The sequence below is a fragment of the Bacteroides sp. 3_1_23 genome (assembly GCF_000162555.1).
In the GTDB taxonomy this organism is placed as follows: Bacteria; Bacteroidota; Bacteroidia; order Bacteroidales; family Bacteroidaceae; genus Bacteroides; species Bacteroides ovatus.
Window position 1 is genome coordinate 829,597 of sequence record NZ_GG774949.1, and the last position, 57,671, is coordinate 887,267.

Here is a 57,671-nt window from a genome sequence, read left to right on the forward strand (position 1 = left end):
TGCCGCACAAGTCCGCTTGCGTCCTATCCTGATGACGGTATTGACGATGATTTTCGGTATGCTTCCACTGATGTTCTCTTCCGGTGCAGGTGCCAACGGTAACAGTTCGCTGGGTACGGGTGTAGTAGGCGGTATGGTTGTCGGGACACTGGCATTGCTCTTTGTCGTTCCGGTTTTCTACATCATCTTTGAATTTTTGCAGGAAAAAATCCGCAAACCGATGGAGGAGGAAGCAGACGTACAGGTGCTTTTAGAGAAAGAAAAGAGTGAAGTTGAACGCGAACGTAACTAAATGAAAGAAAGAATGAAGAAGAATATCATCACATTAGTTGCCATCAGTCTGTCGTTGAGCGGTTGTGGCATCTATACCAAATACAAACCCGCCACTATCGTCCCCGACCATCTTTATGGGGAGGAAGTGGTGGCCGAGGACACTGCCAGTCTGGGTAATATGGACTGGCGGGAACTTTTCACCGATCCTTATCTGCAATCCCTCATCGAAGTGGGATTACAGACTAATACCGACTATCAGTCCGCCCAGCTTCGTGTGGAACAGGCACAGGCGGCACTGATGTCTGCCAAACTTGCTTTTCTGCCTGCTTTTGCCCTTTCCCCGCAGGGAACGGTGAGCAGTTTTGATACACACAAGGCTACGCAGGCTTATTCATTGCCCGTTACTGCCAGTTGGGAACTGGACGTATTCGGTCGTATGCGCAATGCCAAAAAACAGGCGAAAGCACTTTATGCTCAAAGCGAGGATTATCGTCAGGCTGTCCGTACCCAGTTGATGACAGGCATAGCCAATACTTACTATACCCTGCTGATGCTGGATGAGCAACTCGACCTTTCCCGTCAGACGGAGACGGCATGGAAAGAAACCGTGGCCTCCACCCGCGCTCTGATGAATGCCGGACTGGCGAACGAATCCGCTGTGTCGCAGATGGAGGCGGCCTATTATCAGGTGCAGGGTTCGGTTCTCGATTTGCAGCAGCAGATCAATCAGGTGGAGAACAGTCTTGCCTTATTATTGGCGGAGACGCCACGCAACTATGAGCGTGGTGTATTGGCAAAGCAACAGTTTCCTGCCGACTTCTCGATAGGGATTCCTGTACGGATGCTTTCTTCCCGTCCGGATGTCCGCTCGGCAGAACGGACGCTGGAAGCGGCGTTCTATGGCACCAATGCGGCACGTTCGGCTTTCTATCCTTCCATCACTTTGAGCGGGAGTGCCGGATGGACAAACTCTGCCGGGGCGATGATTATCAATCCGGGCAAGTTTCTCGCGTCAGCGGTAGGTTCGCTTACGCAGCCGCTCTTTAACAGAGGGCAGGTGGTGGCACAATACCGCATTGCCCGTGCGCAACAGGAAGAAGCAGCGCTCGGCTTTCAGCAAACGTTGCTCAATGCCGGTAGTGAGGTGAATGATGCGTTGATTGCCTATCAAACCAGTCAGGGAAAAAGAATCTTGCTGGATAAACAGATCACTTCCCTGCAAACGGCTCTGCGAAGCACTACTCTGTTGATGGAGCATGGTAATACAACCTATCTGGAAGTCCTTACCTCCCGGCAGTCATTGCTTAGTGCGCAACTATCGCAGACGGCCAATCATTTTACTGAAATACAAAGTTTAATTAACCTATACCGTGCTTTAGGGGGAGGTCAGGAATAAACTGTATCATACTCTCTGTTTTCTAATTTAATGAAAGAAGGGCTGCCGGAGAAGTGATTCTGTGGCAGCCCGTTTTGTAATCGGTCAATATACGGTGCATTGGCTTGCAGCCGGAAACTTCAGCCAGCATAAAGAAAGAATAATGATGGTATTATTATTGATCAGTCAGACCTTTCTTTTTCCTTTCTTTATATTGACTGGGCGTCTCTCCCGTATATTGCTTGAATGTCGTACTGAAATAACTCGGAGTGGTAAATCCGGTTTTCTCTGCAATTTCAGAGAAGGGCATATCCGTGCCGGATATCAATGTAATAGCTTTTTCTATACGGAGCTTACTGATATATTCGTTCGCTCCCATGCCTGTAAGTGCTTTCAGCTTGTTATAAAGCGAAGAACGCCCCAATCCTACTTCCTGGCAGATAAACTGGATGCCCAGGTTGGTATTATCTATATTTTCCTGGATGATACTATTCAGTTTAATCAGGAATGTTTCGTCTGTCAGGCTGATTGTACTTTCTTCCGGTGTGGGGATTAATCCTGCATTCAGATACCTTTTCTTGGTATATTCCCGGTTTTTCAACCGGTTGCGGATAAGTTCCATTAGCATTTCCACTTCGAAAGGTTTGCTTAAATATCCGTCCGCTCCATTCTTATAGCCGCTTATCAGGCTTTGCTTGTCATCCTTGGCAGTCAGCAGGATAACAGGGATATGGCTGATGGCAATATCCTCTTTAATCGTTTTGCAAAGCTCGTAGCCGTTCATCCGGGGCATCATCACGTCACTGACTATAATATCAGGGACATGGCTTCTGACCAGTTGAAGGGCTTCCACCCCGTCTCCGGCGATAATTATCCGTTTGAAGTATCCTTCGAACGTTCTTTTCAGAAAGTCTGTCATATCCGGATTGTCATCCACTACGAGAATAGTGTATGGAGTGGTATCGAATACTTCTTTTACGGATGGCAGCCCGCTGTTTTCATCCATCATCAACTCGTTCAGATAAGCTTTTGGCTCGCAGATGATTTCTTCCAGTTCCTGCCTCAACGGCAACTCAAAGAAAAAGCTGGCTCCGGTTTCTTCATTATCCTGTGCCCCGATAGAGCCGCCGTGTAGTTCCACCAGAATCTTGGAGTAGGACAAGCCGACTCCTGTTCCGCTCTGTTCTCCTGTTCCCTGGTAGAATCGGGTAAAGAGCTTGTGCGTATCCACTTGCTTCAGTCCGCATCCTTGGTCGATGACGGAGATACGCACCCGGTTTTCTTCAGGCAGCAGTTCCGAAGCAATCGTTATTTCCGTGTCCTGCGGACTGTGTTTCAAGGCATTGATAAGCAGGTTACTTAAGATAATCTCGCATTTGTCCTTATCGAAACTGACTTTCTCTATCCGTGGGTCGAGCTGATAGCGGATATGCACATTCTTTGCTTCCCCCTCACTGATAAAATCCTGCGAAACGTGTTCAATCCATTGATTGAGTGGATGAGGCTGAATTTGCAGTTTACTCTCCCCTACTTCCATTTTCCGTACGTCGAGTACCATATTAATCAAGTTCTTCATCCGTTGTGCCTGCCGGTAGATGGCTTTTAACGGCAGATATTGGCTGTCTCCGGAAGAGAGCGACTTCAAAATCTGATTGAGTGGCGCATGAATAAGCGTCAGCGGAGTCCGTAGTTCGTGGCTGATATTGATAAGAAAACGTACCTTTTCCTCGTACATCTGTTTCTCATGCTCTTTCATCGCCCATTTCAGTTTTTCCTGATTACGCTTCAATGTTCTGCGGAAAGTTTCGATGATTATGGTGGCAATGAGAATGGCACAACCAAGAATGAACCACCACGTGCGATACCACGGTGGGAGTACGGTTAGTTCCAGTATTTTCTGGTTGGGAATCCAACTGCCGTCTTTCGCTGTGCATGAAGCCATAATTTTGTAATTGCCCGGCGGCAATGACCGGATTACCAATTCCGGCTGGTACGATTCGATATACTGGTCGTTCAGCCCTTCTATCCGGTAGCGGTAGACTTTCTTGCGGAAGATATCCTCTTCTTTCGACATGATTCGGATAGTGATATTGCTGTCCCATGGGACAGAGATTGCTGCCGGATGACTATATAGCTTGTTCTGTGCAGGCTCACCGTTGATGATAATATCCAACAGTTGCAGTTCCGGCATTTCCGATGTATTCAGCAGCAACTGGCCGTCAATGCGCAGCATACCCTTTACACCGCCGATATAGACATCCCCCTCATTGTTTACCAACCGGGCGTTGGGCAGATATTCGTTTTGGATAGCTCCGTTCGACTCTCCGAAGAGAACAAACTTCTGTTCCTGTATGAGCCAGGCGAAAAGCAGATTATCCGCACCTATCCATACTTTGCCCCTCTGGTCGCATTGCACCATGTTGACTTCGGTAAACAGGTTGGTAGGGATGTGCGTCTGCTTTTGGGAAACGGGGTTGTAGTGGATAAGGCCGAAATTGCTTCCTATCCAGAAATCGCCGTGCTCGTCGTGTGACGCCGAACTGATTACGGTATCCTGATAACATTCGAAGGTTGTTTTCAGCAAGGAATCCCCGTCATGCAGTTCGTAGATATGTTTGAAGTCGTTGATATAAGTCCGATTGTTCTCGTGCTTGAAGGGGACGAGCGTGCCGACAATACTTTTCCCTTCTTCTCCGGTGACCTTGTCGAATTTCTTTTCTTTCAGGTGATACTGGTAGACATGGTCGCCCAGTAATAACACGGTGTTAGGGGTGTTCTGATATAAGTTGACCGATTTTCCCCGGTTGCAAAGTTGCGTCGTTGTTTCTTTGTCGACAATGGTAAAAGGTTGTTTCTCCCCGGTTGCGGGATTGAATACAAATACTCCTTTGGAGAAAAGGGAAATCAGTAGTTTTCCGGGAGTGAATCCGCTGATAAACGCTATTTTATCGTTCCAGGTAGAAAGATAATGGGTGAATTTCTCGGTACGCGGGTTAAAGAGGTTGATACCGCCGCCGTCCGTACCAATCCAGATACTGTCGGGCGATTGGCGGTAAAGGCTTCGCACGGTGCTGTTGCTTAGTCCGCGGTCGTTTCCGGGGACTACGTCGGTGTAGGTTTTCATGAACACTTCCCGGATGCTGATCAATCCGTTGCAGGTGCTTCCTGCCCATATATTGTTGTTGTGGTCGTTGTGCAGGCAGAGAATAGAGTTGGCGGGGAGAGAGTAGTTTTCACGTCCCGGGATATATTCCAGTTGGAAGATTTCCCCGGTTTCGGGGGTGAGGATATTGATTCCGCCGCCGTCCGTTCCTATCCACAGTTGCCCTTCCCTTTCGGCGAGGCTTAGGACGATGTCGTTACTGAGGGCGGAGTTGCGGGTGGAGTACGAAGCCAGTAGTTTGCCGTCGTATGAGTAGCAACGAAGTCCGCCGCTGTAAGGAGCAATCCATATTCTTTTCCGGCTGTCGGTCATCATGGTGGTAATTTCCGGCCCGCAGTCGAAAGGGGGGCGTCTGTGCTCTCCGGTATGCAGATCTACGAGGTATATGCCTGTCCAACGGCTGCAACAGAGCAACGTCTTTGAATCCCACATACTGAGAGCGTTGATTTTAAAAGAGTTGGCGTTGAAATATTGCAGAAGCCGGAGAGAAGAATCGTCATAACTATATTTGTAAATCCTGTCCTTGCCGCCGAAGAGGATTCCGTCCGGGACAAGGCAGAAAGAATAGGCGGTGATATTTTTCCCGTCCTCGTCCGTGGGGAACGTGAAGTCGTTGCTCTGCTGCTGGTAGCGGGCAATACCTTTTTCAGTCAGTACCCAGATATTGTGTTGCTTGTCTTCGGCAATCTGATAAATCAGGTTGTGGAGAAGCGAGTTCGGGTCGTTTGCCTGGTGTTTGTATCTTTTCAGTTCGTGCCCGTCGAACTTTCCCAGTCCCGATTTGGTGCCTATCCATACGAAACCTTGCTCATCCCGGAGAATACAGCGCACGTTGGACGGCAGCCCTTCTTTCAGAGAGATTTGTTTAAAGTAATAGTGTTCTGCCCGGAGAGGGAGAACACCGACTAACTGTATGATAAAGAAAAGGCTTGACAGAACAGCGTATTTTGTTTTCATGTGAAGCAGGTTTGTTTGTGATGACAGATGCTTTCTTTATAGAACGGTCAACCTGTCTCCTTTTAAAGTGATTTCGTATTTCTTCTCTTTTACGGTCTTGAACTTGAGCGTCATGTCTCCGTATCTTACGTTGCAGGGAACCCCGGATTTGGAATGAATGATAGCTTTCTCCAGTTGTCCCTCTTTCCAGGAGACAGAAACCTCAAAATTCCCTTTGGCGCAGATTCCGCTTATCGAGCCGTTTGCCCAGGCATCCGGCAAAGCGGGAAGAAGTTGGATGAATCCCATGTGGCTTTGCAATAACATCTCGGTTATTCCTGCCGTACCACCGAAGTTTCCGTCTATCTGGAAAGGCGTATGGGTATCCCAGAGGTTATCCAACGTACCGTTTTTCAACAAATTGCCGTACAGTTTATACGCATGGTTTCCGTCTTGCAGTCGTGCCCATTGGTTGAGTTTCCAACCCATGCTCCAGCCGGTAGCGCCGTCTCCGCGATGTTCCAGTACCACTTTGGCTGCCTGTGCAAGTTCGGGGGTAGTCACGGGAGAGATGGTATGTCCCGGATGCAATCCGAACAGGTGGTTGACGTGCCGGTGTTCATCTTTCGGATCGTCTATGTCGGTAGACCATTCCAGTAACTGGCCGTAGCGTCCTATGCGGTACGGAACGAGTTTGGTCAATACGTTTTCCCATTGCTTGCGCTCTTTGGCGTCCGTTCCGAGTACCTTGCTTGCCTGGATAGCGTCCAGTAATATTTCACGTACTACGGCATGCGCGAAAGTGACTCCCTCGTCCACCGGACCGTGTTCGGGAGAGGTGGAAGGCGCGGCGGTGTAAGTCCCGTCGGGCTTGTGCCACAAGTGGTCTACCGCAAACTGTGCGCTGCTTTTGATAAGGTCGTAGCCGATTTCCTTTAAGAATTTCGTGTCACGCGTATAATCATAATACTCCCATATATGCGTTGCCAGCCACGGACCGGCAGTAGGATTCAGGTTCCATGCCATAGATTTGCTGGATAAGGGAGCTGTGAATCCGAAGATATTGGCAGAGATGGACGCTGTCCACCCGCGGGCGTTGAAATAGGCTTGCGCTGTTTTCTCGCCAGGTTTTACCAGACTACGTATAAAGTCTATCAAAGGCCATGTACATTCCGGAAGATTGGTGGGGCACGCAGGCCAGTAGTTCATTTGAATGTTGATATTATTGTGGTAATCTACCCGCCACGGGCCGTCGGTATTGTTGTGCCACAATCCTTGCAGGTTGGCGGGCATATTGCCGGGGCGTGAACTGGCTATGAGCAGGTAACGTCCGAACTGATAGTATAATTGTTCGAGCTGATAGTCCGGCGTACCTTTCTTATAGTTAGCCAGTCGTTTGTAGGTCGGCAGGTTGGGACTGCCGATTTCCTGATTAATTTCAAAACGTACCCGATTGAACAGTGCGGTATAATCGGCTTCGTGATTACGATAAAGCTCGTCATAACCTTTTTTCAGGACATTGTTCATCATAGCCAGAGTCGTTTGTGACGGGTCGTTGCCGACGTAGGCTTTCGGGTCTTTGAAGTCCGGGGCAAAGTTCATCTTATAATCGGTGTCTGCCGTAAGCAGGAATACCACTTCGTCAGCATCCTTCACAATAATCCGGTCGTTTTCTGCTTTCAGTGTTCCCCCTTTGTGGATAGCTTTGATTCGGAAAGCGAATTTCATTCCGTTGTTATTGAGAACTCCGGTATATACTAATCCGTCGTTTCCATCTGCTTCCAGATGGCTTTTTGCTTCGTTGTTGGGACAATAGCTAAGCACAAGATTCTGTTTTCCGCCTTTGTCGGCAGTAAACTTCATGACCATGACACTGTCCGGATAGGATATGAAATATTTTCGTTGATACCGTATCCCGTCCTTATCGAATTGCACCACGGCCATAGCCGAATCCAATGACAGGATGCGGCGGTAACTGCTCATGTTGATTTCGCTGAGTCCGGTTTCCACATAAAGTTCTCCCATCGTGGTAAAAGCACCGAAGCGGAACGGAGTCTCGTCTTTTTCTTCATAAGCTCCCAGCCCGTTGAAGTTTTCTTGTGTGAGATACCCCGCCTTTTGGGAATCTCCGTCCAGAAAAGCCTGTCGTATTTCTTTCAATACACCTGCCGACTGTTTGTTTACATTCCAATAATATTCGGCGCCTTTGGCAGTATTCGGTCCACCTTTCCAAAGCGTCTTTTCATTCAGTGTGATTCGTTCCGCGGATATGGAGCCCATGATATTTGCTCCCAGACTACCATTCCCGATGGGTAGCGAACGGCTTTCCCATGTCTTGTCCGGATTCGCCCCTGTGCCCGAAGCGCGTAGCCAGACAGCTTGTCCGTCGAGATTGTTGGGAGTGTCGAACCATATGGAAAGTCCTTGTGTATAATCCACCGTTTCTATTGATGATGCAGTGAGTGAAAAGAGAGTGCAAAAAATAAGGAAGCAGAGTTTCTTCATAAGATGTATTATTTATAAGGAATGTGATGTGCAAAGGTATTGTTTTTTTAGGATTTCAGCGAACGGCCTGCTTTCGATTATAACCAATAAGCTTTTAAAAATCACCAAAAGTGCTTCTTTGTGTAGGTAGTAAGATGTTTCTAATGAGAAACTGTATGACGAAGGGCATAAGGACCTCATTGTAATATCGACCAAAATGAACATGTTTATAGATAAGGTCCGTAAGAAAGCAACGATGATGAATCCATTTCCTGTGGCAGCCCGCTTTGTTTCAATAATGCAACTTTCTTTATGACAGTTATTACCTAAACAGTTTCTGCTATAAATCTCATCCGGCTAATAGCATGAAAAAATAAAAGGATTTATGTCTGTCACTTCAATGCGGCAATCTTTCAACTTTCTTTCCCTTTCTTTGTTCTTTCTGCTGAAATATGCTACTTTTGTATTATCCTCATAGATATGAGAACTAAAGAAAGGAACAAATCATGGAAGAAGTAAAAAGAATCCCTTATGGAGTTTCCAACTTTGTGGAAGTGGTGGAGCAGAACCAATATTACGTGGATAAAACGATCTATCTGCCTTTGTTGGAAGAGCAACCCAGTAATTTGTTCTTTATCCGTCCCCGCCGCTTCGGCAAGAGCATCTTTCTGAGTATGCTCCGGGCTTATTATGACATCGCTCAAAGAGAAAAGTTTGATAAACGCTTCGGCAATCTATGGATAGGCAGTCGCCCTACACGGCTGCAAGGGACTTTCCAGATACTCTTTCTTGACTTTTCCCGTGCCAGCGGTGGTAGTGGTACGTTGGCCGAGAACTTCGACCGTTACTGCTGTATGGTCATGGATTTGTTCGGTATGTCCTATGAATCTTATTATTTTCCGGGATTTGCTCAGGAGATGAAAGCACAGCCCGATTTTGTAAGTAAACTGAATTATCTGAATCTTCATGCGGCTGAAACCGGAGCGCATCTTTATCTTATCATTGATGAATATGATAACTTCACCAATGTGGTGTTGAATGAGCAGGGCAAGGAAGTCTATCATGCGCTGACCCATGCTAGCGGCTTTTACCGTGAAATCTTCAAGAAGTTCAAAGGTATGTTTGAGCGCATCTTTATGACCGGTGTCAGCCCCGTGACGTTGGATGACTTGACTAGCGGATTTAATATCGGTTGGAATATCAGTACCAAGCACCAGTTTAATATGATGCTGGGATTCAGTGAAACGGATGTGCGTGAGATGCTCCAATACTATAAGGATGCCAGACAGTTGCCGGGCAATGTGGATATAAGTGCGATGATAGAGGAAATGCGTCCGTGGTATGACAATTATTGTTTTGCCGAAGAAAGTCTGGAACGTGACCCGAAGATGTTCAATTGTGACATGGTGCTCTATTATTTGCGCAACTATATGGATTTGGGCAAATCACCCAAAGAGATGATAGACCCCAACACCCGTACTGACTACAACAAGATGAAGAAACTCATCCGTTTGGACAAATTGGACGGTAATCGCAAAGGCGTGTTGCGCAAAATCACCGAAGAGGGGCAGATTATCACCACATTGACGACTACCTTTCCCGCTATTGATATCACCAAGCCGGAGATTTTTCCCAGTCTGCTCTTTTATTACGGTATGCTTACCATCACTGCTACTCGGGGCAACTATCTGGTGTTGAGTATTCCCAATAATAACGTGCGTAAGCAGTATTACGAATTTCTGTTGGAAGAATATCAGGATAACCGGCATATCAATCTGAATGACCTTGGCTTGATGTATTATGAAATGGCTTACGAAGGTCATTGGCGTGAAACGATGGAATTTATTGCTCATGCCTACAAGGAAAACTCTTCCGTGCGAAGCTCCATCGAAGGCGAGCGCAACTTGCAAGGCTTCTTTACTGCTTACCTGAGTACAAATGCCTATTACCTGATAGCTCCGGAACTAGAATTGAATCACGGTTATTGTGACCTGTTTCTTATGCCTGACTTGATACGCTATGACGTGAAGCACAGCTATATCATCGAACTGAAATACCTCTCCACCAAGGATTCCGAAGCGAAAGCCGAAGCCCAATGGCAAGAAGCTGTAGAGCAAATAAAAGGTTATGCCGTTGGTGCTAAGGTGCGTCAGATGGTGCACGGAACCGAGTTGCATTGTATTGTGATGCAGTTTCGCGGATGGGAACTGGAACGGGTGGAGGAAGTCATGCAGAAATAAGCTCAATTTATACTGTCATTTCTCATTTTAGGCAAAATATATCTGTAATTCCCTTATTTCAACAAAGAGTTGTCTGATTGCCAGACTTTGTATGATAAACTAATTTATGCGCTAAATCTATATATTTAGCTTGGTAGGCATATATACTCACCACGTGGGCTTATGGTTGCTTACCTGTGGACTGGAAATATTTTAGACAGAAGAACATAAGAACAAAAGATAAAGCAGTTATGTGTAATTATTATTGTAATAAAATAAGTGTTAAAGATGACTCAACCTATTAAAATGGATAAACAGATTTCTTAAACATTCCAAACGAAGAGTATGATTCTGTAATATATTGATATATAGATATTTATCTTTTATCTTTTTCCCTTTAAAACCAACGACCTGTTGCACACCGAGAAACAAAGTGTTCGACACCGAGAAACACATCGTTTCTCGGTGTCGAACAAATCGATAGATAAGGCTCGGAGTATAAAATAAACAAATCGTCCGTCTTTTTCTATTTTATGGATTATTCCATAGATATATGCATCAATATATATTCCCATAATTACCCTATTGCATCTGAAATGTAATATTATAGAGTATGGTACCGATTTTAAACTAATTTTTTGAAAAACAATCATTCCCCCCGATGAAATGGTTTGATTTGGTGAAAAGTGAATATTTAATGGCTATTTTTAAAATAACTCTTTTTAAAAGCTACCCTACCTTTGTGACAAGAATGTTAGTCGGAAAAGTTATCCCGGTTCTTCATTCTTAAATCTAATGCCTGTGAGATTTATTTTGTTCGCTAATAGAAATATGAATCTTTATTATTAAATGTAGTATTATGAAAAAAAAGAAGCTTATGAAGAAACAAAGCTGCTTTGTTGTTCTTTTGATGATGCTCCTGTTATTTCCTTCGGGAGCGTTTGCGCAGCAACAAATGATTAAAGGACAAGTGGTGGATGATAAGGGGGAAACCATTATTGGAGCTACGGTCATGGTAAAAGGGGCAAAAGAAGGTACGTTGACCGATATTGACGGTAACTTTTCTGTCAAAGGTAAAGTCGGCAATACCTTATCTATCTCTTATGTCGGTTTTTCTCCTCTCGAAGTAAAAGTGACAAAACTTGAAGGTAATCGTTTCATATTAAAGGAAGACTCGAAACTTCTTGATGAAGTCGTTGTGGTGGGTATGGACAAGCAGAAACGTAATACCATTACGGCTGCTGTGTCTACTGTAGCTTCCGATGCTATAGTCAATCGTCCTGTAACCGATTTGACCAGTGCCCTTCAAGGTAATGTAGCCGGTCTGAATTTTGTGACCGACGCAGCTCCTGACGGCGTTGGTGGTGAAACAGGCGCGGAAATCAAGTTCAATATCCGCGGTGTCGGTTCTATTAATGGTAACGGGGGCGAGCCTTATGTATTGGTGGACGGAGTGGAACAAAGCCTTCAGAACGTAAATCCAAATGATATCGAAACAATTAGTGTATTGAAAGACGCTTCTGCCGCTGCCGTATATGGTGCACGTGCCGCTTATGGTGTGGTATTAGTAACTACAAAAAGCGGTCGGCAGGAAAAGACACGGGTTTCTTATCGAGGCACAGTAGGTTTTAGTTCACCTATCAATATGCCGGAGATGATGAACTCTCTTGAGTTTGCTAAATATGTGAACGAACGGAATGATAATGATGGCGTGAATCATAAATTTTCTGACGCTCTTATAGAGAAGATGGAAGGATTCATGAAGAACCCCTATTCAGCAGAATTTCCAGGTATAGGTCCCAATCAAAACGGGACAGACTGGGCTTCTTCAATGGATGCGGTATATGCGAATACAGATTGGTTTGATTATTATTTTAAAGATACTGCTATTCGTCATTCACATAACCTGAGTGTAACCGGAGGTTCGGAAAAGTTCAACTATTATGTAGGTTTGGGTTACACTTATCAGGATGGTTTACTTGACAAGGTAGATGATAACCTGAGCAAATATAATGTAAATACGAAATTCCAGATTATAGCCAATAAATGGTTGAAGTTCAATTTCAATAATAATATAACATTGAGTATCCTTAAAAGGCCGATGGCCAACCAGACCATCTTTTATGGAACTCTTGGACAAACAATACCAAATGCTCCTACTCATTATCCGATTGATTCGGAATATAATGATGCTTCTGAGTTCCGTTATCTAAAAGAATCCCATTATGTACAGAACCGCATATCCGATGCAATGTCTTTTGCTGCTACCATTACCCCGTTACCGGGTTGGGATATTGTAGGGGAAATGAAAGTACGTTTTGATGTAGAAGACAACAGTTTCAAACGTGGATACCCTACAGTAGAAAAACCTGATGGAGAGTTAAAGGTTGACATAGGTACCAAGCAGGGATATGTATATCCGGGTATGGAATGGAAGAATTCCAAATGGGGTTCTTATACTCGCGGTAATGCATTTAATTATTATCTTTCTCCGAATGTATCGACATCTTACGTCCATACATGGGGAGAACACTACTTCAAGGCTATGGCAGGTTTTCAGATGGAGTTGCAGGAAAACTCCAATGGTTTCACTTATAAGGATGGAATTTTAGGTAGTGATATTTATTCATTTGCGAACTCCAATGGTACATTGTCTGCCGGTGAAGACCGTACTCATTGGTCCACAATGGGTATGTATGCCAAGTTGAACTGGAATTATCAGGAGACATATTTTCTGGAATTCAGTGGACGTTATGACGGTTCTTCCCGTTTTGCTCCCGGAAACCGTTGGGGATTCTTTCCTTCCTTCTCTGCCGGTTATGATATAGCTCGCACAAACTATTTCAAATCATGGAATCTTCCATTTTCCCAGTTGAAGTTGCGTGTTTCTTACGGACGCTTGGGTAATCAGAATGGCGCCGGATTGTATGATTATCTTGGAGTGATGGATTTGGTGTCAAACTCATCCAATGCTTGGTTACTGCCGGGAGTAAACGCCACTCCTGCCAAAGGAATGATTGCCAAAACTCCGAAAATGGTCAGTCCTTATATTACCTGGGAGAAGGTGGATAATGCCAATTTAGGTCTTGACCTGCTGTTATTGGATAACCGTCTGACAATAACTGCTGATATTTACCAGCGTACAACGCATGATATGATTGGTCCGGCTGAAGCAATTCCGGCTATCGGAGGTATCAGTAAAGACGACCGTGCAAAAGTAAATAATGCGACTCTCCGTAATCGTGGTTGGGAGTTGTCCGTCAATTGGCAGGATCAATTGAAATGCGGATTCAGTTATGGTGTCGGTTTTAATATATCCAATTACAAGGCAGTAGTCACGAAGTATAATAATCCTGAAGGACTGATATTCAATAACCATACCGGTCTGGCACGTAACAGAGGGTATTATGAGGGAATGGACATCGGTGAGATTTGGGGATATGAAGCTAATGATCTTTTCATGACTAACCGTGAAGTGGATGAATATTTGAGAACGGTAGACCTTAGCTTCTTTAAAGCTGACAACCAGTGGCAACGCGGTGACGTAAAATATATCGACTCCAATGGTGACGGGAAGGTAGACCCGGGAAAAGGAACTTTGGCGGATCATGGTGATTTGAAAGTAATCGGTAATACAACCCCTAAATATTCTTTCGGTATTAATCTGAATGCAGGCTATAAAGGATTTGGAATATCAGCTCTTTTCCAGGGAGTAGCCAAGAGACAATTCCCGATGGCAGGTGCTACTTACCTGTATGGAGGAAATTGTTACTTCAAAGAGCATCTTGATTATTTCAATGCATGGCATCCTGATGGATATTTACCACGCCTGACAGATAATTCTAAAGACAAAGAAGTGAATATAGGCTATAATACAACTCGTTATTTACTCAATGCAGCTTATATGCGTCTGAAGAACTTGACAGTCTCTTATTCTTTCAAACCACAATTGGTGGAAAAGATTGGCTTGAGTAATTTGAAAGTATATTTCACTTGCGATAATCTGTTTACAATTTCCAAGTTGCCGCAACAGTTTGACCCTGAAACACTGAATCAGGTGAATGGTTGGGTAGGAGGTAGTAATGCTTCTGCTCCCGCCCTTACTTCACCGCTGACTGCAAATGGTAACGGGCGAGTTTACCCATTGAACCGGAACTTTGTATTTGGAATTGACATCACATTTTAATTAGAGAGGAACATCATGAAAAAGAAAATAATTATACTGACTGCTTTTATAGGGCTGGTGTTGTCCGCTTGTTCCGACTTTTTGGATCGGCAACCGTTGACAATGCCTGAAAACGAAGGCTTCCTGGCTGGTCGCGAACAAGTAGAGAACTATATCAATGCTTTATATACTTCATTGCCGGCTCCGACGCAATATGGAATGAGTGTCCGTGGTGAAGAGGTGAACAGCGATAACATTTTGGCTGAAAAATATGACAGACGCCTGAATGGTGAGAATAATCAGTTCAGTGGCTCGACCGATTGGGAAAAAGGCTATCAGAACCTGCGTAATGTCAACTACTTCTTTCACTATTATAAAGTTGATGCAGGACTTGAGACTGCTGAAGTACTCTCGCTTAGAGGAGAAGCCTATTTTTTGCGTGCTTATTGGCATTTCTACCTGCTCACCCGTTTTGGAGATATACCTATAATGGATGATTTTTGGGATGAAAACGCTACGGTAGCCGGCTTACAGAAACCTGCGTCCAAGCGTGCGGATGTTGCCCGTTTTATATTGAATGACTTGAAGGCCGCTATCGGTGAAATTCCGGAAGCACGTGCAAATTTATTTACGCGTAGTAAATATCAGGGACTGCGTATCAGTAAGGAGGCCGCTACTATTTTGGCTATGCGGGTGGCGCTTTATGAAGGTTCGTGGGAGAAATACCACAAAGGTACTAAGTTTGCAACGGAAGACAATTCTACGGAATTTTTTCAGGAAGTATTGAACTGGGGAGACCAGCAACTTTTTACTGCTGGCTTGACATTGAATACGAAAGACACTGATAAGGAGTATGTAAATACCGAAGATGCTTTTGCACACTTATTTAATAAGGAAGATCTTTCTCAAATACCGGAAGCTGTTCTGTGGAAAAAGTATTCAGTGGCTGATGGTGTCTTTCATAATTTGGGTGGTTTACTCGCTTCAGGAGCAGTAGATGGCCAGGGACCGTCCGGCCTGTCAAAGTCATTGGTGGATAACTATTTAAATGCCGATGGAACTTTTATTAATCCCAAAGACGAGAAGTTCAAGGATTTTAATGAAACATTTGAGGGACGGGATGCGAGACTTCTCGTTACAGTAATGCATACCGGATGTAAATATCGCTCTAATGCAGGTTCTTCTTCCAATAAGCCGATGAATGTGAGGGCTTATGATGCGACAGGCACTGATGATGAAATGAAAGAAAAGAATAAAGATATTGTCTCTCCTAACTTGAACGGCGACGGTAATAGCAAGAGTGTTACCGGATTCCATATCAGATTAGGTATTGACACTACTTATGTGGAAGGGAATACGCAGACTGGCATTATCCTGTTCCGGTATGCGGAAGGATTACTTTGTTATGCTGAAGCAGCGGCAGAATTGGACAAATGGAGCGACGATGTATTGAACAAAACATTGAAACCCTTGCGCGAAAGAGCAGGCGTGACATGGATAGAGCCGCAAGCAGATGCTAATTTCCCATTTACCGGGCTTACTCCCTTGATACAGGAAATTCGTCGTGAAAGACGTTCGGAACTGGCACTTCAGGGATTCCGTCTGGACGATCTGATGCGTTGGGCGGAAGCCGGAACATTGAAAGGAATCAACGGTCGTGGCAGGGGTGCATATCTGGGCGAAGAGAGTGTCCTTTACAAAAGCTTTTCACCCAAAGGGCGCGAATCATTGGAATTGGTATTGAAAGATAACGACGGGTGGATGGATCCGTTACAGCAATATTTGCCTGAGGGTTACCTTTTCGACCTGAACCGGGATTATTTATTACCGATACCACCGGATGAACTGCAATTAAACCATGAATTGAAACAGAATCCGGGCTGGGGAGATGTTAGCGAATAAGTATCTCAATTTAATAAATTACACAATTATGATAAAAAGAATACTATATACATTTTTACCTGTTTGCCTGCTTTCAATAGGTTTTGCAGGGTGCGAGGACGATGCGGTAGAACCACTGCCGGAAACTGTACCTTTAATAGTGGAATCAAGTGCCAAGAGCTTTGTAATGGGTGAAGAGCTTACCCTTACTTTGAAAGTGAATGACGCTAAGAATCCGGAACGTGTGACAAACGAAGATTTTGATATTTATCTGACTGCTAAGGACGGAGAAAAAGATGTATCAAAGACAGCCTTTAAAGCATTTCCTTCAATGGTTACCTTCCCGAAGGGAGTCAGTTCTTTTGATATAAAACTACCGATTACAGAAAGTGGAATTAAGCCCAAACAAAAGTTGTATGTGAATGTAATGTCGTTTGTACGTGGCTATACGGTGACTAATCCAACTCAATCGATTGTTATTTCTGATCTCCATTACACAGTTGTATCAATAAAAAATAATTCGGACAGGGTTATTGACGAAGGTGATGAGTTTACTATTTTGGCAGAAGTTCCTGTGCCGGTCACGGATGATATGGATATCCATATCACTGTACCTGATGAGCAAAAAGATTTCTATGTAACGTTACCCCCCGTCACATTGACGATAAAGGCAGGAGAAAAATCTGCAGAAGTGAAAGTTAAAACTAAACACAATATGGAACCTACCAAAACGGAAACGTTGACTTTGAATTTTACGACCGTTTCTGCAGTTCATCCGTTGGATAATGAAACATTGGAAATTACGATGAAGGACCTCGAAGCTGAAAAGGGAGATGGGATTCTTGATGAGCGTTGGGTTTACGAACGTCCGGGAATTGCATTTGCTTCAAGTGGCAGGTTGGCAGCAGCCAAGACACAATATGGAGATGATAAGGTTGTTGAAATGAAAGAACTGGATCCGCATCCCAATACAGATTTAGCTACGGCAGGCTGGAAGTTCTACAATGCATGGGAATTCCATAGTTTCGGAAATACAGGTGATATGTGGAATACTAATGGTGCAGGTAATTCATGGGGTAATAAAGTTCCTCTGTTTTTGGCAGATCGTAATACGGTGATTGTACAGAATCATGCGGCTTGTGTCAATGTGCAATTCTCTAATATAACCGATCAAGGATATCTGAAGATGATAGAAATGAAAGTTCCGTCGAAGGGTACAGGGCCGGCAGCAGGAAAAGATAGGGATTATGGTACTGCTGCTTTCTATGGATGTGGAGTTAATACTACATATAAAGCTAATAGTCAGTTAATATCAGAAGGTTGCAGAATGGAAATTCGTGCCCGGCTTCGTGGTGAGAAAAATGGCTTTAACATGGGGATTTGGCTGATATCTGATGAGTCGGGTAAATATAATACTTACACGGAAGTTGATATTCTCGAAAATCCGACAGGTCCTGTTACAGGAAATAAAGCGCATCAGACATTCCATACGGGAATTTCAGGAACCGATAAAAAAACTCAAACTGCAAATCATACGATAAATATAAATGAATGGAACATTTATTGGTTTGAGTGGCGTTCTGATTCGGAAGTCGCACTGGGCATTAATGGGCAAGAGACTGTATGCTATAAAAAAGCTGATTGTCCTGCAGGCTATTGGACTTTTACAGATGAACAAAACTTAAATGGGTTGAAATTTATTCTTACCATGGGAGCACCTAATAAATGGGGGCTTGGAGGTGGAACTGAGGTTAATGGTGTATGGTCTCCTGATGCCGGCTGGGATTCTGGTTTTGCAAGCTATGATAATTATGAACGGGATCGTGATAATAATGCTATTCCTCGTTTGGAAATAGATTGGGTTCGTACTTATATAAATAAATCTTCAGTAGCAGAGTATGACCAAGGTAGAAATAGGCATACAGGAACGAAGTTTTATTAATTCTTAGTTGCCTTAATCAAATTTCGCAAGTGCCTTATTCAGTCTTCAATAAAAAGGGGCAAAGAGGTACTTGCGATTTTTTTAATAAATAAACTGACTGTCAAACCATGACGAAATACATCTTAATCATTTGTATGCTGTTTGCATCCATATCGGGTGCATGCGCGGACAACTTGACATCACCCCCTGTTTCAATAGTTCCCCGTCCGGTGCAGGTCGTGCCGGGCGAGGGTAACTTCACCTTCTCCGCCCGAACCTTGTTTTCGGTAGAGAACCATGAGCAGGCTGTCATCGTCCGCAACTTTATAAACTTATTCAAGAGAAGTTCGGGAATAACCCCACAGTTGGCAATAGGTAGCAGTGAGAAGAGTCATGTCCGTTTTACGACTGACTCTTCTTTAAAAAGCGAAGCCTACCAGTTGGAGATTACTCCGGAGCAGATACAAGTAAAAGCATCGGATATAAAAGGCTTTTTCTATGCATTGCAGACCATCCGCCTGCTGTTGCCGTCGGCTGTCGAAGGCAACCGTCGGGTTGAGAATATCCAATGGAGCATTCCCGCGGTAACCATTCAGGATGAACCGCGCTTCGGCTATCGGGCATTGATGCTGGATGCCGCCCGCTTCTTCATTCCCAAAGAGAACGTGTTGCGTATCATCGACTGCATGGGCATGCTCAAAATCAATACGCTTCATTTCCACCTCACGGATGATAACGGCTGGCGGGTAGAAATCAAGAAATATCCCCGCCTGACGGAAGTGGGTGCATGGAGAGTGAACCGCATGGATGTTCCTTTCTATTTCCGCCGTAACGCCGAACCGGGAGAACCGACCCCTATCGGAGGATTCTATACGCAGGAAGACATCAAGGAAATGGTGGCATACGCTGCCGACCGCCAGATAGAGGTTATCCCCGAAATAGATATGCCCGCCCACAGCAACGCCGCACTGGCTGCCTATCCGCAACTGGCTTGCCCTGTGGTGAATAGTTACATTGGAGTCATTCCGGGCTTGGGCGGAGGAAATTCGGGAGTGATTTACTGTGCCGGAAACGACAGCGCCTTTACATTTCTGCAAGATGTTCTGGACGAAGTGATGGCAATCTTCCCCTCGCGATATATTCATTTGGGAGGAGATGAGGCGCAGAAAGGATTCTGGAAGAAATGCCCGCTTTGCCGGCAGCGCATGAACAAAGAGCATCTTGCCGACGTAGAAGATCTGCAAGGTTATTTCATGAAACGGATGAGCGACTATGTACGCAGCAAGGGACGCGAAGTGATAGGTTGGGACGAACTGACAAACAGCAGTTTCCTGCCCGAAGGCGTTATTATTCAAGGTTGGCGCGGACTCGGCGCGGCTGCCTTGAAAGCTGCTGAAAAAGGACACCGGTTCATTATGACTCCTGCCCGCATCATGTACCTGATCCGCTATCAGGGCCCGCAATGGTTTGAACCCCAGACCTATTTCGGCAATAACACACTGAAGGACGTCTACGATTACGAACCTGTGCAGGCGGACTGGAAACCGGAATATGCTTCCTTACTTATAGGCGTACAGGCATCCCTATGGACGGAGTTCTGCAACAAACCGGAAGATGTGGACTATCTGCTCTTTCCCCGTCTGGCCGCCCTTGCGGAAGTGGCATGGACGAAGAAAGAACGCAAGGATTGGACTTCATTCCTGAAAGGACTGGATGTCTATAATGAACATCTGACAGCTAAAGGTATCGTCTACGCCCGTTCGATGTACAACATCCAGCATACGGTCACTCCAAACGACGGGATGCTCGAAGTGAAACTGGAATGTATCCGCCCCGACATGGAGATACATTATACGACGGATGGAAGCGAGCCTACGGCAACTTCATCGCTCTACGAAAAAATAGTGCCTGTAAAAGAGCCGCTTACACTGAAAAGTGCTACTTTTGCGCAAGGCAGGCAGATGGGAAAAACATTGATACTCCCTGTCCGGTGGAACCTGGCTACCGCCAAACCTGTATCGGGAGACAGTCCGTCTGTAAAGCTCCTGACGAACGGAATACGTGGAAGCTTGAAATATTCGGATTCCGAATGGTGCACTTGGAATGATAATGATTCCGTCTCTTTTACAATTGACCTGCTGAAGCCGGAAACGCTGAACACATTGACATTGGGCTGCATCACGAACAATGGGATGGCTATCCATAAGCCGTCGTCCGTGAAAGTGGAAGTTTCGGATGACAACTCTAGTTTCTGCGAAGCTGCCATGCGGAGTTTCACGCCCGAAGAGATTTTTCGTGAAGGAAACTTTATAGAAAACTTGCCGTTGAAGCTGAGAGGTACACAAGCGCGTTACGTACGTGTGACAGCCAAAGGCCCGGGAGTTTGTCCGGCATCTCATGTACGGCCGGGACAGGTGTCGAGAATCCTTTTTGACGAAATGATACTGGAATAAGGCAAAGGGTACAAACATGAATAAAGCGACATTGGATAAAACGATAATCAAGTTTATACAAAAGCTATACTTATGAAAAACAAATTACCGGAAAACAATTCCATCCGTCTTGCCTCATTGGATATTCTAAGAGGTTTCGATTTATTTCTCCTGGTCTTTTTTCAACCTGTATTCGTGGCATTGGCACGGCAGATGAATATGTCATTTCTCGATAGCATACTTTATCAGTTTGACCATGAGGTTTGGGAGGGATTCCGTTTCTGGGATTTGGTAATGCCGCTTTTCCTCTTTATGACGGGAGCTTCCATGCCGTTCTCACTATCGAAGTATATAGGGACTACGGGAAGTTATTGGCCTGTGTATCGGAGAATCCTGAAGCGTGTTTTTCTCCTGTTTATCTTCGGAATGATTGTTCAGGGAAACCTGCTCGGTCTGGACGCCACGCATCTTTATTTGTATTCCAATACATTGCAGTCTATTGCTGTCGGTTATCTTATTGCTGCGGTCATTCAGTTGCACTTCCCGTTCAAGTGGCAGGTAGGGATAACGTTGCTACTCCTTCTCGTCTACTGGGTTCCGATGACGTTTTTGGGGGATTTCACACCGGCGGGGAACTTTGCGGAACAAGTGGACAGATGCGTTTTAGGGCGATTCCGTGACGGTGTTTTCTGGAATGAGGACGGAACCTGGAGCTTCTCGCCATCCTACAACTATACATGGATGTGGAGCAGCCTGACATTCGGAGTGACCGTCATGCTCGGAGCGTTTGCCGGAAAGATAATGAAAGAGGGCAAGGCAAATCGGAAAAGGGTGGTGCAGACGTTGCTAGTTGTCGGACTTGCTCTTGTTGGCCTGGCGTTACTGTGGAGTTTGCAGATGCCTGTTATCAAACGTATCTGGACAGGCAGCATGACCCTGCTTTCCGGCGGCTATTGCTTTCTGCTGATGGCATTGTTCTATTACTGGATTGATTATAAAGGATATACCCGGGGATTGAACTGGCTGAAAGTGTATGGCATGAATTCCATTACGGCGTATCTGCTGGGCGAAGTTGTGAATTTCCGTTGCGTTGCCGCTTCGGTCAGTTACGGGCTCGAACAATATCTGGGTGGTTATTACTCCGTATGGCTTACCTTCGCCAATTATCTGATTGTCTTTCTCCTGTTGAGGGTGATGTATAAGCGCGGATTATTTTTAAAGGTTTGATAAATGAAAGAATAAAAATAGTATGATTAAACGAATATATTTGCTGTTGATGTTGTTTGGAGGATGTTTGTTTTCCATGAGGGCAGCTGTAAAGGAAGAGATTTATGTCAATCATATAGCAGATACTGTGGAGATTGGCAATGAATTCCTCGCTCGCAAGTTTCTGGTGAAGAATGATAAAGTCCGCACGTGCATGATTGAAAATAAGCGTATGGGGAAGGAAGTTTCCCGTATTATTCCCGAAACCATTTCGGAGGATTTTATCATCCGTACGTTGAGTGCGGATTCGGTCGTTGCGGATATTCATTCTTCTGATCTTTTCTTGCAGAGAGTACAGGTCACGGATGAAGGGAAGAACGGCAAGAAGCTGGTTTTCCATTATAAGGGCTTCCGCCATCAGGAGGTGGACTGGCAGGTGGACATGGTTCTTACATTGGAGGAAGGGAAGCACTATATGAGGAAATATCTGGAGATTACCGTCCCCGATTCGCAACGCCATCTGGCGCGTCTGGATTATATTGATTTCGAGCCGATGAGCCTTCCCGAAGGATATGCTGTCTGGACGCATCCGGTGATGGAACAGGGAGTGGGCGGTGTCAGCGGATATTACATCTCTTTGGGGCAACCAGTGTACATACAGGGCATGTTCTTCGGACTTGAATTTCCGGCTTCGGAGACGGAGATTGAGGGTGATCGGAAAGTACGTATCCGCTATTATTCGGGAAAGAGCTTTGAGATGCTTGCTTCGGAAGGCCGTCTGGCGGACAGCGGGACGTTTACCACCTGGAAAGAAGTGACCGGTGCCACCCGCAGTACGGATATGGATGTCATTCAGACGGACTTTTTCAGTTATATCCATGATATTTCCGTTCCGGTCGACTTCCGTATCCAGTACAATTCATGGTATGACTTTATGCTCGACATCAACGAGAACAATATCCTCGACTCTTTCCGTGAAGTGGAACGCGGACTGACGCAGAACGGAGTTCGTCCGATTGACTCTTATGTGGTGGACGACGGTTGGAATGCTTACGGTCCGTGGCAGGAAGAGAACAAGGCCAAATTCTGGTCGTTCAACAGCAAATTCCCGAACGAACTGTCCACCCCTTCGGATTTGTCACACCGTTTGTCCTCTAATTTCGGATTGTGGCTGGGCCCCCGCGGAGGTTATAATTATTATATCAAGTTCGCGCGGTTTCTGGAAGAAAACGGGAATGGAAAACTGAACTGCAACTCAAGTGATATTTGCACCAACCATAAGGTGTACTGCGAGAAACTGAAAATGTTTTTTCTGGACTGCCAGCAACGGTTTGACGTGAATTACTGGAAACTGGACGGTTTTCTGGTTCGTCCGCCGCAACCCGACCCGCAGGGGAATTATATCTCCGGCGGTTATCAGGGAATGTGTTATGTCACCGAGCATTGGGAACGTTGGATTGATATATTTCAGGCGATGCGCGACCAGCGCGGGGCGAAAAGGAATGATTTGTGGATTAACCTGACGTGTTATGTCAACCCCAGCCCGTGGTTCTTGCAATGGGGAAACTCCGTGTGGATGCAGAACTCGCAGGACATCGGGCGGTTGAACGTAAAACGCCCGTCACAGCTTGACCAACTTTTGTCTTACAGGGACGACCGTTATTTCGATTTTGTGAAGACACGCGCGTTCCAGTTCCCTTTGGCGCATCTTTATAACCACGACCCGATTTATGGCAATACCGCCAATCTCGCCGGAAAGATGGATGATGATGAATTCCGCACTTACCTGATGATGATGGCTACCCGCGGCAGTGCTTTCTGGGAACTTTATTATAGCTATAACATGATGAACGAGGGGCAGAAATGGGTGATAAATGCCGATGTACTGCACTGGATTAACGACAACTATGAGACTCTGAAACATGCTAAACTGATAGGACAGACTCCCGCAAAAGGAACTCCTTACGGCTATTCGGCATGGTCGGGACAGGAAGGGATTATTTCTGTCCGCAACCCGTCCGATGAAGTGAAAGAGTTTACCTTCCCGCTCGACCGCACTATCGGAATGCCTGAAGGATTGAAAGGATTGCATCGTACCTATGTGTGGGCGTACCGGACGGATGAACAGAAGGCAGAGGACACGGAGAACCATTTGTTTGATTATGGCGGACAAATCTCCCTTAGTTTGCAGCCGGGTGAAGTGCGGATTTGGAAATTCAGTACCGTGCCTGATAAGGAAGCCCCTGCTCTGCGGATAGTGAAGACCACCTCTCCGACTTCCCTGACGGTCGAGCTTAATGAGCCTGTGATACTGAAAGACGGAATATTTTCCGTTTCGGGAAATGAGGTAACCGCTACTTCGCTTTCAGCGGACAGGCGTGTCGTGACACTAACATTGGCTCGTGAAATGAGAGAAGATGATAAATACCGCCTGAATATTTCGGGAGTGACAGATGACGCAGGAAATACGGAAGCATTGCGCACCGCTTTTTTCTATTTCGAGAATCAGGAGATACCTGTTTTGACAGGAGTCAGTGGCAGCGGGGATTTTAATCTGTCTTTCTGTTTGAAAACCGATAAGAACGCTGTTTCCTTGTTGCGTCAGGGAAAAGACATTTTGGTGGATTTGGATGCGGAAGGGCGGCTTGTATTCGTGGTAAAAGGGTTGAAAGTCGTATCCGGACAGGCTGTTGATGATGATAAAGAGCGCATTGTGTCTTTATGCCGTGAGAAGAATGGAATGTTGAAAATCTATCTGAATGGTGAATTGGAGCAGTCGGTTTATGATGTGGCAATAGTGAATCCGAATATTAAAGCAACTCCGGTTATTGTAAATGCTTCATTAGAGAATACTCTCGGACAGTTGAAGATTATGAATCGTGCGCTTGATTATAAAGAAAACAAGAACATGGTTCTGAAATAAAAGAGGTTGTGACTGTATCAAATAGAGGTCAGCATGATAGAATAAATGATGATAATATCCTGTTTGCAGGAGATATAGATGCTGTGTGTTGGATATATAGATCCAACACGCAGGTCATATATGCCGTACACATTGGATCTATATGTCCAATACGCACGGTATATATGGCTTACAGGCTTACAAGTAGCTGATAAACAGCACTATTTTACCAGACTTTTTGCCCTCTCCAATGCTACATTGATATTCGGGCAGATATTCTCTTTTCCCAGCAACTCGTAGAATCCGGCTTTTTCCAGTACATTATGCACGTTCTCGTTGACTCCGGAAAGGATAACGGTAGTCTTTTCCTTCTGTGACATTTCGCAGAGAGTAGTCAGGTTGTGAATCCCTGTGGAATCGATGAACGGAACCTTGCGCATACGGATGATACGTACTTTGGGGCGGTCTCCCAGTTGTGTCATTGTCTCTTCAAACTTGGTAGCGATACCGAAGAAATAAGGGCCGTTGATTTCGTATACCTCTATGCCTTTGGGAATCATCAGGTTTTCTTCGTGTACGGCAATATCCGATTCCTTGTTCGGGTCAATCTCGTCGGTAATCACCGAGATTTCGGTAGTCTCCATGACACGCTTCATAAAGAGGACGCAGGCAATGACCAATCCTACCTCGATAGCGACAGTCAGGTCGAAGATAACGGTCAGGAAGAACGTGATAAGCAGTACGGTAACGTCCGATTTCGGATTCTTCAGTAAAGCTCTGAATACACGCCATCCGCTCATGTTGTAAGATACGATGACCAGTACGCTGGCAAGGCATGCCATCGGAATATATTGTGCGAGTGGCATCAGGAAGAGCAGAATCAACAGCAATACTACTGCATGAATGATTCCGGCTATCGGTGTCTTACCCCCGTTGTTGATATTCGTCATGGTACGGGCGATAGCACCTGTGGCGGGAATACCTCCGAACAAAGGGGCTATGATATTGGCTGCTCCCTGTGCGATCAGTTCTGTATTGGAATCGTGGCGGTCGCCTATCACACCGTCGGCTACAGTGGCAGACAGCAGGGATTCGATAGCTCCCAATACGGCAATGGTGATAGCCACCGGAAACAATTCCCTGATAGCTTCCCAATCCAGCGCAGGCACAACGGCATCGGGCAACTCTGATTTAATGGTGAAGCGGTCACCGATGGTCTGGATGCAGTCGATTCCTCCGAAGGTTTTCATCAGGTAAACGGCTACCGTGACTACGATGATGGCAATCAGCGAGCCGGGAATTTTCTTTGAGAACTTCGGAGTGATAGCGATGATAATAATGCTGACAATACTAACGATGGTATTCCACCAGTTGATTGTATCGAAGTGACGGAAATAAATCATCCACTTCCCGACGAAGTCTCCCGGCACTTTCTCGTCTCCGAAAGATAAACCGAAAATATCGGCGATTTGGGTCGTGAAAATAGTGACAGCGATACCGCTGGTAAATCCGACGATGATAGGATAAGGGATGAACTTGATAACTGCTCCGAGCTTGAATACTCCTAATAATACAAGGAGTACGCCCGCCATCAGAGTGGCTACAATCAGTCCGGCCTCTCCGTATTGTTGTATGATGCCATAGATAATGACGATAAATGCTCCTGTGGGACCGCCAATCTGGACTTTGCTGCCACCCAACAGGGAAATGATGAATCCCGCAATGATAGCGGTGATAATACCTTTTTCGGGCGAAACTCCCGAAGCGATACCGAAAGCAATAGCCAGAGGAAGCGCCACGATACCTACGATAATGCCGGCCATCAGGTCCGCCATAAACGTTTCTTTCGAATAATTCTTTAGACAAGAAACCAGTTTGGGTTTAAATTCAAATAGCTTCATTTTTAGATGTTGTTATACGTATATTCCGTCTTTTTTGTAAAGTAGATGTTGCAAAATTAGATAAAATAATCGAAATAAGTATGTTTTTGAACATACTATTTGTCTGTTGATAGATTTCATCAATGAGGCAATCGATTTTATTCATCAAAAAAAGATGGTTTATTATGAACAAATCGCTTATATTTGCGTTATAAATAGTACGACAAGTTACGTTTGGTAATCAACCAATTTTAAAATAGATTAGAATTATGGCTAAGAGTATTAAAGGAACTCAAACAGAGAAAAATCTGTTGACTTCATTCGCAGGAGAATCACAGGCAAGAATGCGTTACACTTATTTCGCAAGTGTGGCTAAAAAAGAAGGCTACGAACAAATTGCAGCTATTTTCACTGAAACTGCCGATCAGGAAAAAGAACATGCAAAACGTATGTTTAAGTTCCTCGAAGGCGGTATGGTAGAAATCACTGCCAGCTATCCGGCCGGTGTAATTGGTAATACACTTGAAAATCTTCGCGCTGCCGCAGCGGGTGAACATGAAGAATGGTCACTGGATTATCCTCACTTTGCTGATGTGGCAGAACAGGAAGGTTTCCCGATGATTGCTGCTATGTACCGCAATATCTCCATCGCAGAAAAAGGTCACGAAGAAAGATATCTTGCCTTCCTGAACAATATCGAAAATATGACTGTATTCGCTAAAGAAGGCGAAGTGGTATGGCAATGCCGTAACTGCGGTTACATTGAAATCGGTAAGGAAGCTCCCGAAGTTTGTCCGGCATGTCTGCATCCACAGGCTTATTTCGAGGTGAAGAAGGAAAACTATTAATCTACGGATGGATAGATAAATCTCGGATGATTTAGATAAAGAAAATGCCGCTTGCAGTAATCTACAAGCGGCATTTTTTGGTAACGAGAAATACAAATTGCTATCTGAATGACAGATTGGCAGGATTTATCTATTGATTCCGGTAATCCTTGGGAGATACACCGTATTGCTTTAAAAACTCCCGATAGAAATAAGATTTATTAGAGAATCCACATTTGAACATAATCTCGGATACGGTCAACTTGGTTGTCCTTAATAACTTGGCTGCATATTCCAGTCTGATGCCTCGTACAAATTCACTCGGAGTCTTATCTATTATTTCTTTGAACTTCCGATATAAGGTAGCTTTGCTCACTCCTACAAATTCGGCAATAGAAGAAGGGCTTAATAACTCATCATCTATATTATTCTTTATGAAGTCTGTTACATTCTGTATTAACTCTTCGTCTTCCGGATGAAGAACAATCCCGTCTTTTACTTTCACAGAAGACATGCTGGAATTGAAATAGTCCTTTAAAAGCATTTGTCTCGACAGCAGATTCTCTATGGTGGATATCACCTGCCTCGGGTGAAATGGTTTGACGATATAAGCATCCGCACCATGGTTAAAGGCATTAATCTGGTCTTCTACAGAAGCCTTTGCCGATATTCCTATGATTGGAATATAACTTGTTTTCAAATCGGATTTCAATTTATTAATCAAGCTCAAGCCGTCCATGTTGGGCATGACAATATCACTTATAATAATATCAGGATGATTATGTTCTATCTCTTTCAAAGCCTCTACGCCGTCTTTTGCTTCGTGTATCACATAATCAAAGAGGACATCTTTCAGCAGGTCTCTGATATTCTTTTCATCTTCCACTATCAGTATGACAGTATCTTTGCGAGGGGATAAGTGATCCTGCCCGTTCTTTTCTTTCTGCAACGAATCTTTTTCATCCGTTACAACAAGTGAATGATCGGATGGCAAAGAAGGAATCACGACTGAAAATTCAACACTTTTTCCCAGTTCACTATTTACACTTATCTGCCCGCCTAATAATTCAACCAGACTCTTTGTTAGATTTAAACCTATGCCATTGCTGACAGAGTTACCCAATTTAGGAGTATCAAATATCTTATACTTATCAAATATCTCTGCCATCTGTTGTTCTGTTAATCCCTTACCGGAATTTCTTACGAGCAAGTATAAGGTTTTATCAGGCTCATTTTGTGATATCTCAACATGAATATATCCATAACGAGGAGTATATTTGAAAGCGTTCGACAGTAAATTGAATATAATTTTTTCCAAAGCATTGCGGTCGGAATAGATCTCTGACGTATCATGAGTCTCTACCTTGAAGTCTATTTTATTCTCTTTCAGGATATCCACATAATTGTTGGAAGCATATTCCATCAATGATTTTACGTTCACATTTTCAGGATGCAAATCCATATTGCTCGATTTAGTTTTACGAAACTCCATCAACTCACTAATCAGCTTCTGCATCCTTTCGGCATTATTCTTTATTATTTGGAGATATTTCTTTGTACTACCATCTAACCCGTCCTGTTCCAACAAGTGCTGTGCAGGTGTATAAATCAAAGTTAGGGGGGTAAAGAATTCATGTGCCACATTGGTGAAGAAATTGAGCCGGGATTCATAAATCTTCTGTTCATGCCGTTTCTCTACCTGGGCTATAAGAACCTGGCGGCTTAACCGTATGCGATTTTTGATAACAGACTTTGTGATGTAGAAGATAATAATGCACAATATGGCATAGATAATCAATGCAGGAACACTAAGCCACCACGGATAACCTACTTTTATAGTTAAGCGATAAATGTTATTTCCCCATACTTTGTCGCCATTCGTGCTCTTCACTTCAAGCTGGTACTCACCCGGAGGAAGTTGGGTAAAGATAATATTCGGGTTATTACCCATCCCCACCCAATCATCCGAGTGGTTTTTCAAGCGATAAGCATATTCACAGTTTTCATTATTAATAAAGTCTTTAGCTATGAAATTGAAAGTCATGAATCTTTCTTCATAGCTAAGTTTCAATACTCCTTTTCTGATTCGTTCATTAATGTCCTGTACCGTATTATATATCTTCAAACTACTTAATATAAGTGGAGGATTAAACTCGCGCAAATGTATATTTCGAGGATTGAAATAACTAAACCCGCTTACTCCTCCAAAGTACAAGAAATCACGATGATCCTTGAAGAAAGCTCCATCCGAGAATTCATCATTCTGCAATCCGTCATTCAAAGTATAATTATCTATTTTATTGTTTTTTACATTCAGGCTAGACAATCCCTGGTTGGTACTGATCCATATCTTTCCTTCGTGGTCTTTTAATATTCCATGAATCGTTTTATTATTCAATTTCTCGTCGGCATATTGTATCAGGTGAAAATCATTCTCCTCCTTTTTCAATTCGTTCAGTCCATAACTTGTTCCTATCCATATATTGGCATCATCACGCAGTAAGCACAATACATCATTATTGGTCAGTAAAATCCGACTGTCCATATCCTCCAATGATTTTATGCTGTTATCTTTCATGTTGATACAGTTCAAGCCTCCGCCACGTGTGCCAAACCATAACATATTGTTTTCCGGATCGGATGTAATGGCATAAACAACATCGTTATTCAATGAGATATTCTTATCCGACGAATTATATTGCCTGAACCCTTTAACGTGATAACGACCTTGCTCTCTGGAAATATTTATTTTGATTAAACCATATCCTGATGTCCCCACCCATAAAAGAGAATCATTGTTCGTAAAATAAATGTTGTACACAGCCTTGAAAGGCGGGTATTTGTCAGGTATCTCTAGCTTTTCCAACCGTCCCGTAGCAGCATTCAATATATTGATTCCGGTTCCTTCCGTTCCGATAAAAATGTCATTCGCTTTATTTCTCCTCAAGGCATAGACAGAATTGGAAATCAATCCTTTACTCTCATTCAGATAATCTGTCAATTCCTTCGTTGCAGGATTCAACAGTTTTATTCCGCTTCCTTTTGTTCCTATCAGAATATTACCATCTTCATCTTCACAAAAACATCTCACAGGATGACTGGTGTGAACGGTTTCAAATAAAGAGTCGTAATGATAAAGTTGAATTAATCCTTGTCCGTCCGTTCCTATCCACAATATGTTCTGACTACCGGAATAAAGAGTGAAGACTGATAACTGGCTGGATAGTTCGTTCAGGTAGGTAAAAGTATTCTTTTTTAAATCATAATGAATACATCCCCCTTCTATAAAGCTGACGTACATCTTGTTCTCTGCTAAAATAACCTGCGATACAGGTTTGCTACTATCCAGCTCAATGCATTGGGAAACTGTAAAGTCGGGATTTAAAAGGAAAAGTTTGTTGTCTTTGTTTAAGATAAATCTGTCTTTCGACAGAAATATCTTATCTACAGGCGTCTGTATGTCGACTGTGCGTAAATCACTCTGTTTTCCTCCGTTAACGAGTAGATTGTAAGTCAGATGCACGGTATTTCCATTATTTAAAAGGAAAAGCATACGATCGGAATCACTCACGGAATAATCCTTTATATGACTTGCAAAGTCTGTGTTAATCGGATTAAACTCATCTTCAGAATCATTGTAGACAAAGAACCCCAGCCCCTTTATGAGGCAGATAATATCTCCTGCCGCACTCTTTCCTAAAATAAAAGACTTTTCCTGATTGGGTACTTTATTATCTGTTCTTAAATAATACCTTGTTATCTGACGGGTTCGTTTATCTAACCGATTGATTCCATTATCTGTTGCTATCCATAAACTGCCCTTACATTCGATAATCTGGCGGATAACGTTATTACTTATAGAATTCGGATTGTTTTTGCTATATCTGAATGTCGTAATTTCTCTTCCATTATATGCATTCAGTCCATCCCATGTCCCAATCCAGATTGTATGTTCTGCATCTTCCAAAATACAGTTTACTGAATTATTTGTCAGTCCGTTAACATTTGATATGTGTTTTGCCACATTAAAAGCATAAGACTTTGTGGAAGTGACAAATGCAATAATCAGAATAAAAAATAATTGTGCGTATAAGATGTTTCTCATGTAAATGAATGTTATTTATACGGTTAGGATAATAGCAAATATAAGGAATTTATTTTATTCCGCGCATATTTTCATCGGTAACGGAGGACTTATACAATTGTGGAATAGTCAAAATTACAAACGATAATCTACGATTTCACCGTCAACAATCAATTTACCATGTTTCTTTGTTTTTTTAGCGGAAGCAGGAATACAAACAATAGTTACGGCATTGTCCGGGTTCAGGATAATGCTTGTTTCGCCGGTACAATTTTTCTTTATGTATTTTTTGGATACCAGATCGTACAAGTCCGTAGGTTCCGTAAAGTGTTGATTCAAGGTTACCTCTTTGGCTTCAAAGTAAGGATTGAATAAAAGGTAAGTAGGATATTTTCTTGTGGAATAAAAATCTGTGGCATTACAATCCAGTTGAAGAATACATTCCACATTAGTAGTATCTACAATAGAGGCTAGCATACCCACCCAAGCCGAACCATACAAACAAATATCTGTAGCTGAAGACATGGTTTTTACTTGATCCCCAATAGCATAGGGACCCTCATCGGACAATAATCCCTGGAACGGTTCAAAGTGATTGCCATGATACAAATCCTTCCTCAATCCTTCATAGCAAATGACGTGTTGAGGATCACCTTCCCAGATAGAACTCGACTGACGGTTGCGGGGGTGCTCATCTGCATAAAATAAGCGACAGGCGTTTGCCAGGTTCAGCATCCACTTGCCTATTGTGGCAGCATAAGCCGGGTTGTATTTTACAATTGGGACAAGTGCGGCAGCTTGTGAAAAGGTGTTCATGGCAAAAGCATATTGTTCATCCTTTTTTTGTCCTACCAATCCGTGTACGTCGTATTTGTTCCAACGCTCACACATCACTCCCCATCCGTCACGGTCTGAATTATTACCGTCGAAGCACCAGTTCAGCATTTTCAGCTCATCATAAGTAGTTCCAAGTTCCGCATTCATGCGCACTGCCAGATAAGCCCCATAGGGCATCATTATCTCATAGAAAGTACCTTCTTTCTGGGGACGGTTTTGCAAGAATGCCATGCATTGGCGTGTAGCATTCAGATACTTTTTATCTTCGTATTTAATCCAGGAGATGTATTGCAACCAAGCAAGTCCTGCGGCTGCATCCGGTTCACGCCATACTTTATTATAGTACCCTTTACGGTTCTTAAAGTTGAAGGCGGTGAAGTTGAAGTCCGGATATTCTCTACCTTCACTCAAGTCTTGAATAGCAGCATACCAATTGTCGATAGTGATCTTCATCGGCTCCTGCATCTCTGTTTTTTGAGGATATAAATCTACCAGCATCGAATAAGCCATTGCCGGCCATATTTCATACCAGAAACTTTCTCCGGCTTTCCTGTCGAGTCCGTTCAATATAAGATTGGTTCCATTCTTCTTGTTGAAGAATTGTCGTATCATTGATACATAATCTTTTCCGTCATCATTGCTTTTGTCTACTCCTATCAGACTTGCACTAATGAGTGAGCCCATAGTGGGAAGAGATTCATAAGAATTTCCCCCTAATCGTCTTTTATCTACATAGCTTGGAAGTCCGAAAGTGCGGAATGGAAAGTTTACTTGCGAATCGTCCCACCAGATAAGAGGCAGGTTCTGTCCTTTGGCGTTGAAATCGTAAAATAGTCTGTCCTGTTTCGTGGCTATATCTTTCCAGTTTTTCATTTTATAGGGGAAAGGTATATTGGGCATATACTGTACTAAGCGGATCTCTTTTTGCTCTATCGGCTTTTGTGCCGGCAGGTTGTTGAGAAAGAAAAAACCTGCTACGAGAAATAATAATGTCTTTTTCATGGTCAGTTGGTTGTTAAAAAAGGGCAGATTATAAAATCCGCCCCCTCATTTTATTCATATTAAAAACCCGGATTTTGGGAAAGAATATTGTTGCTCTTATCCCTTTCACCTTGCGGTATCGGAAACAGATAATCTCTGTCGTCCCTAAAATTGGCACCTTTCGATGTATTATATTTTGTTGCATAAGCACGCATAATGGTTCCGAAACGTTTTTGTCTCATCAGGTCATCCCGTCTCCATCCTTCCATCGCTAATTCACAACGGCGTTCCTTCCAGATGATTTCTTTCAGACGCTCTTGGTCGGTTTCTGTTATGTCGGGCAGTGTATTAGTTGTTGTAGCAGGGATATACGCCTGTTGATCTCTTCTCGGATCTATCGGATTAGTTTTGCGGGCTCTTTCTCTTACATCATTCAGGTAAGGAAGTGCAAGCCCTGGTTTTCCGTTTTCGTTTAATACTTCGGCATACATCAAGAGAACATCGGAATAACGGATCAAACGAATGTTGTAACTAATCATCCAGACGTCGAAACCAGTTTTTTCTACTGCTGGCACAGTCATCTTGTAATCATGATAACCGCTTGGAGATTCAGCATTGTCCTGCGCTTCAGTATCACCTTTATATCTATCACCAGTTTGTGTGAATACATAAGTAATACGTGGGTCATCTGCGTCAAAGGCATCATGGAGATCTTGGGTTGGCACGTGAAATCCATATCCTTGATAACCGGAGATGCGTCTGCTTGTGAAGAAGTGAGGGACATTGGTACCTGTGGCTATGTTTTTGTCATATACTTTGTTGGCAATCTCAAATACTGATTCCGAACTGTTTTCATATTCAGTGCGCCAGTTCATGCCGTAATCACTCAACAATGTATAGTCTTTGTCCACTTCAATAATATCATGAAGTACCGTTTCGGCAGAGGTAAAATCACCTTTGAACATATATGTTTTAGCAAGCATTGTTTTTGCAAAACCGCGTGTCACACGATAAGCATCATCTTCAGAGTAATCTCCTTTTGCAGGAAGTGCGGAGGCATCGGTTAAATCATTCACAATACATTCATATACCTTCTCCAATGGGGAGCGGGGTATTTGCAGTATTTCAGCGGGTTGCATCGGCGTAGTGATTAGAGGCACTTCTCCGAATGTAGTGACCAGACAATAGTACCCGAATGCTCTCAATGCTTTTGCCTCGTTTGCATAACGTTTCAATAGTTCTTCGTTTCCTATTGCATCAGGAGCATAATAAATCACATCGTTACAGCGATTGATTAATCTGTACAGAATCTCCCAACGACGTCCTACTTCACCATTGGTTGTGTAGATCGTAAAGTCGGACAAGTCGCGTACTTCGGCACGGTCATCGTCATTTCCTCCTCCTTTCAGTGCATCATCAGTGCTGCAATCACCTACAAAATAATGATTTAATGCATATTCATTCCAAGTTGTACGTAATTGAAGATAAGCTCCTGTCAAGGCTTGTTCAATATCGCTTTCCTTCTGATAATAATTATCGCTTGTGGTTTTACCATAACTTGGTTCGTCAAGAGAGCAGCTATACAACCCCACTCCGGCAAGAGCCCAGCATATTATAAATAATATTTTTCTCATAATGTAATGTCTTTTTAGCTAGATTTAAAATTGCAAATTAACTCCAAAAGTGAATGTACGTGAAGACGGATAACGTGTAGTATCCACTCCCATATCCAATGGGTTATTGATACCCAGTTCCGGATCAAGTCCGGAATAACCGGTTAAAGTAAATATATTCTGACCGCTCACATAGAATCTACAACTTGAAAACAGTTTGCTCTTCTGGCAAATGTGACTCGGCAGTGTATAACCTATTTGCATATTCTGCAAACGCAGGTAAGAACCGTTCTCCACATAGAAAGAAGAACCTCTCATATTATTGTTAGAGTCAGAGTTGGTTATGCGTGGATATACAGCATCCAAATCCCCGTCTTTTGTCCATGCTTTTGTGTAAGCATCCGCCAACGCATTCTGGCGTCCTGCTGAAGCAAGGCTTCCTTTAGCAACGTTCCAGATGTCATTTCCAATAGTTCCCTGGAATGCCATACTTACATCAAAGTTCTTATAACTAAATCCTAAGTTGAAACCATAAATGAGGTCCGGATTAGGATCACCGATAAAAGTACGGTCATCATCATCGTTCAATTCGCCTGATTCTCCTAATTTGGCAAACTTAAAATCACCCGGTTGTGCATTAGGCTGAATCTTGGTACCATTCTTATCCACATAATTGTCTATCTCTTCCTGATTCTGGAATATTCCTATTTGTTTGTACCCCCAGAAACGTCCGATAGGACCTCCTACATACGTACGGCTAGTATTTCCACTCAAATATTCCGATGTAAGTTTGGTTACCTCTGTCTTATAAGTAGACATGTTCAGCCCTACATTGTAATTAAAGTCTTTTCCTATCTGGTTACGGTAGTTGACTACTATTTCGAAACCGGTATTCTTCAAGTCTCCCGCATTAAAGAAGGGGCTGTTAGGGAAGGCGCCAAAAGAAGGAATAGGCATATTCAGCAACATGTCACTTGTTTTCTTTACATAAAAGTCCATACTTACATCAAGGCTGTTTTTAAAGAAAGACATATCTAAACCGACATTGGTTTGCTGGCTGGTTTCCCATTTAATATCTGCATTTCCCACATAAGTCGGGACGTAACCTTGTGAGTACCCGTTTCCAAAGTACCATTGATTTTCATTATTGGTACCAATCAACGTAAGAGGTGCGTCTCTGTCGATTCGTTGGTTACCATTCTGTCCCCAACCTACACGCAGTTTTAAATTGGAAATTGTATTTTCAATGTTCAGGTTCTTAAAGAATTCTTCATTGCTCACTCTCCAACCTAATGAAACTGATGGGAAATAGCCCCAACGGTTACGTTTGGCAAATCTTGAAGAACCGTCGGCACGGAAATTGACTGTAGCAAGGTATCTGTCATCATATACATAGTTGATACGTCCCAAGTACGACAACATAGAAGATGTTTCTTTACCTCCCGAGGTGTTATCTCCAGCTGTTTGTGCATCAAGTATCTGATAGATTTCATCGTTACCTAAAGCCTTTCTCTTAAATGCATTAATGCCTTCGCTGCTGTTCTTCTCATAAGTCATGGCAACCATTGCATCCAATTTATGCCTGCCTATTGTCGTGTTGTAATTAAGGCGTTGTTCCACCTGATAGTTAGAAGTAACAGCGCTATTATTATTCAATTGAGTTTCTTTATTATATTTACTTTCCTGATTCGCTAAGTTATCTTCCGAAAAAGTAGACGAATAGACAGGACGGAAGTCTTTGAAAGTATCATGGTATCTTTCGAAACTATACTGTACCCGATAGCTCAATCCTTTATACAATTTGATTTGGGCAAACACATTACCAAATACATTGAATATGTCATTGTATCTATTAGGAAGTTCGAGCATGGCTACCGGATTAGGGTCGTAAGACCACTCGGTAGGCGCATATTTGTTATATTCGTAATTTTCAGAAGACGGATCTACCAACGGGCTGATAACAGGGGTAAAAGGATCAGCTTTTTGAATGAAATCGAATGAAGGAATTGCTCCTGCGTCACGTTTTCTTATCTTTGCCAGATTGACATTGGCGCCAACAGTGATAAATTTGTTGATATCATATTCAAGATTCGCTTTAAGTGAAAGTCTCTTGAATTCAGTAGTGATGATTGCACCCTGATCGTCTACATATCCTAAACTTAAAGAAGATCTCGAATTATCTGTCCCCTTACGGATGCTTAGATTATAGTTCTGGTTGAAAGCTGTACGGGTTACTTCATTCCACCAGTTGGTATTATAGCCTTTCTGATACTGATTGGTAAACTTATCCTTCATTGAGTTTTGAAAGCTTGCATCGTTTTCATACGCTTTCATGATGAAGTTGTAGTATTGGTCGCTGTTCATCATGTTCAATGCTTTATAACTGTTTTTTACACCTACATAAGCATCCAATGTTACAGTCGTTTCACCTTTCACCCCTCCCTTGGTAGTAATGAGGATTACTCCATTAGAACCTCTCGAACCATAGATAGCGCAGGCTGAAGCATCTTTTAATACTTCCATACGTTCAATATCAGATGGATTCAGGCTGCTGATGTTATCCATGAACTGTCCATCAACCACGTACAATGGGTTGTTGTCATTGACGGTCCCTAAACCTCTCACGCGGATCACTGCATCCGATCCCGGCTGGCCGGAACTGGCGGCAACAAATACGCCGGCTGCCTTACCTGTAAGTAGTTCGGATGCATTGGACACTGCATAGTTCTTAATATCCTTACTACTTATAGAAGCCAAAGCACCGGTAAGGTCACTCTTTCTTTGAGTACCGTAACCAATAACTACAACCTCATCCAATTCATTATCGGACACTAGATTTACATTGTACGTTCCGCTATTTGTTACGTTTACAATTTCTGTTTTAAAACCTACATACGAGAATGAAACTTTATTTGACGATACTTTTAATGTATATTTACCGTCAAAATCAGTGATAGTACCATTGGTCGTTCCCACTTCAAGAACAGAAACTCCAATTAAAGCCTCTCCGGTATTACTGTCGTATACCACACCCGAAATACTCTTGGTTTGCTGTGCAAAGACATTTGTGCAAACAGCAAGAATAAGAATGAATAATAAATGCTTACTCATAGTTTATACACTTAGATTTAATTATATGAAATGATATTTTGTTTATTCGCAATAATCTTACCATCTTTCAGTTCTAATTCTGTTCCGGCGGGAAGTTCCACAATTACTCTTGCGTCGTTGGCCGGGATCTCAACGGAGCCATTTGTCTTTATATTTTTTGCTATATATTCTTTGGCAACAATATCAAACAAATCGCATGGTTGGGTAGCTTGATAAGTAATGGTTTTGGTCTCTTTATGAGGGTTATAATAGAGATAGACCGGATAAGGTTTCTCTGTATAGAAGTCTGTGACATTACAATCCAGCCGGAGGATACCCTCCACATTCGTTTGACAAACAATGGCCCCTAAAATACCAACAGGAGAAGAACTGTAAACGCTGAACATGCTCTCCGTCGGATTACCTTTTATCCATTTGGGACCATCGCCGATTGCAACCGGACTAACCCCTTTTAACGATGCTTTTCCATAGTCATCCGTTTTTCGTAAACCTTCATAAGAAACATTGTCATAAGTAATGTCCTTCAATTCAGGAGCCCATTGATGTGTTTCATCTATTTCCCCCGGATAGAACAAACGACATGCACTTGCATTGTTCAACATCCACTTGCCGATAGCTTTTGCATATTGAGGCTGATATTTCACCATCGGAATGAAAGGCCAGGCGGGTTTGATACTGTTCATAAGGAATGCATATCCTCCGCCGTCTGTGATACTTCCTTGCAGACCGCTTACATCATAGTCACCCCATTTTCCTACAATAATTCCCCAACCGGTTCTTCCTGTAGGGCTTTTACATCCGTCAAATACCCAATCAAGAAGTTTGGCTACATCATAGTTGGCTCCTTCTACTGCATTCAAATAGGCTGCCGTATACACTCCGAGTGGTAAAAGGGCCTCGTAAAAACGGCTTTCTTTTTGGGCAAGCAGGGCTTCGATGGCACTTTTACTATGTTGCAGATAACGTGGATCACCAAACTTATGATAAGCACACAACAATACATAAGCATGCCCACCGGCGGCGTCTTGTTGCAATGGAATATTATTAACCATTCCTTTCATTTGTGCATAGTCAAAATAAGAATAGTCGTAGTTTCCATTCAATACAGAATCTGCTTTAACAAACTGCTCCGCAATACTTTTTTGTATCTTCTCTGCCCCGTCTACATTGGGGAAAACATCGCAAATAGCATAATATAAGGCATTGGGTAATACATCATACCACCAGTCACGGCCATAGCCTCCTCCTAAAAGGGCTACTGACGGAGTCGTATTGTTCATGACTATATTCCAGCCGTTATCAGAATTGAAATAATTCTGCACCATTTTTACATAGTTATATCCGTCTTGATTCGTCTTGTCAATTCCTACAAGGCCGGCACCAAGAATAGCTGCCAATGAGTTCAGACTTTCATGGAACTCTCCATTATTGGCATTCTTTCCCTGACGAATATCTTTAATGGCAGTATATAAGCCAAATGTAGTCTGGTCCATATTTCTGCGGGCATCATCTAACCAGATTAATGGTCCGACTTCGCTTTTATTATTCCAGTCAAAGATAAACTGGTCATACTTTTGGGCTTTTTGCTTCCAGTCCAGCATTTTATAAGTTTCAGGCATATCAGGCATAGAGTCTACCCTATGGATGGAAACCTGCTTTACCTTTTCACCAAAGTTATTTCCGTTGCCCGAGCAAGATGCCAGGAGACAAACGGTCATAAGTACAAAAACACCTTTACTTGTCATTTTCATGTTCAATAGTATCAGTTTGATTAGTAATATTCTTAGCTAAAGGATATGCCGCTAATTGTAATCCGGCAACAATCACCAGCGCATATTTCAATGCAAAATCCTGCGATACACAATAAGCAAGGAAGATAAACAGTAGTAAGCCGAAAGCTCTTCCAAGGAAAAGGCCGAACTCATGACTTAGGATATATGCATATTCGTTTCTATTCTCAATCTTTGCAACTGCATCAATTGTTCTCATCATAATGGGGAAGTAAGCCAGGTCGAACAAAGGCTGGAATATCACTTTGCAAAGGACGAAAAGGATCACTCCTGTAGCAGAGAAGAGAATACCGTTGAATAGTGTACCGACAAAGAATACGATTAATCCTCCTACAAAGATTTTCAAACGGTCTTGCGGGCGGGCCATACGTCCTAATACATACACCAGGACAGCGGTCAGTGCCCCGCTAACTCCCTGAATCAGTCCTAACGCTCCTTCATCTCCTACCAGCTTCAATACCAATATAGCCGGTGCCGTTACTAAAAAACCTTGAACCATTCCTTTCAATGCGGCTAGCCACAGCATCTTTTTCCAAAGTATGTTGAAGCGGAAATAGAGGAAGTTCGTTTCTTTAGGGTTCTCGAATTTACCTTTCCACAGTGTCATGCAGGCGATAACGGTAATGACTACTGCTGCCATCGTAACTACACAGTAAGAGGTATTGATATTGAAGAGGAATCCGAAAACTTCTTTTCCATCTATCTGGCTGATAAATGCGCCTATAATTAAAGGAACACCGATGGAAGTAATAGAAAAGAAGAAAGACTCTAGTCCGAAGAAATAGTTACGGCTGTTGTCGTTGGTATTATAGAGAGCCAGCAGGTATCGGTTGGTCCAAAAGAAACCAGAAGCTGCTCCCATTAAAAAGCCGGCCAGACCAAGTTCGATGAAGCCAAGTGACTTGATGGTCATCATACCGAACATGGAAATGCCACTTACCAGGATTCCTACCGAATAAAGTGTCTTCACACTGTATTTCTTTAGCAGATAGCCGTTAACAAGAGAGGTAGTAATGATGCCTATATACATTGCCAGCTGATAAAAAGCAACCATCACCGGATCGCTCGTGTTCCTCATGATATAGGCTCCCACAAAGATTTCTACTATCGGTAGTACCAATGCATAAAGCATATTGGTAACCAACAGTGTTCTCATGTTAGGTTCCTGTTGCTTAAAGAACAGATATTCTTTTTTCAGTTTATTCATTACTTCTTTTGTGTCTGTTTTAATACGTTTAATATCTCTGAAATGGAAAGCTCTGCCTTACAAATCACTTCATCGCTTGCTCCATAATACATGGTTATCGTATCGCCGTCCACCAAATGCCCATTAGTGAAAACTACATTTCCGAAGAAACCTGTTTGCTCATAAGCGGCGATAGGTTCCATGATCGGTTCTTCGCTTCTTGCAATGACTTTCGACGGGTCATTTAAATCGAGTAATAAAGCCCCCAAGCAATAACGGTGATTAAAATCGGCTCCATGATAAATCTCCAGCCAGCCTTCTTCTGTCTTTATTGGAGCTGCCCCTGCCCCTACACGTGCGCAATCCCACATTCCGTCACGAGTGGTTGCCACACATTTGTGATTTCCCCAATGCAAGCGGTCGGGCGATTCTGCCAACCATATATAATTGCCGCCAAGTTCGGGACTGCTCGGGCGATGAAGAGCGAAATACTTGTCACCTATCTTCTGTTCGAATAATGCACAATCTTTATTATGTGGTGGGAATATCATCCCATGCCGTGTATAGTTTTTCCAATCATTGGTGTGAATCAGTCCAACTCCTACAGCTACCGACGATACTTCTGTGAAAGTAAGGTAAAAACCATCTTCGGTTGTTGCAACACGGCAATCCTCAATACCGAATGCTTCCAGCTCTCCTTTTCCGAAAATAGGTGGAAATTCCGGTTCATCTTTGAAGTGAATACCGTCGGTACTTGAAACCAATCGTAAGTAAGACATCGTAGTCAGATAATTCTTTCCTTTGTAACCGATAACGCGTGGGTCTGAAGCATCTAAATCGGGATCATTCTTTAAAAACGAAACCACTTCTATTTTTCCTTTTTCATTATATATAGGAAAACTGATAATTCCTTCTTTCTGTATAGGTCTCTCTGCGACGCGCAAAAGTAACCAAATTTTGCCTTGATATTTGAAAACTCCGGGATTTAACAAACATGTAATTTCCATTCCGTTGATTCCCGCTTTTAAATCTTTTGGAGCCAGTAGGGGGTTCTGCTCACATCTTTTAGCTATATCCATAATATTTCGATTAGTGATTATTTCTGTGAACAAAAGCATGAGATGAAAGACAGGAAAGCGTTTACTATATTCTCAAAGAGGTGTACACATGCTCAAGAACATGTTTTTAAGAGGATGATATTAGGGAATGATTTTAGAAGAGGCAGTGATATTCGTATTTATATGCTGTACTATTTAAAAGCTTGATTTATAGATGGATGTGCACTTCGTTGAAGTGTATTATATTCTCATAAGTGTATAGTATAGTTTCTTTGAGGAGTGCAAAAGAAACATATAAAGATAAAAAAATAAGAGGCCAAACTCAAAAATATAATTTGAGGAAGCCTCTTGTTTTTCTTTTTAATAAAAATGATACTGTAAATCCTATTTCTTCACGTGCGGATAATCTATCGTACATAATCTGTCAGAGTTTGTTTGATAGAGGTGAAGCCGTTAAAAAGAAATTTGTTAGACAGCCTCTTTTCGTTATCGGTTTGGTATACTGTCTTTATAAATAGTAATTGTCCTTTTTCTTGTTGAATCATTCTTGATACTGGTTACATCTCCCCGGGTCGTGAAATACACATAGTTTCCCAGATCGAGAAAACGGTACACTTTCACTCCGTCGTGCTCGAACAGATAACTGACTTCATAAGTCTGGTTATTTTCCGATTTTCCGCTTTTCAGTGGAATACCTGCATAGCAGGAAGCTAGTCCCGTTATGCAGAAGAAAAGAATAAAGGTCCGAATCAATGTTTTCATAATCATTTCTTCACGTGAGGATAATCTATCGTATAATGTAATCCGCGGCTTTCCTTACGTTCCATTGCTTGGCGCATAATCAGATAACCCACATTCACCATATTACGCAATTCGCAGATTTCTCTGGACGCTACGCTGCGTTTGAACAGGCTTTCAGTCTCTTCGTAGATAATATCGAGTCTGTCCCAGGCACGTTTTAGACGGAGGTCGCTGCGGACAATACCTACATACGTACTCATAATCTGGTTCACTTCCTTCATACTTTGCGTAATGAGCACCATTTCTTCCGGCGAACGGGTTCCTTCATCGTTCCATTCGGGAATATCTTCATTATAAGAATATTGATCGACCACTTGTAGACTGTGCTTGGCGGCAGCGTCGGCATATACGACTGCTTCTATCAGTGAGTTGGAAGCCAGGCGGTTGCCTCCATGCAATCCTGTGCAGGAACATTCTCCCACGGCATAAAGACGTTCGATGGAAGATTGTCCGTCCAAGTCGACAAGGATACCTCCGCAGAGATAATGGGCGGCCGGGGCTACCGGGATATAATCTTTCGTGATGTCGATGCCCAGGCTAAGACATTTTTCGTAGATATTGGGGAAGTGTTTCTTTGTTTCTTCGGGATCTTTGTGGGTGACGTCCAGATATACATGGTCGTCTCCACGGTTCTTCATCTCGTTGTCGATGGCGCGTGCCACGATGTCACGGGGAGCGAGTGAAAGACGGGGATCATATTTCTGCATGAACTCTTTGCCGTCCATTGTACGCAGTACACCTCCGTAACCACGCATTGCTTCCGTTATCAGGAAAGAAGGGCGGTCTCCCGGATGATACAGGGCGGTAGGGTGGAATTGTACAAACTCCATATCCTTCACCGTACCTTTGGCACGGTAAACCATGGCGATACCGTCTCCGGTAGCGACTAGCGGGTTAGTGGTTGTTTTATAAACGGCTCCTACTCCACCGGTAGCCATCAGCGTCACTTTAGCAAGATAGGTATCTACTTTTCCCGTTTTCGGATCGAGGATATAAGCACCATAACATTTGATGTCCGGTGTCTGGCGGGTTACAGTCACTCCCAGGTGATGCTGTGTCAAGATTTCAATGGCAAACTGGTTTTCGATGACCGTGATATTCGGATGGCGTTGTACGGCTTTAATCAGGCTGTCTTGAATTTCTGCTCCTGTATTGTCTTTATGGTGAAGAATACGGAACTCCGAATGTCCGCCTTCGCGGTGCAAGTCAAATTCGCCTTTCTCGTTTTTGTCAAAATCCACTCCCCACTTAATCAGTTCTTCAATTTGTGCGGGAGCTTCGCGCACTACCTTTTCTACTGCGGCACGGTTACTGATCCAATCGCCGGCAATCATTGTGTCTTCAATGTGCTTGTCGAAATTATCCACCAGAAGGTTGGTGACGGAGGCTACCCCTCCCTGGGCGAAGTACGTATTGGCTTCTTCCAGCCCACTTTTACAGATAAGAGCAACTTTACCTTTGTGCGCCACTTTCAGCGCAAAACTCATACCGGCAATTCCGGAACCGATAACGAGGAAATCGAATTTTCTTACCATAATCTTGTTATTTCTCACCGCAAAGCTACAAAATAAGTTACTTCGTTGTACTTTTCGTTGTCACTAATTCATAAAATTGCTACCTTGCAGGCAAAAATCTGACAAAATGAATCGAATTTTTCATGCTCGCATCGCCTGGTACCAATATTTCCTGTTGGTGGTGCTTACTGTAAATGCTGTTGGCGCATTGTGGTGCAAATATATCTTGGTAGCGGTACTGTTTATGCTGATGCTGATTGTAGTGATCGAACAAATTATACACACTACTTATACATTGACAACAAATGGTGATCTGGAAGTCTCACGTGGTCGTTTTATTCGCAAGAAGATCATCCCGCTTTCCGAAATTACTGCAGTCAGGAAATACCATTCCATGAAACTCGGCCGTTTCTCGGTGACGGATTATATCCTGATAGAATACGGAAAAGGAAAGTTTGTTTCGGTGATGCCTGTCAAGGAACAGGAATTTGCGGAACTACTCGAAAAGAGAATGTTCGCAAAGAAAATAAAGGGCACGGAGGCAATAGACCCTGTAGACTCTCAAGCGGATGAATCGTAGCATGTTTTGATAATAATGAAAAGATTAACTGATTATATACTATGAAATATCAAGTAATTATCATCGGTGGCGGTCCTGCGGGATATACGGCTGCCGAAGCTGCCGCTAAAGGTGGTTTGAGCGTATTGCTTATCGAAAAGAATAGTCTGGGTGGCGTCTGTCTGAACGAAGGCTGTATTCCTACGAAAACATTGTTGTATTCGGCAAAGACTTATGACAGTGCAAAACATGCATCGAAGTATGCAGTCAATATCCCGGAAGTCTCTTTCGATTTGCCTAAGATAATAGCGCGTAAAAGTAAGGTAGTGCGTAAACTGGTGCTGGGAGTGAAAGCGAAGCTGACTGCCAACAATGTTACAATTGTATCAGGAGAAGCGCAGATCATTGATAAAAATACGGTTCGCTGTGGGGAAGAGACTTACGAAGGAGAGAACCTGATACTTTGTACAGGCTCGGAAACTTTTATTCCCCCTATTCCGGGAGTGGATGCGGTGAACTACTGGACGCACAGGGATGCTTTGGACAGTAAAGAATTGCCGGCCTCTCTGGCTATTGTAGGTGGCGGAGTGATCGGGATGGAGTTTGCATCGTTCTTCAACAGTTTGGGAGTACAAGTGGCGGTGGTTGAGATGATGGACGAAATCCTGGGTGGAATGGATAAAGAGCTTTCCGCTTTGCTCCGTGCGGAATATGCAAAACGAGGTATTAAATTCCTGCTTGGTACGAAAGTGGTCGGCTTGTCGCAAACGGAAGAAGGAGCTGTTGTTTCTTATGAGAACGCAGAGGGAAACGGCAGTGTCATTGCAGAAAAGCTGTTGATGAGCGTCGGTCGCCGTCCTGTGACGAAAGGTTTCGGGCTCGAAAACCTGAATTTGGAGCAGACGGAGCGTGGTGCTATCAGAGTTAATGAAAAGATGCAGACTTCTGTGCCGGACGTGTATGTTTGTGGTGACCTGACAGGATTCTCTTTGCTCGCCCATACGGCTGTTCGTGAAGCGGAAGTTGCCGTACATTCCATCTTGGGAAAGGAAGATGCCATGAGTTATCGGGCTATTCCGGGCGTAGTCTATACCAATCCGGAGATTGCCGGAGTGGGTGAAACGGAGGAGTCGGCCTCAACGAAAGGAATCAATTATCAGGTTATCAAACTTCCGATGGCTTACTCCGGCCGTTTTGTGGCGGAGAATGAAGGCGTGAACGGAGTCTGCAAAGTATTGCTGGATGAACAGCAGCGGGTGATTGGCGCTCATGTGTTGGGAAATCCGGCTTCGGAGATTATCACTCTTGCGGGAACTGCCATTGAACTCGGACTGACGGCAGCGCAATGGAAAAAGATTGTTTTCCCACATCCCACGGTAGGAGAAATCTTCCGGGAAGCTCTATAAATGGATTCCGATATCTGGCATCAGTCATTGATGCGGGTATCTTACTTATAAATCGAATATATGATGAGAAAATATATAATCACTCCGGTCTTATTGGCAATAGTTTGTATGGTGATGTGTCGTTGTACATCCAATCGTAAAGCGTCAGTTGCTGCCAATGAATATTTGATTCAGGGCGAACTGGCCAATCTTCCTGACAGCATTGTGATCGGCCTGTACGAGGAAGACGGAAATATTCTCAACTGTGTCTTGAGAGATACGCTTATGAATGGGCAGTTCTCTTTCCGCGACACGGTTTCTACCACACGGAAAATGCTGATTATGTCTGATAACCGGGGCTTCCCGGGTACATGGCTGGAAGTGTGGATCGCACCGGGGGAATACATCGAAATCAAGGGGCAGGATAAACTAGTGAAAACATGGGAAGTAGTAAGCGATGTGCCGGAACAGCAGGAAGAAAATCGCTTTACGGCTTGCGCGATGGCCCAACAGAAAGAATTGATGCAATACATGGCAGCGGAATATGACTGGCAACGGATGATGTTCATAGACCATCCGGGCGACCGGGAGTTTGAAAGTCAGGCGTGGGCCAAGATAGATTCTATCCGGAAACTGTCCATGCCGTTGCAGCAGGAAATCTGGAAAAAGGAAATGGAATACATGGAAGAAGCTCCCGTCTCCCCGGTGTGGATGGATAGATTATTGTTGTTTGCTTCCATGATGAAATATGAAACCATCATGCCTTATAAAGAAGAGGTGAAAAAACTCTATGCCCGAATGTCTGAAGCCGATAAACAAACAGGCGACGGACAGGAGATTACAGCCTATGTTTATCCTCCCGCTACCGTAGGAGTTGGAGATATGATGGTGGATGGAGACCTATATGATGCGAATGATTCTCTCCGTCATATTTCCGAGTTCAAAGGAAAATTCATCTTACTCGATTTCTGGAGTAGCGGGTGTGGTCCTTGCGTGGAGTCGATACCTGAAATGGAGAAGGTGATGGATCTGTACAAGGATAAAATGACTGTGATTAGTATTAGTGAGGACCCGAAAGCACGTTGGAAAGAGTATATCAAGACGAAAGGAATGGGCGGTAACCAGTGGAACGAACTTCGTAAAGGACGTACCGGTCTTGCCCTAAACTATCAGGTACGGGGAATCCCTCATTATGTATTGATTGCCCCTGATGGAAAAATCCAGGATGTATGGTCCGGCTATGGCGCCGGTTCGCTTCTTGGACAGGTAGAGAAAAACTTGAAATAGATAGAGGTAAGATACGATCATTTGTTGATGTCATAAACAGTGTTATATGAAAAAAAGTCTTTTGTTAGTCGCCCTTTCAGTTTGTTTGTTGCCACTTTGGGGACAACAGAATTTCTCCCGGATAGATTCGCTTATCAAGAAGATGCTCCCCGAAGCATCCGAAGTCGGCATATCCGTCTACGATCTGACGGCTAAGAAATCACTTTATAACTATCGTGCGGAGAAACTTTCACGTCCTGCCTCTACCATGAAGCTGTTGACGGCTATTACCGCACTTTCCCGCCCCGAAGCCAACGAGCCTTTCCGCACCGAAGTATGGCACGATGGCGTGATAGAGCATGATACCTTGCAAGGCAACCTGTATGTGGTAGGCGGATTCGATCCGGAATTTGACAGCCAGTCGATGGATTCATTGATAGAAGAGGTAATCACTTTCCCTTTTTCGGTTATTAACGGGCAGGTCTATGGTGACGTTTCAATGAAAGACTCCCTTTATTGGGGCAGCGGATGGGCGTGGGACGATACACCTGCGGGTTATCAGCCTTATCTCTCTCCGCTGATGTTCTGCAAGGGGACTGTACAGGTTTCCGTAGTTCCATCCACGGTGCAGGGCGATACGGCAAGTGTTTCCTGCCAGCCTCTGTCTTCCTATTATACAGTGACGAATCAGACGAAAACACGTACCTCTTCTGCCGGGAAATTCTCTTTCACAAGAGACTGGCTGACGAATGGAAACAATCTCCTTATTTCGGGTAATGTCACTTCGATTCGAAAAGATGATGTCAACATCTATGATTCTCCCCGTTTTTTTATGCACACTTTCCTGGAACGCCTTCGTGGGAAAGGAATCACGACTCCCCAGGCGTATGGCTTTGCCGAATTACCTCGCGACAGTGTGAGAGTAGAGCGTATGGCTTGCTGGAACACTTCTGTGCAGAAAGTGCTGAACCAACTGATGAAAGAGAGTGATAACCTCAATGCGGAAGCATTTCTCTGTCGCCTGGGAGCGCAGGCTACGGGAAAGAAGCAAGTAGCTGCCGAAGATGGTATTGTCGAAATAATGAAGCTGATCCGCCGCTTGGGGCATGACCCGAAAGACTATAAGATTGCCGACGGTTGCGGACTGTCCAATTATAATTACCTCTCTCCTGCCCTGCTGGTGGACTTTCTAAAATATGCGTACTCGCAAACAGAAGTGTTTCAGATGTTGTATAAATCACTTCCCGTTGGTGGGGTGGACGGAACTTTGAAATTCCGGATGAAAGGTACTCCTGCTTTTCGGAATGTTCATGCCAAAACAGGCTCGTTTACGGCAATAAATGCGCTTGCAGGCTATCTGAAGATGAAGAACGGACATGAAGTGGCATTTGCCATTATGAACCAGAATGTACTTTCGGCGGCTAAAGCGAGAGCATTTCAGGATAAGGTGTGTGAGGTGATTATTGGGAAATAGGCTGATATGAATACATTAGCCCGTACAACCAAAGTGGAATTCCGTTGTTGAATCCGATTTCTATGTTGTCAAGAGGCAGGTACTATTTTCCATGGAGGGCTCTTTATTGATTCTTCTACAAAAGGACAATTGTATTCTCTAATAAGCAAAAAACGTAGGATTTTGTTTACCAGAGAATACAATTATACTTGTTTTGAATCGAATACTGTAAATTCTATACTCTATATTATATTTACTTTGAGTATTCAGCCCAATTAGTATTCTTCATATCGCCACTCTTAGCCAACTCTGCGTGCATACCAAGTGCAGCCTGAATAGCGTGTGGAGTCTGTGCCCGGTTACCGGCCAGTTTGAGGTAATCCCAAAGAAGCTGTTTGTAGTCAGGATGTGCACAGTTTTCGATGATGGCTTGTGCGCGTTCTTTCGGGCTCTTGCCACGAAGATCGGCAACACCTTGCTCGGTGATAACGATGTTGACATCGTGCTCCGTGTGGTCGTGGTGGGATACCATCGGTACGATCGCGCTGATCTTCCCTTCTTTGGCCACAGACGGACAAGTGAAGATAGAGATGTAAGCGTTGCGGGTAAAGTCTCCCGAACCACCGATACCGTTCATCATTTTTGTTCCGCCGATATGGGTAGAGTTTACGTTGCCGTACAGGTCAACTTCGATGGCTGTATTGATAGAAATGATACCGAGGCGGCGTACTATTTCCGGGCTGTTTGAGATTTCCGACGGACGGAGAACCAGTTTGTCGCGGAAGAAATCCATATCGTTGTAGATGCCTTCCAGACAGTCATTTGTAACAGTCAGTGAACAGGCGCTACCGAATTTGATGCGTCCTTCGCGAATCAATCCGATCACGGAATTCTGGATTACCTCTGTGTACATTTCGAATGCAGGAATCGTTTTATCACGTCCCAATGCACCGAGTACGGCGTTGGCGATGTTTCCTACACCCGATTGCAAAGGCAAGAAACTGGACGGGATAATACCGCGTTTCATGTCGGCTGCAAGGAAGTCGGCAACATTCTGGCCGATTTTGTCGGTCAACGGATCAGCGGCAGCGAAAGAACGCGCTTCGTCCGGCCAGTTGGTTTCCACTACGCCTATAATTTTTTTCGGGTCTACCTGAACGTAAGGCAGTCCGATACGGTCACTCGGTTTATAGATCGGTATTTCGCGGCGGTAAGGCGGGTCGAGCGGTTCGTATACGTCGTGCATACCCATACCGGATTTGCTGTGTGCGCTGTTCAACTCCACGATGATCTGGTCGGCAAGACGGCAGATGGTCGGGGCGATGCCACCGGCGGCAGTCAGATAAATTTTTCCGTCCGGAGTTACTTCGCAGGCTTCGATGATGGCTACGTTCACTTTGCCCATGAACCCGTAGCGCACTTCCTGTGCCATTTGTGAGAGGTGTATGTCGTTGTAGGCAATCTCTCCGTTGTTCACAGCTTTGCGGAAGTCGGCGTTGGTAGTATAAGGAGCGCGGTAGCGGATGGCTTTGGCACGTGACAGTACGCCGTCACAGGATTCCCCTGTCGATGCGCCTGTGAAAATTCCTACTTGAAACGGGTTTCCTTTCGCATGTTCTGCTTCAGCAATTTTTGCGAGTTCGGCTGTTACAGCCTTGGCCGTTCCGGCGGGAGTAAATCCGCTTAGGCCGATGTTGTAGCCATGTTTGATTAGGCTTGCAGCTTCCGCTGCCGAAATACGATTGAGTGACATAAATAGTAAATTTCGTGTTAAATACAGTTGATATTTTTATTGATAATTAATTCTCTGTTTGTACGGCCTTGTACCAATGCTTGGCAATGACTCGTCACATAATGATTCGAAACTCAATGAGTTTATGGGCTCTCTCAATACTTCCGTTGAAGTATCTCTCCCCAGATAATAGCGCGGCGGGCTTCTTCTGCGGAGTGAATCGTGAAATCATGTTCGTTATCAGTTGATTCGGTGTGAGAGTTATAATGAGAACCTTGTTGGGAATTTCGTTTATCTTGCGCGGCACTGTTTGCCAGGGATGCGGAAACGGATATTTCTTCTTTTTTTCTTTTCTGCTGCGCTGCTGGTTTCGCCGTCTGTTTGGGAGACTGTTGCGGTGGCGTCTGTTTCAGGGGTTTAGGCTGGAATAATTCTTCCAGCGACTTGGGGCCACCCCATGCCTCGGGCATAGGAACTGCATCCGGAGCTACTTCAACGGGGGATGGCATCGGGGAAACGGGGCGTTTATTCTTAGCTTTTTTCGATTTACTATTCTTATTCACCTCTTTGAATATTCCCACAAGAATGACACCTGCTATCAAGAGAAATTTCAAAAAATCTTCCATTGTGTTTCACTGCTAATTAGTTATCTGCCAAAGTTACGTATTTTATCTGGTTCAGGCTAACATTTTATTATGAAAAAAGGGCAGCTTCACAGCTCCCCTTAATTTTTTTAACCTAAACCTTAACTATGAAAAAATCTAATGTTTCTTTCATTGCACAAATGTGAAAAATAAATTTAAATTGGCCAAGCATATCGCCTAAAAATGTTTATTCTCTTAACATAAATTACAAATTTGCTTGCCAAATCATAAGTTTTTGCGTTATTTTGATATCAATTCACTACTTATTGAAAGCGAAGCCGTATCTTTGCATCCGAATTTTTAAACTAAGATTTGAGTATGAACGAATTAACGGGAGCGGACTTTAAATCCGCAACTGAAATGAAGGATGACAACAAAAAGTTGTTTATCGAAACCTATGGCTGCCAGATGAACGTAGCCGACAGTGAGGTGATTGCCTCGGTGATGCAAATGGCGGGTTATTCCGTAGCCGAAACGCTGGAGGAAGCCGATGCCGTGTTTATGAATACCTGTTCCATCCGCGACAATGCGGAGCAGAAGATTCTGAATCGCCTGGAGTTTTTCCACTCGCTGAAGAAAAAGAAAAAGCATCTGATTGTAGGTGTATTGGGCTGTATGGCCGAACGGGTAAAGGATGATCTGATAACGAATCATCATGTAGACCTCGTTGTGGGGCCGGATGCTTACCTGACGTTGCCCGACCTGATTGCGGCCGTAGAAACCGGTGAAAAAGCAATCAATGTGGAACTTTCTACTACCGAGACTTATCGGGATGTGATTCCGTCGCGTATCTGCGGCAATCATATTTCGGGTTTTGTATCCATCATGCGTGGCTGCAATAACTTCTGCACCTATTGTATCGTGCCCTATACTCGTGGACGCGAGCGCAGCCGTGACGTAGAAAGCATCCTGAATGAAGTGGCAGACCTCGTGACGAAAGGCTATAAGGAAGTCACCCTGTTGGGGCAGAACGTCAACTCTTACCGTTTTGAAAGACCGACAGGCGAAGTGGTTACTTTCCCGATGTTGCTCCGAACAGTGGCCGAGGCTGCTCCGGGAGTGCGTATTCGTTTCACGACTTCCCATCCGAAGGATATGAGTGATGAAACGCTGGAAGTGATTGCGCAAGTTCCGAATGTGTGTAAACATATCCATCTGCCTGTGCAGAGCGGCAGTTCGCGTATTCTGAAACTGATGAACCGTAAGTATACCCGTGAGTGGTATCTGGACCGGGTGGCAGCTATCAAACGTATCATCCCCGATTGCGGACTGACTACCGATATTTTCTCCGGTTTTCATTCTGAAACGGAAGAGGATCATGCCTTGTCACTTTCGCTGATGGAAGAATGTGGATATGATGCCGCTTTCATGTTTAAATACTCCGAACGTCCGGGAACGTATGCGTCCAAGCATCTCGAAGATAATGTGCCCGAAGAGGTGAAAGTGCGTCGCCTGAACGAGATTATCGCTTTGCAGAACCGTCTGTCTGCCGAATCCAACCAGCGTTGCATCGGTAAAACGTATGAAGTGCTTGTGGAAGGAGTCTCCAAGCGTTCGCGCGACCAGCTGTTTGGCCGTACGGAGCAGAACCGTGTGGTGGTGTTCGACAGAGGTACGCACCGTGTCGGTGATTTCGTCAATGTGCGTGTCACGGAGGCCAGCTCGGCTACGCTGAAGGGGGAAGAAATCTGATTTCACCACAGAGGACACGGAGGTCTTTTTTCTTCCTTGAAACTCTGTGTCTTCTGCATTCTTTGTGGTAAAACTTACATCATCATGTGTCTCCTGATGGAGAACTTCACAATCGCCATCGCATTGATGGACGCGAATGGAATATCCATCGGCTCATGATGAGTATTATAGCTCACGAGCTTGAGATACCCTTCTTTTTCCGAACGATTCACGTACTTCACCGCCAGATACTCGTCTCCGTCAATCATAAACGACACCAGGTATATTTCCCCGTAAATCACGTTGTCGAAACTGCTAATTTCCTTGTATCCGATAATATCTCCCGATTTCAATATAGGATACATGCTGTCTCCGTTGACGTAGACTGCTCCGTCGCAGACGGAAATATTCGGAATTAATATCTTTCCCAGTGCATATTGCTGTTTGTTGGTGAATAATGTTTTCAGGTTCGCCGCCGCCGTAATATCGTATAATGTCACGCTACGGTCGTCTATTGGTTCGGGCGTTTTCGGATTGTGTATAATTTCGACTTCCCCCTGTACCAGCTCGCTTTGGCAAAATCTCGTCTGATGTTTCGGATTTCCTTTTCCCAATAATAGCCAGTTATAGTCCACCTTGTCTCCGAATTTGTCAAGCAGCAGACGGAAATCAATACTGTTTCGTGCTCCCCAATTGGTAACTGTTGCTCTCGAAACTTCCAGGTATTCAGCTAGTTCGCTGTCTCTCTTTAAGTTCAATGCCTGTTTGGCACGCTTGATGATACCTAATACATCCAAATTTGTATCCATTCTGTTTTTTTATTTAAAAGACTAATCTCGGATTTACAAATGGCAGCTATAAAAATGGCTGCCTCAAAAATATGTTTACTATATGTTTATAATCAATGATTTGTGAAATAGTTGAGATTTAATATTGAAAATTATTATTTTATTTATGAAAATTATTCTATCTTTGTCCCATTGATTAATAGAAAACGTTTCAAAAATATAAATTAAAAACGGATATGCCATGCAATACTTCAAGAAAAACACAAAAAACTTGAAATTTTCTCATCCGCCACCTGCGGAAAGCTTACTGATGCCTGTTAACAGCTATTCTCTCAAGTGTTAATAGCTATTTCTCTAACCATTAATATCTGAAACGCCAGATGTTAATACCTGGCAATAGGATAACAAAAGGATAACATATTGTATACGAATACTCCGTATTTGAATGATTACAGGCCTGACTGATAAAAACTAGCATTTATAATTTATAATTGGATAACAAAATGAAAAGCTCAAAAGTACAAACACTGTGCGTTTGCGGATGTTGCAAACGCTCTCTTCCGACAAGTGCCTTTTATATCAATAAGAAAACCGGCCTTCCCGGCAACTACTGTAAGGAATGTCGTAAAACTGTCAGCCGGAACCACCGGAAGAACGAGAAACGCTCCCTGGCATGCGACAGGGAAAGCAATTATCCGGTAATAACCTCTACGGAAAATCCCACGTTGCGACGGGAACTTATTCTGCATGCCCTTGAAACCGTAGCTGCCAGCATTGAACGGAAAAGGCGGAAAGTCCGTGAATCGGAATTTGAATCCGAATCAGGTTCTGAATTCCAATCCGAATCAGTCTTTGAATTGGAATTAGAATCAAAATCAGGATCAAAATTAGAATTGGCAGACTGATTTATAAAAACAATTTATATCATGGGACGAATAAAACAAGGGCTTGACTATTTCCCTTTGAATACCGATTTTATGCACGACCGTGTCGTACGCCGTGTGATGAAGCGTGAAGGCGATTCCGCCTTCACGATCCTGCTCTATACCCTGTCTTATCTATATTCGGGCGAGGGTTATTATATTCATGTCGATGATGACTTCTATGACGAACTCTCCGACCAGCTCTTCAGCACGGATAACGATAGTGTCCGCCGGGTGCTTCGTCTGTTTGTGGAGTACGGTTTCTTCGATTCCTCTCTCTACGAACGTTACGGCATCCTGACTTCCGCCGACATTCAGCGGCAGTTCCTTTTTATCACTAAACGCCGCAGCCGCCGTCATATTTCTCCGGACTACTGTCTGCTGCCGGATGAGGAAACCGTACACTCCACCCTTCCGGATGCTGTTGCAGAAACCCCGGATATTGTAACGCAAACCCTCGATACTGTAACAGAATCCCCGGATACTGCAACAAAAAGCACCTTCATAAAAAGAAAAGAAAAAGAAAGGAAAGAAAACATCCTCCCTAACCCTCCTTTGCCCAAAGGAGGGGATGAGGGAGAAGAAGGAGGAGATTTTTCTAACAGAAAACCGGCGAAGAAGAAACATGAACTGACACAGTCGGATATTGACCGGATGCAAGCTCCTGCTGACGGACACCCGCGCAACCTTTCCGGACTATTGGATAACCTTCGCCTTTATCATATTCCTCCCTCTGAACAGTATGCAATCGTACTGAAAAGTAATTACGGAGAAATCGGTGGTAAGGTTTGGAAGGGTTTCGGTGTCATTTGGGCAAGTGCCGGAAAGATCAAACTGCCCGGTCATTATTTGTTGAGTGTCCTGAATAACTGAATTAATAAGGGTTATGATGCTGTTGCGTTATGTAATATGTTGTAAATTAGCGATATAACAACAAATTCTTATATTAACGAATTTATTAACGCACACTTTTAAAATCTCTTGCACAGACAGAAATAAGGTCTTATATTTGCATTGTCGATAAGCTTAAAGACACAGACAAACTAGAATTATTAACGACTAAAAACTATTACAATTATGCCAGTATTGTACAAACCCTTCCAGTCAACTCTGGAAGACAAAAAAAGCGGTAAAAAACTCTTCTATCCCCGAGTTGTACGTTCGGGAAACGTAGATTCCGCACAACTTTCGAAAGAAATAGCAGCCTACTCTTCCCTCTCTCCGGGTGACGTAAAAAACACACTCGACAACCTGGTGACGGTGATGGGGCAACACTTGCAATCTTCGGAAAGCGTAAGCGTGGACGGTCTTGGTACCTTCCGTATGGTGATGGTGGCTCGTGGCAAAGGTGTGGAAACTTCTGACGAAGTGTCGGCTGCACAGGCTACGCTTACCGTCCGCTTCCAACCGACAACGACTAAGAATCATGACCGCACTACCGCTACCCGTTCGATGGTGACCGGTGCGAAGTGTGCCCGTTATGATAAACTTGTTTCCGATGCTGGTAGTGCAGGAGGTGGCAACTCCGGTGGAAGCGACAAGCCCGGTGGAGGCGGTAATGAAGGAGGCGGAGAAGCGCCCGATCCGGCTGCATAAATGACGTCACGGCAGTGAAGAATACACAAAATGTAAACGACAAACTTCGTAGGCTTAACTAAACATTTGACTTTTAACTAAACTAGAAATCATCCACTAACATGAGGATTATCAACTTGATTGTGGTGCATTGCAGCGCCACGAGGGAGGATTGTACACTTTCTCCGGAAGATTTGGACCGATTGCACCGGCGGCGCGGATTTAACGGAACAGGCTATCACTACTACATCCACAAGGATGGAACAGTGCACCTCACCCGTCCGCTTGAACGTATCGGCGCACATGCAAAAGGTTTCAATATTCATTCAATAGGTATCTGCTATGAAGGTGGTCTGGACTGCCGGGGACGCCCGACAGATACCCGGACTCCGGCACAACGGGCTACGCTCCGGCAACTCGTTGGGCAACTACAGGAGAAATTCCCTGGCTGCCGGGTATGCGGACACCGGGATCTTTCACCGGACTTGAACGGAAACGGTGAGATAGAGCCGGAAGAATGGATTAAACAGTGCCCGTGCTTTGAGGTGGCAAAGGAATTCAATGAGTTCGGAGCATTTGCCGATAGAACTGATGAGACTGGAAGTACGGAGAAACACAGAGTAACACAACACATTAAAGAACAGAAAGGAGGTAAATGATGGCAATGAAGAAATCAGTATGGGATATGATCCTGAAGGTGGTTATCGCAGTGGCTTCGGCTTTGGCAGGCGTTTTGGGCGCTAATGCGATGAATTTGTAAAGCAGAAAATTAAGTAGTAGTCCTTCCATAGATCATGATTGTGTGAAATGGAAAGACTCTGCTAATTCATTTTGTATTGACTAAACTATTTTATTGATAAATAATAGAAAAAACGAGTTATGAATAATCTATATACGAATAAAAAAATAATACTAAAGAGGCTGTTTCTTATATTATCAGCCTTTTTCGCGGTTTTATCTGCTAAGGGGCAGAGTGAAGATGGAATAAAGCTGGATGTTCCACGATTTGTACCACTTTCCCCAACGGCTACGGCTA

The 57,671-nt window shown here is 43.8% G+C and carries 36 protein-coding genes (2 of these 36 only partly in view); 21 read left to right on the forward strand and 15 right to left on the reverse strand.

Annotation, left to right across the window (positions count from 1 at the left end; all coding sequences use genetic code 11):
- Both HMPREF9010_RS21160 and HMPREF9010_RS21155 read left to right on the forward strand, forming a co-directional pair.
- A protein-coding gene (locus HMPREF9010_RS21160; protein ID WP_008646952.1) for an efflux RND transporter permease subunit crosses the window boundary here: on the forward strand, positions 1–292 show its final stretch. The gene continues 2,888 nt to the left of window position 1, outside the view; only the last 292 of its 3,180 coding nucleotides appear in the window; its start codon lies beyond the left edge, outside the window; its stop codon occupies positions 290–292.
- Positions 293–304: 12 nt separating this feature from the next.
- Positions 305–1,669, forward strand: coding sequence for an efflux transporter outer membrane subunit (locus tag HMPREF9010_RS21155; protein ID WP_032852586.1), 1,365 nt, complete (start codon positions 305–307; stop codon positions 1,667–1,669).
- A 154-nt stretch (positions 1,670–1,823) separates the two neighbouring features.
- On the opposite strand, the gene HMPREF9010_RS21150 is transcribed toward HMPREF9010_RS21155, so the two are convergent.
- Together HMPREF9010_RS21150 and HMPREF9010_RS21145 are read right to left on the reverse strand one after the other, a co-directional pair.
- On the reverse strand, positions 1,824–5,768 hold the full coding sequence (locus HMPREF9010_RS21150) for a hybrid sensor histidine kinase/response regulator transcription factor (RefSeq protein WP_008646954.1): 3,945 nt from the start codon (positions 5,766–5,768) through the stop codon (positions 1,824–1,826).
- A gap of 36 nt (positions 5,769–5,804) precedes the next feature.
- Positions 5,805–8,252, reverse strand: a complete 2,448-nt coding sequence (locus HMPREF9010_RS21145) for a glycosyl hydrolase family 95 catalytic domain-containing protein (protein WP_008646955.1) — start codon at positions 8,250–8,252, stop codon at positions 5,805–5,807.
- A 485-nt stretch (positions 8,253–8,737) separates the two neighbouring features.
- Between HMPREF9010_RS21145 and HMPREF9010_RS21140 the strand changes: the two genes are divergently transcribed.
- From HMPREF9010_RS21140 to HMPREF9010_RS21110, 7 genes are all read left to right on the forward strand, one after another.
- The gene (locus tag HMPREF9010_RS21140) at positions 8,738–10,471 is read left to right on the forward strand and encodes an ATP-binding protein (RefSeq protein ID WP_004312058.1); all 1,734 of its coding nucleotides are present in this window, start codon (positions 8,738–8,740) and stop codon (positions 10,469–10,471) included.
- Between the two features lie 838 nt (positions 10,472–11,309).
- Positions 11,310–14,636 (forward strand): SusC/RagA family TonB-linked outer membrane protein, encoded by a 3,327-nt coding sequence (locus tag HMPREF9010_RS21135; RefSeq protein ID WP_032849393.1) that lies wholly within the window; start codon positions 11,310–11,312, stop codon positions 14,634–14,636.
- 15 nt (positions 14,637–14,651) lie between these two features.
- Positions 14,652–16,517 carry a RagB/SusD family nutrient uptake outer membrane protein gene (locus HMPREF9010_RS21130; protein ID WP_004312055.1) on the forward strand — a complete coding sequence of 622 codons (1,866 nt, stop codon included), beginning with the start codon at positions 14,652–14,654 and terminating at the stop codon, positions 16,515–16,517.
- A 28-nt stretch (positions 16,518–16,545) separates the two neighbouring features.
- Positions 16,546–18,438 carry a DUF5006 domain-containing protein gene (locus HMPREF9010_RS21125; RefSeq protein ID WP_004312054.1) on the forward strand — a complete coding sequence of 631 codons (1,893 nt, stop codon included), beginning with the start codon at positions 16,546–16,548 and terminating at the stop codon, positions 18,436–18,438.
- A 107-nt stretch (positions 18,439–18,545) separates the two neighbouring features.
- Positions 18,546–20,870: a family 20 glycosylhydrolase gene (locus HMPREF9010_RS21120; protein WP_008646958.1), complete on the forward strand. Its 2,325-nt coding sequence runs from the start codon at positions 18,546–18,548 to the stop codon at positions 20,868–20,870.
- Positions 20,871–20,942: 72 nt separating this feature from the next.
- On the forward strand, positions 20,943–22,076 hold the full coding sequence (locus HMPREF9010_RS21115) for an acyltransferase family protein (protein WP_004312052.1): 1,134 nt from the start codon (positions 20,943–20,945) through the stop codon (positions 22,074–22,076).
- Positions 22,077–22,098: 22 nt separating this feature from the next.
- Positions 22,099–24,978 (forward strand): hypothetical protein, encoded by a 2,880-nt coding sequence (locus tag HMPREF9010_RS21110; RefSeq protein ID WP_004312051.1) that lies wholly within the window; start codon positions 22,099–22,101, stop codon positions 24,976–24,978.
- Between the two features lie 200 nt (positions 24,979–25,178).
- Here the strand turns inward: HMPREF9010_RS21110 and HMPREF9010_RS21105 are convergent, their stop codons facing one another.
- Positions 25,179–26,858: a SulP family inorganic anion transporter gene (locus HMPREF9010_RS21105; RefSeq protein ID WP_008646959.1), complete on the reverse strand. Its 1,680-nt coding sequence runs from the start codon at positions 26,856–26,858 to the stop codon at positions 25,179–25,181.
- A 248-nt stretch (positions 26,859–27,106) separates the two neighbouring features.
- On the opposite strand from HMPREF9010_RS21105, the gene rbr reads away from it, so the two are divergent.
- Positions 27,107–27,685, forward strand: coding sequence for a rubrerythrin (gene rbr, locus HMPREF9010_RS21100; RefSeq protein WP_004312048.1), 579 nt, complete (start codon positions 27,107–27,109; stop codon positions 27,683–27,685).
- A gap of 130 nt (positions 27,686–27,815) precedes the next feature.
- Here the strand turns inward: rbr and HMPREF9010_RS21095 are convergent, their stop codons facing one another.
- From HMPREF9010_RS21095 to nadB, 9 genes are all read right to left on the reverse strand, one after another.
- Complete coding sequence (locus tag HMPREF9010_RS21095; protein ID WP_008646961.1) at positions 27,816–31,769, reverse strand: hybrid sensor histidine kinase/response regulator transcription factor; 3,954 nt, start codon at positions 31,767–31,769, stop codon at positions 27,816–27,818.
- 114 nt (positions 31,770–31,883) lie between these two features.
- Complete coding sequence (locus HMPREF9010_RS21090; protein ID WP_008646962.1) at positions 31,884–33,587, reverse strand: hypothetical protein; 1,704 nt, start codon at positions 33,585–33,587, stop codon at positions 31,884–31,886.
- A 59-nt stretch (positions 33,588–33,646) separates the two neighbouring features.
- Positions 33,647–35,200, reverse strand: coding sequence for a RagB/SusD family nutrient uptake outer membrane protein (locus HMPREF9010_RS21085; RefSeq protein ID WP_008646965.1), 1,554 nt, complete (start codon positions 35,198–35,200; stop codon positions 33,647–33,649).
- 24 nt (positions 35,201–35,224) lie between these two features.
- Positions 35,225–38,290 carry a SusC/RagA family TonB-linked outer membrane protein gene (locus HMPREF9010_RS21080; protein ID WP_004298825.1) on the reverse strand — a complete coding sequence of 1,022 codons (3,066 nt, stop codon included), beginning with the start codon at positions 38,288–38,290 and terminating at the stop codon, positions 35,225–35,227.
- A gap of 17 nt (positions 38,291–38,307) precedes the next feature.
- Entirely contained in the window at positions 38,308–40,041 is a 1,734-nt protein-coding gene (locus HMPREF9010_RS21075; protein ID WP_008646967.1) for a hypothetical protein, read from the reverse strand.
- On the reverse strand, positions 40,025–41,287 hold the full coding sequence (locus HMPREF9010_RS21070; RefSeq protein WP_008641517.1) for an MFS transporter: 1,263 nt from the start codon (positions 41,285–41,287) through the stop codon (positions 40,025–40,027). The genes HMPREF9010_RS21075 and HMPREF9010_RS21070 overlap by 17 nt, the downstream gene beginning before the upstream one ends.
- Positions 41,287–42,345, reverse strand: a complete 1,059-nt coding sequence (locus HMPREF9010_RS21065; RefSeq protein ID WP_004302848.1) for a glycoside hydrolase family 130 protein — start codon at positions 42,343–42,345, stop codon at positions 41,287–41,289. The genes HMPREF9010_RS21070 and HMPREF9010_RS21065 overlap by 1 nt, the downstream gene beginning before the upstream one ends.
- 465 nt (positions 42,346–42,810) lie before the next feature.
- The gene (locus HMPREF9010_RS21060) at positions 42,811–43,086 is read right to left on the reverse strand and encodes a DUF4884 domain-containing protein (protein WP_004312856.1); all 276 of its coding nucleotides are present in this window, start codon (positions 43,084–43,086) and stop codon (positions 42,811–42,813) included.
- A gap of 2 nt (positions 43,087–43,088) precedes the next feature.
- Entirely contained in the window at positions 43,089–44,660 is a 1,572-nt protein-coding gene (gene nadB / locus HMPREF9010_RS21055) for an L-aspartate oxidase (protein WP_004298834.1), read from the reverse strand.
- 106 nt (positions 44,661–44,766) lie between these two features.
- Here nadB and HMPREF9010_RS21050 point away from each other — a divergent pair, with 106 nt between their 5' ends.
- The 4 genes from HMPREF9010_RS21050 (at position 44,767) to dacB (ending at position 49,323) form a co-directional block, all read left to right on the forward strand.
- Positions 44,767–45,219: a PH domain-containing protein gene (locus HMPREF9010_RS21050; protein WP_008646969.1), complete on the forward strand. Its 453-nt coding sequence runs from the start codon at positions 44,767–44,769 to the stop codon at positions 45,217–45,219.
- Between the two features lie 41 nt (positions 45,220–45,260).
- Complete coding sequence (gene lpdA, locus HMPREF9010_RS21045; protein WP_008646971.1) at positions 45,261–46,604, forward strand: dihydrolipoyl dehydrogenase; 1,344 nt, start codon at positions 45,261–45,263, stop codon at positions 46,602–46,604.
- 63 nt (positions 46,605–46,667) lie between these two features.
- On the forward strand, positions 46,668–47,870 hold the full coding sequence (locus HMPREF9010_RS21040; protein ID WP_004302855.1) for a TlpA disulfide reductase family protein: 1,203 nt from the start codon (positions 46,668–46,670) through the stop codon (positions 47,868–47,870).
- 46 nt (positions 47,871–47,916) lie between these two features.
- The gene (dacB, locus tag HMPREF9010_RS21035) at positions 47,917–49,323 is read left to right on the forward strand and encodes a D-alanyl-D-alanine carboxypeptidase/D-alanyl-D-alanine-endopeptidase (protein WP_008646975.1); all 1,407 of its coding nucleotides are present in this window, start codon (positions 47,917–47,919) and stop codon (positions 49,321–49,323) included.
- A gap of 232 nt (positions 49,324–49,555) precedes the next feature.
- On the opposite strand, the gene HMPREF9010_RS21030 is transcribed toward dacB, so the two are convergent.
- A complete protein-coding gene (locus tag HMPREF9010_RS21030) occupies positions 49,556–51,055 on the reverse strand; it encodes an acetyl-CoA hydrolase/transferase family protein (protein WP_004310132.1) in 1,500 nt (499 codons plus the stop codon).
- 134 nt (positions 51,056–51,189) lie between these two features.
- Positions 51,190–51,660 (reverse strand): hypothetical protein, encoded by a 471-nt coding sequence (locus tag HMPREF9010_RS21025; RefSeq protein ID WP_004302860.1) that lies wholly within the window; start codon positions 51,658–51,660, stop codon positions 51,190–51,192.
- Positions 51,661–51,996: 336 nt separating this feature from the next.
- Here HMPREF9010_RS21025 and miaB point away from each other — a divergent pair, with 336 nt between their 5' ends.
- Positions 51,997–53,370: a tRNA (N6-isopentenyl adenosine(37)-C2)-methylthiotransferase MiaB gene (gene miaB, locus HMPREF9010_RS21020; RefSeq protein WP_004310131.1), complete on the forward strand. Its 1,374-nt coding sequence runs from the start codon at positions 51,997–51,999 to the stop codon at positions 53,368–53,370.
- Positions 53,371–53,444: 74 nt separating this feature from the next.
- Here miaB and HMPREF9010_RS21015 read toward each other — a convergent pair whose 3' ends face one another.
- Positions 53,445–54,158, reverse strand: coding sequence for a S24 family peptidase (locus HMPREF9010_RS21015; protein ID WP_008646979.1), 714 nt, complete (start codon positions 54,156–54,158; stop codon positions 53,445–53,447).
- A 482-nt stretch (positions 54,159–54,640) separates the two neighbouring features.
- On the opposite strand from HMPREF9010_RS21015, the gene HMPREF9010_RS21010 reads away from it, so the two are divergent.
- From HMPREF9010_RS21010 to HMPREF9010_RS20990, 6 genes are all read left to right on the forward strand, one after another.
- Complete coding sequence (locus HMPREF9010_RS21010) at positions 54,641–55,042, forward strand: hypothetical protein (RefSeq protein WP_008646981.1); 402 nt, start codon at positions 54,641–54,643, stop codon at positions 55,040–55,042.
- A gap of 21 nt (positions 55,043–55,063) precedes the next feature.
- Complete coding sequence (locus tag HMPREF9010_RS21005) at positions 55,064–55,933, forward strand: DUF4373 domain-containing protein (protein WP_008646982.1); 870 nt, start codon at positions 55,064–55,066, stop codon at positions 55,931–55,933.
- A gap of 204 nt (positions 55,934–56,137) precedes the next feature.
- On the forward strand, positions 56,138–56,656 hold the full coding sequence (locus tag HMPREF9010_RS21000) for an HU family DNA-binding protein (RefSeq protein WP_004302871.1): 519 nt from the start codon (positions 56,138–56,140) through the stop codon (positions 56,654–56,656).
- Between the two features lie 101 nt (positions 56,657–56,757).
- Positions 56,758–57,294, forward strand: coding sequence for an N-acetylmuramoyl-L-alanine amidase (locus tag HMPREF9010_RS20995; protein WP_008646983.1), 537 nt, complete (start codon positions 56,758–56,760; stop codon positions 57,292–57,294).
- Positions 57,295–57,299: 5 nt separating this feature from the next.
- Positions 57,300–57,395: a smalltalk protein gene (locus tag HMPREF9010_RS26025; protein ID WP_005681936.1), complete on the forward strand. Its 96-nt coding sequence runs from the start codon at positions 57,300–57,302 to the stop codon at positions 57,393–57,395.
- A gap of 119 nt (positions 57,396–57,514) precedes the next feature.
- Positions 57,515–57,671, forward strand: the start of a protein-coding gene (locus HMPREF9010_RS20990; RefSeq protein ID WP_008646984.1) for a hypothetical protein. Its footprint extends 2,999 nt past the window's final position; the window shows 157 of its 3,156 coding nt (coding positions 1–157); its start codon is at positions 57,515–57,517; its stop codon lies beyond the right edge, outside the window.

What these genes read in the sequence shown, in the direction of transcription:
- HMPREF9010_RS21155 (WP_032852586.1), top strand. Translation starts at nt 305, where the DNA reads ATGAAGAAGAATATCATCACATTAGTTGCCATCAGTCTGTCGTTGAGC.
- HMPREF9010_RS21150 (WP_008646954.1), bottom strand. Translation starts at nt 5,768, where the DNA reads ATGAAAACAAAATACGCTGTTCTGTCAAGCCTTTTCTTTATCATACAG.
- HMPREF9010_RS21145 (WP_008646955.1), bottom strand. Translation starts at nt 8,252, where the DNA reads ATGAAGAAACTCTGCTTCCTTATTTTTTGCACTCTCTTTTCACTCACT.
- HMPREF9010_RS21140 (WP_004312058.1), top strand. Translation starts at nt 8,738, where the DNA reads ATGGAAGAAGTAAAAAGAATCCCTTATGGAGTTTCCAACTTTGTGGAA.
- HMPREF9010_RS21135 (WP_032849393.1), top strand. Translation starts at nt 11,310, where the DNA reads ATGAAAAAAAAGAAGCTTATGAAGAAACAAAGCTGCTTTGTTGTTCTT.
- HMPREF9010_RS21130 (WP_004312055.1), top strand. Translation starts at nt 14,652, where the DNA reads ATGAAAAAGAAAATAATTATACTGACTGCTTTTATAGGGCTGGTGTTG.
- HMPREF9010_RS21125 (WP_004312054.1), top strand. Translation starts at nt 16,546, where the DNA reads ATGATAAAAAGAATACTATATACATTTTTACCTGTTTGCCTGCTTTCA.
- HMPREF9010_RS21120 (WP_008646958.1), top strand. Translation starts at nt 18,546, where the DNA reads ATGACGAAATACATCTTAATCATTTGTATGCTGTTTGCATCCATATCG.
- HMPREF9010_RS21115 (WP_004312052.1), top strand. Translation starts at nt 20,943, where the DNA reads ATGAAAAACAAATTACCGGAAAACAATTCCATCCGTCTTGCCTCATTG.
- HMPREF9010_RS21110 (WP_004312051.1), top strand. Translation starts at nt 22,099, where the DNA reads ATGATTAAACGAATATATTTGCTGTTGATGTTGTTTGGAGGATGTTTG.
- HMPREF9010_RS21105 (WP_008646959.1), bottom strand. Translation starts at nt 26,858, where the DNA reads ATGAAGCTATTTGAATTTAAACCCAAACTGGTTTCTTGTCTAAAGAAT.
- rbr (WP_004312048.1), top strand. Translation starts at nt 27,107, where the DNA reads ATGGCTAAGAGTATTAAAGGAACTCAAACAGAGAAAAATCTGTTGACT.
- HMPREF9010_RS21095 (WP_008646961.1), bottom strand. Translation starts at nt 31,769, where the DNA reads ATGAGAAACATCTTATACGCACAATTATTTTTTATTCTGATTATTGCA.
- HMPREF9010_RS21090 (WP_008646962.1), bottom strand. Translation starts at nt 33,587, where the DNA reads ATGAAAAAGACATTATTATTTCTCGTAGCAGGTTTTTTCTTTCTCAAC.
- HMPREF9010_RS21085 (WP_008646965.1), bottom strand. Translation starts at nt 35,200, where the DNA reads ATGAGAAAAATATTATTTATAATATGCTGGGCTCTTGCCGGAGTGGGG.
- HMPREF9010_RS21080 (WP_004298825.1), bottom strand. Translation starts at nt 38,290, where the DNA reads ATGAGTAAGCATTTATTATTCATTCTTATTCTTGCTGTTTGCACAAAT.
- HMPREF9010_RS21075 (WP_008646967.1), bottom strand. Translation starts at nt 40,041, where the DNA reads ATGAAAATGACAAGTAAAGGTGTTTTTGTACTTATGACCGTTTGTCTC.
- HMPREF9010_RS21070 (WP_008641517.1), bottom strand. Translation starts at nt 41,287, where the DNA reads ATGAATAAACTGAAAAAAGAATATCTGTTCTTTAAGCAACAGGAACCT.
- HMPREF9010_RS21065 (WP_004302848.1), bottom strand. Translation starts at nt 42,345, where the DNA reads ATGGATATAGCTAAAAGATGTGAGCAGAACCCCCTACTGGCTCCAAAA.
- HMPREF9010_RS21060 (WP_004312856.1), bottom strand. Translation starts at nt 43,086, where the DNA reads ATGAAAACATTGATTCGGACCTTTATTCTTTTCTTCTGCATAACGGGA.
- nadB (WP_004298834.1), bottom strand. Translation starts at nt 44,660, where the DNA reads ATGGTAAGAAAATTCGATTTCCTCGTTATCGGTTCCGGAATTGCCGGT.
- HMPREF9010_RS21050 (WP_008646969.1), top strand. Translation starts at nt 44,767, where the DNA reads ATGAATCGAATTTTTCATGCTCGCATCGCCTGGTACCAATATTTCCTG.
- lpdA (WP_008646971.1), top strand. Translation starts at nt 45,261, where the DNA reads ATGAAATATCAAGTAATTATCATCGGTGGCGGTCCTGCGGGATATACG.
- HMPREF9010_RS21040 (WP_004302855.1), top strand. Translation starts at nt 46,668, where the DNA reads ATGAGAAAATATATAATCACTCCGGTCTTATTGGCAATAGTTTGTATG.
- dacB (WP_008646975.1), top strand. Translation starts at nt 47,917, where the DNA reads ATGAAAAAAAGTCTTTTGTTAGTCGCCCTTTCAGTTTGTTTGTTGCCA.
- HMPREF9010_RS21030 (WP_004310132.1), bottom strand. Translation starts at nt 51,055, where the DNA reads ATGTCACTCAATCGTATTTCGGCAGCGGAAGCTGCAAGCCTAATCAAA.
- HMPREF9010_RS21025 (WP_004302860.1), bottom strand. Translation starts at nt 51,660, where the DNA reads ATGGAAGATTTTTTGAAATTTCTCTTGATAGCAGGTGTCATTCTTGTG.
- miaB (WP_004310131.1), top strand. Translation starts at nt 51,997, where the DNA reads ATGAACGAATTAACGGGAGCGGACTTTAAATCCGCAACTGAAATGAAG.
- HMPREF9010_RS21015 (WP_008646979.1), bottom strand. Translation starts at nt 54,158, where the DNA reads ATGGATACAAATTTGGATGTATTAGGTATCATCAAGCGTGCCAAACAG.
- HMPREF9010_RS21010 (WP_008646981.1), top strand. Translation starts at nt 54,641, where the DNA reads ATGAAAAGCTCAAAAGTACAAACACTGTGCGTTTGCGGATGTTGCAAA.
- HMPREF9010_RS21005 (WP_008646982.1), top strand. Translation starts at nt 55,064, where the DNA reads ATGGGACGAATAAAACAAGGGCTTGACTATTTCCCTTTGAATACCGAT.
- HMPREF9010_RS21000 (WP_004302871.1), top strand. Translation starts at nt 56,138, where the DNA reads ATGCCAGTATTGTACAAACCCTTCCAGTCAACTCTGGAAGACAAAAAA.
- HMPREF9010_RS20995 (WP_008646983.1), top strand. Translation starts at nt 56,758, where the DNA reads ATGAGGATTATCAACTTGATTGTGGTGCATTGCAGCGCCACGAGGGAG.
- HMPREF9010_RS26025 (WP_005681936.1), top strand. Translation starts at nt 57,300, where the DNA reads ATGAAGAAATCAGTATGGGATATGATCCTGAAGGTGGTTATCGCAGTG.